Genomic DNA, 53977 nt, shown 5'->3' with positions numbered 1-53977 from the left:
ATGTCCGAGGCCGGCGAGACGTAGCGCAAGCCAGTCAGCGCCTGCATGGCCAGCGACCCAAACACGCGCAGGCCCGGGGCCTCATCGCAAAGCGTGGCCAGATGCTCACGCCAGGCGCCGGCGGCGGGCAGGGCGGACTTTAATTCAATCGCATCGCTTGTGCGGGCGATGTGCGTCGCGCACGCGCGCAACGCGATGCGCACCTTGGTGCCATGCGCGTCCGGCGGCAGCGGCAGGCCGAGGCAAACCTCGTCCGGAGCCGCGTCGGCATCGAGCCGGCGCGCGACAGCGGGCCAATCCTCGCGTTGCCACTGCCCCAGCGCGGCCTGATGCTCCGGTCGCGCGGCGGCGATCGCCGCCGACCAGCCGGCATCATTCAGCCACACCAGCGCATGACGTTCAACGCTGGACATGGCCGCCCGAGACCACGGCATCGATCACCGGCTGTGCCAGACGGCGCCCGCCGCGCTGCAAGCCCAGCGCGCTGCGTCGGTCGCCATCGCTCTGTTGCGCCAGCGCCGCGCGCAGATGTGCCGCCAGATCGCCGTGCCAGATCGACTCCAGGCCGCCCATGCGCAGATAATTTTCCGGCCCCGGCGCGAACACCGGATTACTCTGCGCCAGCTCGGTCAGCAGCTCTTCCGGTACCTTGGTGATGCGCGCCATCGCCGGCAGGCCCATGACGCGGATGGCCGCATCGGGCAGTGCATAGCAGGCATCCGCCATCAAACCACTGGTGATGAAGCCGCCCGATAAAGCCTGGTCGTACACCACGCCGATAATCTTGTGCCCCTTGCGCCGCGCAAGATCCACGCATTTGCCCAGGTGCGCCATGTAGCTGTTAATCCCCAACATCTCATCCCGATGCCGCAGGCGCTGGCCCTGGGTATCGATCACCATCAGGATCGGCATGCCGGGATAATCGCGCACCGTGCGCAGAATGGCTTGCGCCTGCGCCAGCGCGATCTCCACGCCGATCGGCGTGTGATTGGTGGTGCCGATCACCGCCACAGGCTGTCCATCCACCTGCGCGCTGCCGCACAAGAATTCATTCTGCTCGATGATCGCATGGCCTTCGGGGAACAGCGTATCCGCCAGTTTTTTCCAGTCCATTTCACACTCCCTGACGGCGCGTTGCCGACGCCGCGATAAAGCTGTCCACATCCAGCATGGGGATGTTGGCCGCATCCGGCATTTGCATGGCGTTCCAGATATCGACCGGGTCGGGCAGGGCGCCGTAGTTGTTCAGACGCGCTTCCAGCATGCGCTGCTCGGCATCCAGTGCTTCCAGCGTCAGGCCGGTGGCGCCGCCAGCCAGCGCCGCCACCGCTTCCTGCGCCGCCGCGCGGAAGGCGGCAATATCGTCCGCCACAATGCGCTGGCAATCGCCCAGCAGGTAGCGGTGCTTGCCGCCCGAGGTGCGCCACACCAGCGCGCGGTCGCGGGAATCGAATTCCTCCACGCCGTTGGCGGTCTCGATCACTTCAGGACCGGACATGGCCAAGCGGCCTTCTTCCGACATGACGACCACATTGGCGCAGCGCGTCACGATGCCCATGCCGCCAAAGGCGCCATTGGCACCGCCCACCAGTGCGATCACGGCCACGCCGGCGTCGCGCGCGTCGAGCAGGGCGCGCATCACTTCGGACACGGCGATCAGGCCGGCGTTGGCTTCGTGCAGGCGCACGCCGCCGGATTCCACCAGCAGCACCACCGCCGCCACCTTGTCCGCGATCGCCTTGCGCAGCAGGCCGACCAGCTTGGCGCCGTGCACCTCGCCGACCGCGCCGCCCATGAAAGCGCCTTCCTGCGCCGCCACGTACACCGGCACGCCGCCCAGCAAGGCGCTGCCGATAGCCACGCCATCGTCAAATGCCACCGGCGCGTTCAGTTGCGCGAGGTGAGGGCTGGTGACGCGCGCCGAGGGCGGAATGAACTCCTGGAAGCTGCCGGCGTCGAACAGATGCTGCAGGCGTTCGCGGGCCGTCGCTTCCTGATAGCTGACCGCGCGGCTCATGCTGCGTCTCCCAGCATGGTTTGCACGGCCTGGTCGAGCCGCAGGCTGACCACGGCCGGCGTGGCGCCCATGTCGTTGATCGAGATGCGCGTATCGGCCAGCGCCCAGCGCGCGTGGAAGTCGCGGATCACCGCCTCCCAGATCGGGCCGAAGCCGACGGCGGCGGTGTTGATTTCGACGGTGCAGGCGCCATCCAGCGCGGCCGGTTCGATCAGCACCTCCAGGTTGCCCGAGCCGACCACGCCCACCACTTCCGGCGCGGCGGTCAGGCGGCGCGTGCCTTGTTCAAATCGATAATTCAGTGTTTCCATCGTTTGCTCCTTACCAGTTGCGGAAACGCTTGGGCGGGTTGTACAAACCGCCCGATGCGCGCACCAGGTCTTTCATGTTGCGGGCCGCCAGCAGGTCGCGTGTGGCGAGGCGCTTGTCGATGCCGAGGTCCTCGGCACGGGTGATGATGCCGCGGTCGCGCAGGTTCTCCACCATGCGCTTGTCGCGCCCCAGCCCAACCGGCGTGTAGCCGGCCACGCCGCGTATCGCCTGTTCGCGTTCCTCGTCGGTGCGGCACAGCAGCAGGTTGGCGATGCCTTCCTCGGTCAGTATGTGGGTGACGTCGTCACCGTAGATCATCACCGGCGGGATCGCCATCTTCGCTTGCTCCATCAGCACCCAGGCGTCCAGCTTCTCGACGAAGGCGGGCTGCATATGCTCGCGGAAGGTTTCCACCATCTGCACCACCAGCTTCTGGCCGCGCGGGATGGTGTTGCGGCCGGCGCGCGCCTGCTCACCGGCCTTGAGCCACGCCGGGCTGGCGTGACGCCGCCCGCGCGCGTCCGCGCCCATGTTGGAGGCGCCGCCGAAGCCCGAGATGCGGCCGGCCGTGGCGGTGGACGAGTTACCCTGCAAGTCGATCTGCAGGGTCGAGCCGATGAACATGTCGCAGGCGTAGTGGCCGGCGGCCTGGCACATGGCGCGGTTGCTGCGCATGCTGCCGTCCGGGCCGATCGCGAAGACGTCCGGCCGCGCGTGGATATAGTCCTCCATGCCCAGCTCCGAACCAAACGAATGCACCGAGCTGACGAAGCCCGCCTCGATCGCCGGAATCAGCGCCGGGTGCGGATTCAAGGCCCAGTGCTTGCCGATCTTTCCGCGCAGGCCCAGCGACTCGGCGTAGGTCGGCAGCAGCAGCTCGATGGCCGCCGTGTCGAAGCCAATGCCATGGTTCAGGCGCTGCACCTCGTACTCGGCGTAGATGCCCTTGATGGCCATCATCGCCATCAGCACCTGGATCTCCGAAATCTGCGCCGGGTCGCGCGTGAACAGCGGTTCGATATAGTAGGGGCGCGGCGACTGCACCACGAAGTCCACCCAGTCGCCCGGCACGTCCACGCGCGGCACGTTGTCCACCACCTTGTTCACCTGGACGATGACGATGCCCTGCTTGAACGCCGTGGCCTCGACGATGGCGGGGGTGTCCTCGGTGTTCGGGCCGGTGTACAGGTTGCCGTGGCGGTCGGCCGCCTCCGCCGCGATCAGGCAGACGCGCGGCGGCAGATCGATGAAGTAGCGGCTGAACAGCTCAAGGTAGGTGTGGATGGCGCCGATATTCAGCTTGCCGGCGGAGGCCAGCCGCGCCACCCGCGCCGCCTGCGGACCGGAGAACGAGAAGTCCAGCCGCGAGGCGACGCCGCGCTCGAACACGTCCAGATGCTCCGGCAACGCCAGCACCGACTGCAGCATGTGCAGGTTGTTGACGCGTTCCGGATTCAGGTTGGCCAGCGCATGGCCGAGGAAGTCGGCCTGCTTCTGGTTGTTCCCCTCGAGGCAGACGCGGTCGCCGCATTCGATGACCGCATGCAGCAGATCGGCGATGCGCGCGGCCGGCAGGCTTTTGCCATCCAACTCAGTGCCCAGCGCCGCGCTGGCGCGCTGCAATCGCGCCGCGCGATTTTGCTGCAAGGTGTTCCAGGACATTTTATTTTGCTCCCATAATCATGTCAGGCAGACCGGTCGCGATCGATGGGAAGACGCACAGCAGCAGCACGGCCACCACCATCAGCAACAGGAAGGGGAACACGCCCCAGACCACATCCTTGAGCGGAATGTCCGGCGCGATGTTCTTGATGACGAAAATATTCAGCCCCACCGGCGGATGGATCAGGCCCATTTCCATCACCACCGTCATGACGATGCCGAACCAGATCAGGTCAAAACCGGCTTCGCGCAGCGGCGGCAGGATGATCGGCGCCGTCATCAGGATGATGGACACTGGCGGCAGGAAGAAGCCGAACACGATCACCATCAATAGTATCACCGCCAGCAGCACCCATTTGGACAGGTGCAGGCTGACCACCCACGCGGCGGCCGACTGGCTGATGTGCAGGTAGCTCATCACGTAGGAATACAGCAGCGACATGCCGATGATCAGCAGCAGCATGGTGGATTCCTTGATCGACGAACCGAGGATGGGCGACAGGTCTTTCGGCTTCCACACGCCGTAGATCACGGCCAGCAGGGCCAGCGCCAGCAGCGCGCCCAGGCCGGCGGTTTCGGACGGCGTGGCGAAGCCGCCATACAACGCCACCATCACGCCGATCAGCAGCACGATGAAGGGCAGCACGCGCGGCAGCATCTCGACTTTTTCACGCAGGGTGAAATGCTCGTCCTCCAGATAGGCCGACTTCTCGCCGCCTTTCTGGTAGATCTCCAGCGCCATGCTGTATTCCTTGCGGGCGCGGTAGACGGCGTAGCCGGCGAACAGCACCACCAGCAGGATGCCGGGGCCTATCCCCGCCAGGAACAGGCGGCCCAGCGACTGCTCGGCCGCCACCGCGTACAGGATCATGGTGATCGACGGCGGCAGCAGAATGCCCAGCGTGCCGCCGGCCGCGATGATGCCGGCCGCGAAACCCGGCGAGTAGCCGCGCTTGCGCATTTCCGGAATGCCCGCCGAGCCAATCGCCGAGCAGGTGGCGGGCGAGGAGCCGGCCATGGCCGCGAACAGCGCGCAGGCGAACACGTTGGCGATACCGAGGCCGCCGGGAATCTTGTGCATCCAGGTGTGGATAGCGGAGTACAAGTCCTTGCCCGCCGGCGATTTGCCGATGGCCGCGCCCTTCAGGATGAACAACGGAATCGACAGCAGCGTGATCGACGCCATCTCTTCGTAGACGTTCTGCGTGATGGTATCCAGCGACGATGCCGGCATGAAGAAGTACATGAAGGCGGTCGCCACCACGCCGAGCGCGAACGCGATCGGCATCCCGGAGAACATCACCACCAGCGTTACGGCGCCGTACAGCGCGCCCAGGGTCAATTCACTCATGCTGCTTGCTCCGGTTTGTTGGTCAGGCGGGCCAGCGTCTGCAACAGCAGTTGCAGCGACAGCAGCGTCATGCCGGCGGCCATCATGGAGTAGGGGATCCACAGCGGCGGCGCGAAGGTGGAGGAGGTGGTCTGGCCATCGACCCACGCCTCGTGGAACAGCAGCCACGATTTCCAGGTGAAGAAGGCGCAGAACAAGGTCGACGCCAGGTCCACGAATAGCAGGCGGGCGGCGTTCACGCGGCGCGGCAGCAGGCCGGCGATGGCCTCGATGCCGATGTGGCCGCGGTGGTACTGCACGTAGGCGGTGCAGAAGAAGGTCACCCCGACCAGCATGAACACCGAGGCCTCATCCTGCCAGTCGGTGGGCGCGTGGAAGAAATAGCGCGACACCACCGAGTAAGTCAGCACGACCGCCGTCAGCACGACGGCGATCATGGACAGCACCATCAGCCCGCGATTGAGCTTGTCCAGCGCGGCCGTCAGCGCCGCGATGACGGCGTTGTCCGGCGGTGCGGGCCCGCGCGATGGCGTCAATTCCACGCCGTGGCTCACAGCGTTTTCTCCGCGAGTTTGAGCAGGTTGGCGCAGCTGGGGTTCTTCTCGCCATAGTCCTTCCACGCGGTGGCCTTGGCGATGTCCTGCCATTTTTTCAGCGCGGCCGGATTCATGTCGACCACCTTGGCGTTGGCTTTCTGGTAGACGTTCGCCACTTGCACGTCGTCTTCCTTGGCCGATTTGAGCGCGAAGGCTTCCAGCTCGGCGCCCACGGTCAGCAGGATCTGCTGCTGGTCCTTCGGCAGGCGGTCGAAGATCGCGCGCGACATCATCAGCGGCTCCAGCATGAACCAGTAGGAGCCGGCGCGCGCGGTGGTCAGCGCCTTCGACACTTCTTCGAGACGGAACGAGATCAGCGAGGTGGAGGAGGTCAGCGCCGCTTCCATGGCGCCGGTCTGCATGGCGGCGTAGATTTCATTTGATGGCAGCGTGACCACGGCGGCGCCGGCGGCCTTCAGCATCAGGTCCATTTCGCGCGAGCCGCCGCGTATCTTCATGCCCTTGGCGTCGTCCGGATCGACCACCGGCTTGCCGCGCGAGGCCATGCCGCCGCCCTGCCAGATCCAGCTGAGCATCACGATGCCCTTGTCGTACAGGATGCGCGCCAGTTCCTTGCCCACTTCCGCGTTCTTCCAGCCGTAGGCCTGGTCGTAGGAGGTGACCAGGCCGGGCATCAGGCCGATGTTCACTTCCGGGACTTCGCCGCCGGCGTATGACAGCGGCACCAGCGACAGGTCCAGCGCGCCCTTGCGCATGGCCGAGAACTGGGCGTTGGTCTTCATCAGCGAGGAACCGGGATAGATCGCGAACTTGAGCGCGCCCTTGGAACGCTTCTCGACTTCGGCCGCGAACATGCGGGTCAGGCGGTCGCGGAAATCACCTTCCGTGATGGTGCCGCCGGGGAACTGGTGGGAAATCTTGAGCGAGCTCTGCGCCCAAGCGGGTTGCAACAACAACGGACTGGCGGCCAAAGCGCCGATGGCTGCCAATGCGGACCTGCGGGTGATTGCGGTCATACGTCCTCCAAGGGATTGATGTCAGGAAATATTATCTAGTTTGCATTCGATATGCAATAACTTCTTTTGTGTATACAAGAATAGCGGTTGCGAATACATTGTCAAGCGATATAATGCAAACCATGACGACACATTCCGCCACCCTCCGCGAGCAAATCGAAGAAATGATTGCTGTCGGCGAGCTCAAGCCCGGCCAGCATCTGGACGAGACCGAACTGGCCACGCGCTTTGGCGTCTCGCGCACGCCGATTCGGGAAACCCTGATCCAGTTGTCGTCGATGGGGCTGGTGGTGATCCGGCCGCGGCGCGGCGCCATCGTGGCCGAGCTGGGGCCGCAGCAGCTGGTGGAAATGTTCGAGGTGATGTCGGAACTGGAGTCGACCTGTGGCCGGCTGGCGGCGCGCCGCATGACGCCGGAGGAACAGCAAGCATTGTTGGCGGCGCACCAGGCCTGCCAGGAGGCGTTGGAGGCGCAGGAACCGGACGTTTATTACTATCGCAACGAGGTCTTCCACGAAGCGATATACGCCGGCAGCCACAATCAGTTTCTGATCGAGCAGACGCGCGCGCTGTATCGTCGCCTGCGTCCTTATCGCCGTCTGCAACTGCGGGTGCGCAACCGCCTGGCCACTTCCTACAACGAACATGACGGCGTGGTGAAAGCGATTCTTGACGGCGATGGCGAGCGCGCCGCGCAACTGTTGCGCGAGCACGTCATGATCCAGGGGCAGCGTTTCTCCGACCTGATGGCTTCCCTGCCGCAGTTGCGGCAGGACGCGGCGTAGTTACCGCTTGGCCGCGTTACGCATGATGCGTACCGGTTTGCTTTCCGGACCGGTGGCGGGCAGCATGTCTTCCAGCGTTTGCTGATCCAGCACGGCGAGGAAGGCGCGGGTGGCGTCGTTCAGCGTGTGTTTGAGTTTGCAGTTGGGCGTCAGCGGACAGGTGTCGCTGTCGCGGTCAAAGCATTCGGCCATGAAGAAATCGGTCTCGGTGGCGCGCACCAGGGCGCCGATGTTGATGTCCTTTGGCTCCTTGCCCAGCCGCAGGCCGCCGTTGCGGCCGCGCACCGTCTCCACCAGGCCGGACAGGCCGAGTTGATACACCACCTTCATCAGATGATTTTTTGATATCACGTGCAAATCGGCGATGTCCTGGATGGTGACCAGGCGATCCCGATTGGCCGCCAGGTAGAGCAGCGTGCGCAGCGTGTAATCGGTAAATGAGGTGAGACGCATTCGGTGGATGAGACTTAAAGCAGATTAATGCGCCATTCTACATGCTCGGGCGTTATCTTGCGTACCGACGGCGTGGCGTACGCGGCGCACACTGCGGGTAGACCGAAGGAGGCATTATGGACAACGAAGATGAGCGCCGCCGCTTCATCAGCGAATTGTGGCAGCGTTTCGAGCAGTTGCAGGCGTGGGCGGTGGAGAACTGGCCGGACAAGGAGCATCCGCTATCGAGCGCGGATTTCGTCGAATCGCGCAAGGAGATACTGGGCTTGCGCAACCCGGCCCAGGCACCCGGCGGGCCGCCGGCGGACCGTGAGCCGGAGCAGGGCGGGGCGCAGTATATCGACCTGAATCCCGCGCCGTGGCCGTGATCAGCCGTGGACGACCGGCTTGCCCGTTTGCGCCAGCAGCCAGGCGATCACACTGAGAACGAGGCTGGCCAGCACGCCCCACGCCAGTTTCAGGGCGCTGTCGAACAGCAGCGGCGCCACCAGGCCGGAGACCAGAGCGAACAGCAGCATCTGGATGAAGGACTGCATCGAGGCGGCCAGGCCGCTGTTGTTCGGAAAGTACTCCAGCGCGATCAGCGACAGCGGCGTCATGGCCAGCGCCAGGCCGAAGGAATAGATAAACAGCGGCATCACCGCCCAAGGCACGGCCGCCACGAAGGCGGCGTTGTAGGCGACGTTGATCACGCCGGCGCTGATCATCACCGCGAAGCCGAGCCATACCTGCGCCTTGCGCGAGAACTTGTGGGCGAACTTGCCCGACAGCGCGGAGCCGATCACCATGCCGCTAATCAGCGGCACGAACATCCACGCGAAGGCGGTTTCCGGCAGGTGCAGGATATTCATCACGAAATAAGCGGCGGAGCCGATGTACAGCGCCACGCCCGCGAAGCACATGCCCACCGCCACCGACAGCAGCAGGAAATGGTGATGGCACAGCACCATCCAGTAGTTTTTGGCGATCACGCCCAGGTGGAAGGGATGACGGTCCTTGACCGGCAGGCTTTCCGGCAGCGCGCGCTGCACCGCCACCAGCATCAGGAGGCCGAAGGCGCTGAGGAACCAGAAGATCGAGCGCCAGCCGAAACTCACCTGCAGCCAGCCGCCCAGCACCGGCGCGATCGCCGGCGCGAGGCCGAACACCATCATGATATTGGCGAGGATCTTCTGCGCCTGGGCGCCGGTGAAGCGGTCCTGCACGATGGCGCGGCCCACCACCGAGCCGGCGCCGGCGGCCAGACCCTGCACGATGCGGCAGGCCAGCAGCACGCCGATCGACGGCGCCAGCGCCGCCACCACCGACGCCGCGATGTACAGCACCAGCGAGACGATAATCACCGGGCGGCGGCCGAAGGAATCGGACAGCGTGCCATAGAACAGCATCATGAACGCGAAGCAGAACAGGAACATCGACAGCGTCTGCTGCACCAGCATCGGGCTGGCGTCGAACGCCTGCGTGATGGCGGGGAAGGACGGCAGATAGGTATCGATGGCCAGCGGGCCGACCATGGAAAGGCCGGCCAGCAGCAGCGTCAGCAAAATGTTCATGAATAGCGTATTGTTCGTTGGACCCGGCATTTTACGCGATCCGCGCGGCATATGCGCCGGGCGCATAAGAACGGGCGAAATCATTCGTTTGCCCGGGCGCGTTGACTGATTATGCTGCGTGATGGGCGGCTACGCCCGCATTATTCGAATTCGAGACATTATGACAATTGACACCTTTGACGGCACCTCCGTCAAGCCCGCGCACTGGAACCTTGGCAGCGTGATCGAGCAGCTGCGCGTGTCGCGCGAGGCCACCCACAACATCCGCCATCATGGCCGCGTGCGCGAGCTGCCGTCGCGCGACGCGTTGACGACCATCGTCAACGGCCTGCAGGCGGTGCTGTTCCCGACGCACTACGGGCGTCCCAACCTGACCGACGAAAGCATCGACTTCTTCGTCGGCGACACCCTGAACACCACCCTGAACCGGCTGGCCGAGCAGGTGCGGCGCGGGCTGCAGTTTTCCGCGCTGGAGGCGGCGCCCGATGAGGCGGCGCTGACCCTGCAGGCGCACGACATCACGCGGCGGTTCGCGGCCAGCCTGCCGGAAGTGCGGGCCTTGCTGGTGTCCGACGTGCAGGCGGCGTTCTCGGGCGACCCGGCGGCGACCTCGGTGGCCGAGATCATGCTGTGCTATCCGGGCACCATCGCGATCCTGTACTACCGGCTGGCGCACAGCCTGCACCGCCTTGGCTCGCCGTTCTTGGCGCGGCTGATATCGGACATCGCCCATTCGCTGACCGGGATCGACATCCACCCGGCGGCGCGGATCGGCGGCAGCTTCTTCATCGACCATGGCACCGGCGTGGTGATCGGCGAGACCGCCATCATCGGCCAGCGCGTGCGGCTGTACCAGCATGTCACGCTGGGCGCCAAGCGCTTCCCATCGGACGAGCAGGGAGCGTTGATCAAAGGCGTGCCGCGCCACCCTATCGTGGAAGACGACGTGGTGATCTACGCGGGCGCGACGGTGTTGGGCCGCATCACCATCGGCGCCGGCTCCACCATCGGCGGCAACGTGTGGCTGACCCAAAGCGTACCGCCCGGCAGCAACGTCTCCCAAGCCCAAATGCGCAACGACTGAAAACTCTGGGGTCAGGTCCTCCATTTCTACACGGCCTCAGCCGCTCTGCCGCTCAGCTCGTGTAGAAATGGCGGACCTGACCCCGGATTTTTTCACGCAGGGTGCCGGCGGTGTAGTCGGTGCGGTAGCGGCCGCGCCGCTGGAGTTCGGGAACGATCAGGTCGACCACGTCGCGCATGCTTTCGTGGGCGACCGCGTAGGCGAGGTTGAAGCCGTCGATGCCGGTTTCGTCCTGCCACATTTCAAGTTGGTCGGCCACCTGACGCGGATCGCCCACCAGCACCGGCCCGCGCCCGCCCAGGCCGATGAATTCCGCCGCTTCGCGCACGGTCCATTTGCGGTCGGGGTCCGCGGCGCTGAACGACGCTAGCGCCGAGCGGCCGGCGTCGGAGTCGATGTAGTCGATGGTGGCGTCCAGCGCAAATTCGCTGAAGTCGACCCCGGTCCAGCCGGACAGCAAGGCCAGCGCCGCCTCGATGTCGATGTGGCGTTTGTATTCTTCGTGTTTGGCGCGCGCTTCGGCTTCGGTCGGTGCGGTGATGATCAGTGCCTGCGCGTAGATTTTCAGTTCGTCGCCATCACGGCCGGTCGCACGCACGGCGGCGCGCAGGTCGTCTGCGTATTTTTTCACCACGCGGATACTCGGGCCGCTGACGAAGGTGCACTCGGCATGTTTGGCCGCGAACGCGGTGCCGCGCGGCGAGGTTCCTGCCTGATACAACAAGGGTGTGCGTTGCGGCGACGGTTCGCACAGGTGGAAGCCCGGCACTTTGAAGTATTTGCCTTCGTGCGCGATTGGATGGATGCGCGATGGCTCGGCGTACACGCCGCGCTCCTTGTCGTTCACCACGGCGTCGTCATCCCAACTGCGTTCCCACAGTTTTTGGACCACTTCCATGTATTCGTCGGCCAGGTCGTAGCGTTCGTCGTGGCTCAGTTGCTGATCCAGGCCGAGGTTGCGGGCGGCACTGTCCAGGTAACCGGTGACGATGTTCCAGCCGATCCGTCCGCGCGTCAGGTGGTCCAGCGTGGACATGCGCCGCGCGAAGGTGTAGGGATGCTCATACGTCAGCGCGCAGGTGACGCCGAAGCCGAGGTGCTCGGTCACTTGCGACATCAACGGCACCAGCGCCAGCGGGTCGTTCAGCGGCGCTTGCACGGCGTGGCGCAAGGCCGCGTCGGCGCTGCCCTGGTAGACGTCGTAGGCGCCCAGCACGTCGGCCAGGAAGATGGCGTCGAAGCGGCCGCGCTCCAGCAGCCGCGCCAGTTCGGTCCAGTAGTCCGGGTCGGTGTAGCGGTGGCTGTCGTTGCGCGGGTGTGTCCATAGCCCGGGCGACTGGTGGCTCACGGTGTTCATCTGGAAGGCGTTGAAGCGTATGAGTTTCGGCATTACTTTTCCAGCGCGAGCTGATAGTCGGTCTTGGCGTAGTCGGCGAAGTGCTTGTTGGTGATCGCCAGGAATTCCCGCGAGCGGTAGGCGGCGGCGATGTCCTTGGCGAATTGCTTGTCCTTGTCGGCGGTGCGCACGGCCACCAGGTTGGCGTAGGCCGGCGAGATTTTTTCGGTGATCAGCGCATCTTTCAGCTTCAGGCCCGATGCCAGCGCGTAGTTGCCGTTGACGAAGGAGTAGTCGGTGTCCTGCAGGGAGCGCGGCAGCTGCGCGGCTTCCAGCGGCACCAGTTTGATTTTCTTGACGTTGGCGGCGACGTCCTTTTCCGAGGCCTTGATCGGGTCCGTGTTCGGTTTTAGTTTGATCCAGCCCAGTTGGTCCAGCAGCACCAGCGCGCGCGCCTGGTTGGTCGGGTCGTTCGGCAGGGCGACGGTGGTGCCTTCCTTCACGTCGTTCAGCGTCTTGTGCTTTTTGCTGTAGATGGCGATCGGCGCGGTCGGGATCTTGATCAGCTCCGACAATGCCAGCTTGTGATCGGCCGAGAATTTGTTCAGGTAGATGATGTGCTGGAAGATGTTGGCGTCCAGCGAGCCTTCGGCCAGCGCGAAGTTGGGTTGGATGTAGTCGTTGAATTCCACCAGCTTGACTTTGTAGCCCTGCTTTTCGAGGATAGGCTTGATGCCCAGCTTGACCTGGTCGGCGTAAGGACCGGAACTGGTGCCGATCACGAGTTCCTTCGGATCCTTGGCGTGGGCGGAGAGGCCGATTGCGGCGGCGACGGCGGCCAGCAGCAGGTTGCGGCGGGTGTTCATGTAGTGTTCCTTTTATTAGCGTTTGTCGATGCGTTTGGCGATGCGGTTGCCGGTGAACTGGATCACCTGCACCATCAGGATCAGGATGGCCACGGTGGCGACCATGATGTCGGTTTCGAAGCGGTAGTAGCCGTAACGGATGGCGAGGTCGCCGATGCCGCCGCCACCCACCACGCCCGCCACGGCGGAATAGGACAGGAAGCTGATCGACAGCACGGTCAGCGCCAGCACCAGGCCGGAGCGGGCTTCGACCAGCAGCACGCGCAGGATGATCTGGAATTCCGAAGCGCCCATCGCGTGCGCCGCCTCGATCACGCCGCGCGGCACTTCGCGCAGGTTCTGTTCAACCAGCCTGGCGAAGTAAGGGATGGCGGCGAAGGACAAGGGCACGGCGGCGGCCAGCGGACCGATGGAGGTGCCGGCGATGATGCGCGTGAACGGCACCAGCGCCACCAGCAGGATGATGAAGGGGAACGAGCGCACGGTGTTCACCAGCCAGCCCAGCACCAGCGCGGCGGGGCGGTTTTGCAGCGATTGGCCGTCCGCGACCAGGAACAGCAGGACGCCGAGCGGGCCGCCGATCAGCACCGCCGCCGACAGGCCGATGCCCAGCATGAGCAAGGTCTGGCCGAGCGCGTCCCACATCTCGGGCAGCATGGCGATGATGGCGTTGGCCGATGCGGCCAGCGAAGAGATGAGTTCAGACATTGGCGGTCTCCGGGAGTGGGGCGAGAGCGGCGCTGGTGGCGACGGAGGCGGCCAGTTCGCGGCCCAGGGCGGTGAGGCGCGGGGCGGCCAGGCTGGCGCTGTCGTCTAGCGCGAATTGTTCGGCGATGGCGCCGTTTTCGATCACGGCCACGCGGTTGCAGATTTCTCCGATCACGTCCAGTTCGTGGCTGACGATCACGATGGTCACGTTCAGCCGATGGTTGATGTCCTTCAGCGTCGCCAGCAGCGCGCGCGTGGTTTCGGCGTCGAGCGCGGACGTGGGTTCGTCGCACAGCAGCACGGCCGGTTTGCTGGCCAGCGCGCGGGCGATCGCTACGCGCTGTTTCTGCCCGCCCGACAGTTGCGCCGGATAGCTGGCGCTCTTGTCGCTCAAGCCGACCAACTGCAGACAGTCCGCCACGCACGCGGCGATCTGCTGCTTGCTTTGCCCGCCGTGGATGCGCAAGGGGAAGGCCACGTTCTCGAACACGCTGGCGTTCTGCAGCAGGTTAAACTGCTGGAAGATCATGCCGATATTGGCGCGCGCGTCGCGCAGGCCGCGCTTGGACAGCGAGGTCAGTTCACGGCCGTCGACCGTAATCGCGCCTTGATCCGGGCGCTCCAGCAGATTAATTAACCGCAGCAGCGTCGATTTGCCGGCGCCGCTCTTGCCGATCAGCCCAAAGATGTCGCCTTGGCCGACGTCCAGCGACACGTCGCGCACCGCGTGGAAGTCGCCAAACGATTTGCTCGCATGCTCGATGCGGATCAGGGGAGTAGTCATCAGGAATATGCGGTAGGTTCAGGCAGCGTACCGTCGAGCGCATAGCGTCCGAGGTCGCGGATTTTGTAGTCGACCGGATCGTGCAAGGTATGCACGCGCACGTTGCGCCAGAACCGGTCGTAACCAAACTTGGCGGAGGTGGAGCGTGCGCCGGTCAGCTCGAAGATCTCGCTGCTGACGTCCACGCCCGCGCGGTGGGCCAGCACCTTGGCCTCGGCCACCGACACGGCCAGCTCGCCGCGCTGCTGCGCGGTCACCGCCGCGCCGAGGCGGAACAGGCGATCCAGCTCCTGCGCCGCATGATCGGCCAGCACGGAGGCTGGCCGCAGCTTGAGCCACAACTGGCCGAAGCGGTGCTGCACCAGCGGGTCGGCTCCGGCCGACGCCGCGCCGGATGCGAACCATGGCCGCGCCTCCTGCGCGATATAGCCGCGCGCCGCCTCGAACGCGCCTTCGCCGATGCCGAGGTAGAGATTCGCCATGATCAGCTGCGCCACCTGCGAGCGCAGCGTGGCCTGCGCGGTCGGCTTCACGCCCGGTGCTTGCAGCACCTGCGTCGACGGCAACGACATCTGATTGAAATGCACATTGCCGCTGTCGGTCTGCTTCTGGCCGAAGGCGTCCCAATCGGCTTGTACGGCCACGCCGTGCTGGCGCGTCGGCACCACGCCGATCAGTGCCGATTGCGTCTCTTCGTGCCAGGCCGAGATGGTGAGCCAGTCCGAACCCACCGAGCCGGAGGAAAAACTCTTCACGCCATCCAGCTGGAAGCCATAGTCGGCATCGGTGGCGATGGTGCGCTTGTCGAGCGGATTGAGGGCGTTGCCCCAGAAAAGATCCTGCTCCACCGTCTGCGTCAGGAAGCGGCGCTGCTGCTGGGCCGTGCCATACAGCTGTATGCCGGCCAGTTGCAGGTGATGGAAGCCGAAGATGTGGGCCAGCGCGCTGTCGGCGCGGGCCAGGATGCGTATCACCTGGTAGACCGTCGGCCAATCCGCGCCCTGGCCGCCGTACGCGGCGGGGATGGACAGGGTAAGCAGGCCGGATTCGCGTATCCATTCGCGTTCCTGCGCCGCGTGGCCGCCGGCCTGGTCGCGCGCATTGGCGCTGGCGGCAAGCCGCTGCGCCAGTTCGGCCGCGACTTGAAGCGGATCGTGCGCACGGTTGTGCGACGTTTTTAGTAGTGCTTGAGACATGGTATGTCCGTCGTCTTGGTATCGGTGTTTTTAGTATTGCATCCGCCCCTAAACGCAGTACACGAAGAATTCCGGCTTTTGATATGCGTAAAAATCATGCTTAGGTTTTTGCATATCAAAACGTAAAACTATTCGTTTTGATTTCAATCGCGCGGACTTATGCTGACTGCCACCATCAAGACAGGGGACAGACCATGAGCATTCTTCTATTGAGCGGCAGTCCGGCCGCCCCATCCAGCACCGGCCGTTTGCTGGATCACGTCGGCGACAAACTGGCCGCCCTTGGCCATCGCAGCACCAGGCTGAATGTGCGCGACCTGCCGGCCAAGGCGCTGCTGCACGCGGACTTCGCCGACCTGGCGCTCAAGCGCGCGGTCGATGCCGTAGCCGAGGTGGATGCCATCGTGATCGCCACCCCTATCTATAAAGCGTCCTACACCGGCGTGCTGAAAGCCTTCCTCGACCTGCTGCCGCAGGACGGCTTGAAGGACAAGCTGGTGCTGCCGCTGGCCACCGGCGGCAGCCAGTCGCACATGCTGGCGCTGGATTATGCGCTGCGCCCCGTGCTGCACGCGCTGGACGCGCGCCAGGTGTTCACCAGCATCTACGCCACCTCGCAGCAGCTGACCTGGAATGACGTCAGCGGCCTGACGGTGGACCCGGCCATCGCCTGGCGCGTGCAGGCCGGCGTGGACGCGCTGTCGGCCGCGCTGCAAGCGCAGCGCCAGCAGCCGGATGAAGTATTTGTCGCCAGCGCGCAGCCAGTGCGCTTGGCTCGTTAAAGGAGTCGGGATGGGAATCGATCAGAAACGCGCGGCGCGCCGCCACACTCTGGGCCTGCTGTTCGCGGCGGGCGTGATGGCCGCCACCAGTTCGGGCCAGGCGCAAGCCCAGGCGCGGCAGGAAGTGCGTATCGGCTATCAGAAGTACGGCACGCTGACGCTGCTGAAAGGCCGCGGCACGCTGGAGCAGCGCCTCGCCACCCGCAATATCACCGTCAAGTGGACCGAGTTCCCGGCCGGGCCGCAACTGCTGGAAGGCCTGAACGTGGGCAGCGTGGATTTCGGCACGGTGGGCGAGGCGCCGCCGATCTTCGCCCAGGCGGCCGGCGCCAATCTGGTCTACGTTGGCAACGAGCCGCCATCGCCGGGCAGCGAGGCGATAGTCGTGCCCAAGGACTCGAAGCTGCGCGGCGTGGCGGACCTGAAGGGCAAGAAGGTCGCGCTGAACAAGGGCTCGAACGTGCATTACCTGCTGGTCAAGGCGCTGGAAAAAGCCGGCGTGGGCTACAAGGATATCGAGGTGCTGCACCTGACGCCAGCCGACGCGCGCGCCGCGTTTGAACGCGGGAGCGTCGATGCGTGGGTGATCTGGGATCCGTTCCTGGCCGCCGCCGAGAAGCAGCTGGGCGCGCGCGTGCTGGCCGACGGCAAGGGACTGGTGGCCAACCATCAGTTCTACCTGGCTTCGCGCCCCTACGCGGAAAAGAACAGCGACATCGTGCGCATCCTGCTGGAGGAAATCGTCAAGGTGGACGAATGGGGCGCGAAGAATCCGAAGGACGTGGCCCAGATCCTGTCGGCGCAGACCGGTCTTGATGTGGACGTGGTGGCGCTGGCCGCCTCGCGCTATTCCTACGGCGTCAAGCCGATCACCAATGAAGTGCTGGAGCAGCAGCAGAAGCTGGCCGATACCTTCACCAACCTGAAACTGATCCCGAAACAAATCGTCGTCAAGGACGCACAACTGCCGGCTAAACAGCTGGCGGCGCAATAAGGAAGCATAAAGATGTCTCTCAATTTGTTCTGGTTTATTCCCACCCATGGCGACAGCCGCTATCTCGGCACCTCCAAGGGTTCGCGTCCGATCGACGCCAACTACCTGAAGCAGGTGGCGGTGGCCGCCGACACGCTGGGCTACGACGGCGTGCTGCTGCCGACCGGGCGCTCCTGCGAGGATGCGTGGGTGGTGGCGTCCTCGCTGATCCACGTGACGCAAAAACTGAAATTCCTGGTGGCGATCCGTCCGGGTCTGACCACGCCAGGGCTGGCGGTGCGCATGGCATCTACCTTCGACCGCCTGTCCAACGGGCGACTGCTGATCAACGTCGTCACCGGCGGCGATCAGGGCGAGCTGGAAGCGGACGGCCTGTTCGCCGATCACGCCAAGCGCTATGAGATCTCGGATGAGTTCATCCGCGTGTGGCGCGCCTCGCTGGCTGGCGAGGGCGGCGACAAGGGTTACGATTTCGAGGGCAAGCACATTACGGTGAAGGGCGCCAAGACGCTGTATCCGCCGGTGCAGAAGCCATATCCGCCGCTGTACTTCGGCGGCTCGTCGGAGCCGGCGCACGAACTGGCGGCCGAGCAGATGGACGTGTACCTGACCTGGGGCGAGCCGCCGGCGGCGGTGGCGGCCAAGCTGGATGACATCCGCGCGCGCGCCGCCAAACATGGCCGGAGCGTCAAGTTCGGCATTCGCCTGCACGTCATCGTGCGCGAGACGAACGAGGAAGCATGGCGCGCGGCCGATGAGTTGATCAGCCATCTGGACGATGAAACCATCGCCAAGGCGCAGGCGGCGTTCCAGAAAATGGATTCGGTAGGACAGCAACGCATGGCGGCTTTGCACGGCGGACGCCGTGACAAGCTCGAAGTATCGCCCAACCTCTGGGCCGGCGTGGGACTGGTGCGTGGTGGCGCCGGGACCGCGCTGGTGGGCGACCCCGAAACGGTGGCGGCGCGTATCCGCGAGTACCAGGATCTCGGCATCGAGACCTTTATCTTCTCCGGCTACCCCCACCTTGAGGAATCGTACCGCTTCGCGGAACTGGTGTTCCCGCTGCTGGGCAAGGGCAAGGATCATGGCGAGCAATCGCTGAGCGGCCCGTTCGGCGAGATCATGGCCAGCGATATCATCCCGAAAAAGGCGGCGTAAGATGAAGAGGCAGAGTGCATGGACGCCGTGGGTGCTGCCGGTGCTGCTGATCGCGGTGTGGCAGGTGTCGTCGCAACTGGGCTGGCTGTCCAGCCGCATCCTGCCGGAACCGTGGGCGGTGGCCAAGGCTTTCTGGTCGCTGGCGGAATCGGGCGAATTGTGGACGCACTTGCGCACCAGCTTGTGGCGCGCGGCCAGCGGTTTCGCAATCGGCGCGGGCCTCGGCCTGGCGCTTGGTCTGCTGACCGGCAGCTTCCGTGGCGCCGAGACGCTGCTCGACACCACCCTGCAAATGATCCGCAACATCCCGGCGCTGGCCCTGATTCCGCTGGTGATCCTGTGGTTCGGCATCGATGAAACGGCCAAGCTATTCCTGCTGGCGGTGGGCGTGTTCTTCCCTGTCTACCTGAACACCTTCCACGGCATCCGCTCGGCGGACCAGGGCTTGATCGAGATGGCGCGCAGCTATGGGCTGTCCGGCTGGCCGCTGTACCGCGACGTGATTTTGCCGGCGGCGCTGCCATCGATCCTGGTCGGCGTGCGCTTCTCGCTGGGACTGGTGTGGGTGCTGCTGATCGTGGCGGAGACCATCTCGGCGCAGGCGGGCATCGGCTACATGACCATGAACGCCCGCGAGTTCCTGCAGACCGACGTGGTGCTGGTCGGGATTCTGCTGTACGCCTTGCTGGGCAAGCTGGCTGATTTGGTTTCGCGCGGCATGGAGAAGCACTTCCTGCGCTGGAATCCCGCATACCGTTAAGGAGAACGCATGTTTATATCCACCGCATTATTCGATACGGGCGCGTTGCCGCGCGAAGGCGCGACCTGGACCTCGGCGCAACCACCGCGCCGCCAGGGCGTGTCGCTGGAACTGGACCAGGTCAGCAAGTCGTTTGGCGCGCGCCAGGTGCTCAAGGATGTGCAACTGGAGCTGGCGCCGGGCGAGTTCGTGGCCATCGTCGGCCGCAGCGGCTGCGGCAAAAGCACGCTGCTGCGCGCGATCGCCGGGCTGGAGACGGCGGAGCAGGGCAGCATCGCGGTCGGCAAGGGCAGCATCGCGGCCAGCATCCGCATCATGTTCCAGGAGGCGCGCCTGCTGCCGTGGAAGACGGTGCTGGAGAATGTGGCGATCGGCTTGCCGCGCTCCCTGAACGCGGCGGCCGCCACGCTGGCCACGGTCGGCCTGGCCGAGCGCGCAAACGACTGGCCTTCCGAGCTGTCGGGTGGCCAGCGTCAGCGCGTGGCGCTGGCGCGCGCGCTGCTGCACGAGCCGCAACTGCTGTTGCTGGACGAACCGCTGGGCGCGCTCGACGCGCTGACCCGGATCGAGATGCAGCAGCTGATCGAGTCGTTGTGGCTGTCGCGCGGCTTCACCGCCGTGCTGGTGACGCACGATGTGCAGGAAGCGATCGCGCTGGCGGACCGCGTGGTGCTGATCGAAGAGGGGCGCATCACACTGGACCTGAAGGTCGACCTGCCACGTCCCCGCGCGCGCGGCAACGCCGCCTTCGCCGCGCTGGAACAGCGCCTGCTGAGCCGCATCCTGAACCAATCCCCCGCCACCGACGCCGCCATCGCGGCCTGATCGTCATCAACAAGCGGACGATGGCCTAAGCGGATACTGGAGGGATGCCCCATCCCTCGCCGCCATCCCGCTACGACTCACCCTGGAAAGCAGCCATCGGCCATGCTTTCCGGGACTTCATGGATTTCTTCTTTCCCGCGCTCTCCGCCGAAATAGATTGGGCACAAAAGCCGCAATTCCGCGATAAGGAACTGGCAGGCATCAGCCACGGCGACGTGCCTCATAGTCTGGTGGCGGATAAATTGGTGGAGGTACGTCTGTGCGATGGTAACGCGGGATGGGTGCTCATTCACATAGAAGTGCAGGCGCAACGTGATGTGGCACTGGCGCGGCGCATATTCGACTACAACTACCGCATTCACAAAGAGCATCAGCGGCCGGTGGCGAGCCTGGTCGTGTTGGCTGATGAGGCGCGCAACTGGCGCCCGTGCATCTATCATTATGCGCGGCTGGGAACAGAGCTGAGTTTTTCGTTCGCCATCGTCAAATTGCTCGATTATGCTGACCGGCCCGATGAGCTTCAGGCGTCGGATAACCTTTTTGCGCTGCTAACGCTGGCGCACTTGCGCACGCAGCAGGCGCGTCATGACCCCGGTCTGTTATATGCGGCGAAGTGGCAAGCGACTAGGCTACTGTACGAACATGGCTGGCGCAAGGAGCGCATACTTGTGATGTTCGATGTGATTAATTGGATGATGGTCTTGCCTGAGCCGTATCAACAGCGCTACTGGCAAGCCATCCGTGGTGCCAGGAGGGAGCGCGTTATGTTTTGGATTGGAGAAGTCGAGCAGTCTTTCATTGACAAGGGCTGGAAGAAGGGAAGAAAAGAAGGCCTGAAAGAAGGCCTGCAAGAAGGCCGTAACCAGGGCCTTGAGCAAGGTATCGAACGGGGACGTAAAGAAGGCGCGGCCGTGCTGCTGGAGCGGCAACTGGTCCGGCGCTTCGGGCCGTTGCCGCAGTCGGTCAGGAACAGGCTGGCCAGGGCCAGCATGGCACAACTGGAGGCCTGGAGCGAGCGGCTGCTGGAGGCGGAAACGCTGCGGCAGGTGTTTCGATAGGTGCCCGCTTCCCCGGGCGGGTAATCTCCTCACACGCCTTAAGACAGATACCGTTTGTCCATCGTTCCGTTATCATAACGGCATGTGGGAATGATCGATTTTATCGATAGTAAAGCGGTAAATTTTTCGTTTTACAACTTTAGATGTCGCGAGCATAATCGTCCTCACTCGAACAATCTCGTTCCCCACGTTAGGAGTTTCTAAATGAAAAAAATCGTTGCCCTGTTGATCGCCGCTGGTATTTCCCTGTCCGCCTTCGCCGCTCCTGAGAGCTTCACCTCGGACGACAACCACACCTTCTCCAGCTTCAGCTACAGCCACTTCGGCTACTCGACCCAGCAAAGCCGCTTCAACAACACCAAGGCCAAGATCACCCTGGACCGCGCCGCCAAGACCGGCTCGGTGGAAGCGACCATCGACGCCAAATCGGTCGACACCGGCTCGAAACTGTTTGACCAGCACATCCAGGGCGAGAACTTCCTCGACACCGCCAAGTACCCAACCATCACCTACAAGTCGACCAAGGTCAACTTCAATGGCGACGTGCCGGCCAGCGTGGAAGGCAACCTGACCGTCAAGGGCGTGACCAAGCCGGTCACCCTGACCATCACCAACTTCCACTGCGCCGATCACCCGATGGCCAAGAAACTGGCTTGCGGCGCCAACGCCACCGCCAAGATCAAGCGTAGCGAGTTCAACGCCGGCGCCTACGCACCGAACGTTGGCGACGACGTGACCCTGAGCTTCGCGATCGAATCGCTGAAAGACTAATTCAAGAGAACTGGGCTCGCCTCAATTCTCTGACGCCGCCGGCGCGGCTTGCCCCGCGCCGGTTTTTTATTTTCCGGGAGTAGTTATGAAATTGAAGCAGCTCGCTGTCGCGGCGGCCATCGCCTGCGCGTCGTCCGCGTACGTCCACGCAACCGACCTCATCATCACCAACGGCAAGGTCGCCACCATGACCAGGGAGGGCGCTTTCGCGCAAGCCCTCGCCATCAAGGACGGCAAAATCGAAGCCGTGGGCAGCAACGCCCAGATCCTCAAGCGCAAGACCGCCAACACCCAGGTCATCGACGCCGCCGGCAAGACCGTGATTCCCGGCCTGAACGACTCGCACCTGCACATCATCCGCGAAGGCCTGAACTACAACGCCGAACTGCGCTGGGATGGCGTGACCTCGCTCAAGCAAGCCCTGCAAATGCTGAAGGAGCAGGCCGCGCGCACGCCGGAGGGCGCCTGGATCAAAGTGGTCGGCGGCTGGAACGAATACCAGTTCGAGGAAAAGCGTCTGCCGACGCTGGAGGAAATCAACCAGGCGGTGCCGGACAAGCCGGTATTCCTGCTGTATCTGTACGGCCTCGGTTTCCTGAACAAAAAGGGCATCGAGACGCTGGGCTATAACGCCGACACCAAGTTTAAGGATGGCGTGGTGGAGCTGGGCGCGGACGGCAAGCCGACCGGCAAGCTGATCGCCAAGCCGAACGCCATGATCCTGTACACCACGCTGGCCAAGACCGGCGCGCTCTCGCGCGAGCAGCAGCTGAACTCGACCCAGCAGTATTACACCGAACTGAACCGCCTGGGCCTGACCAGCGCCATCGACGCCGGCGGCGGCGGCCAGGCTTATCCGGACGATTACGCCGTTAGCCTGGAGCTGGCGAAAAACGGCAAGCTGACGGTGCGCACCTCCTACTATTTGTTCGCGCAAAAGCCGGGCAAGGAACTGGAAGACTACCAGCGCTGGCTGACGCAAACCCATCCGGACAAGAACGATCACCTGTTCTACGCCAACGGCTACAACACCGAGGGCGGCGGCGAGAACCTGGTGTGGAGCGCGGCCGACTTTGAAAACTTCCTGGAGCCGCGTCCCGACATGCCGGCCCACATGGAGAGCGAGCTGGAGCCGGTGCTGCGCCTGCTGATCAAGAACCGCTGGCCGTTCCGCATCCACGCCACCTATGACGAGAGCATCGACCGCGACCTGGCGGTGATCGAGAAGGTCAACCGGGACACGCCGCTCAACGGCCTGCGCTGGTTCTTCGACCACGCCGAAACCATCAGCGACAAGCAGCTGGCGCGCGTGAAGGCGCTGGGCGGCGGCATCGCGGTGCAGGACCGCATGTACTTCCAGGGCGAACTGTACTGGAAGCGGTACGGCGAGCAAACCCGCCAGATGCCGCCGATCAAGAAAATGCTGGAGATGAAGATCCCGGTCGGTCTCGGCACCGACGGCACGCGCGTATCGAGCTATGGTCCGTGGCCGTCGATCTACTGGGCAGTGACGGGCAAGACCGCCGGCGGCCTGAAGATCTGGCAGGACAAGGATGTGTTGAGCCGCTACCAGGCGCTCAAGCTGATGACCCAGGGCAGCGCATGGATGAGCGGCGAGGAAAAGCTGAAGGGCACGCTGGCCAAGGGCCAGTATGCCGATCTGGTGATCCTGCCGCAGGATTATTTCACTATGGACGTGGAGAAGATCAAGAACCTGGAAGCCAGCCTGACCATCGTCAATGGCAAGGTGGTCTACGCCGCGCCCGAGTACCAGCGGTACGCCCCGGCCAGGTTGCCGGTGCAGCCGGACTGGAGCCCGGTCAGGCACTACGGCGGCTACCAGAACAAATAGCACTGTTCCAGGGCGGGGCTTGGGTGAACGTCAGCCGTTGAGCGTGCGGCCGCCGTCGACGATGAGCTCCGAGCCCACCGTCCAGCGCGACTCGTCCGAGGCCAGGTACAGCACGGCCTTGGCCACTTCCCCGGGCGTGCCGAAGCGGCCGAACGGGATGGTCGCGGCGATCTCCTTGTTGACCTGCTCGCGATAAGCCGCGGGAATCCCCAGCTTGTCGTAGAGCGGCGTTTCGATCGGGCCGGGGCTGACCGCGTTGACGCGTATGCCGCGCCCGAGCAGCTCGCTCGACAGCGTCTTCGACATGTTGAGGAACGCGGCCTTGCTCGCCGCATACACCGATGAACGCTCCGAGCCGACGTGCGCGCTGATCGAGGTGTTCAGCACGACGGAGGCCGGGTTCGCGAACACCGGCAGCAGCGCCTGCATCAGGAAGTACGGGCCCTTGACGTTGATGTCGAAGGAGCGATCGAACATTTCTTCCGTCCACTCCTCGATGGGCAGCCAGACCGATACGCCGGCATTGAGGAAGGCCACATCGAGCTGGCCGTAGTGCTGCTGAACGGCTTGCGCCAGCTGCTTCTGCGCGGCCACGCTGGCCGAGTCGGCGCGCAGCACCAGTACCTCGCTCCCCAGTTCGGCCTGGGCCTTGGCGATGGAGTCCGGATTGACGCCGGTGACGATCACGCGCGCGCCTTCGGCGAGGAATTGCCGGGCTGTTTCCAGGCCGATGCCGCTGGTGCCGCCGGTGATGAGGGTGCGTTTGCCTTGTAAGCGGGACATGAGATTCTCCGTCAGGTTATTCATGAGCAGTACTATGGATTCATGCGGCATCTTTGATAAGATCCAGATTCTGAATATGTTTCATGCTCAAAATGCATGAATTGGAGAATCCGCATGGACCGCCTGCTGTTGATGACCTGTTTTGTTCGCGCTGTCGAGACGGGAAGCTTTTCCGCCGCCGGCCGCGACCTGGGCCTGGGACAGCCGAACGTCAGCCGCCATGTCGCGGCGCTGGAGGAGCATTTGCAGGCCAGGCTGCTGCACCGCTCGACGCGCAAGCTTGCCCTGACGCCGGAGGGGGAGCGTTACTACGCGGAGGCGCGCCGCATTCTCGACGCCGTGGAGGAATCGGAGTCTTCGTTCCGGGACAATGTCGCCCCGTCCGGCCTGCTGCGCGTCGCCTGTCCCACCGCGCTGGCCCATACCTTTGTGGTGCCGCATGTGCCGGCGTTCCTGGACTTGTATCCAGCATTGACGCTCGATCTTCAGATCAATGACCGCTATGTGAACCTGGTTGACGAGGGGGCGGAGCTGGCGATCCGGATCGGGCATCTGGAGGACAGCACGTTGCGCGCCCGCCGCCTTGGCATGTTCGAGCGCGTGTGCGTTGCCAGCAAGGATTATCTGGCCAGGCGCGGCATCCCGGCCACGCCCGATGAGTTGCAGGCGCACGATTGCTTGATCTACACCCTGTTGTCGACCGGCGCCACGTGGCGCTTCCGCGATGCCGATGTGCCGGTCTCCGGCAGGCTGCGGGTCAATTCGCCGGAGGCGATACGCGAATGCGTCAACGCCGGCCTCGGGATCGCGCACGGGCCGGAATGGCTGTATGCGGAAGGGCTGAACAACGGCAATCTGCGGCTGATCTTGAGGGAATACGCGGCGCCGCCGGTGCCGGTCCAAGCCGTGTACGTCGCGCAGCGGCTGCTGCCCAAGCGGGCCATCGTCTTCATGGATTTCATCGCGGGGGTGTTTGCGGAAAATCCGGCGTTTAGTCGGCGCGACACGCCGGCTTGAGGTTCAGCCCGGCAGGAACCAGCCGATCGCCGCGCCCGCCGCCAGTAGCCACAACAGGTGGATGCGGGTGCGCCAGATCAGCAGCCCGGCCGCGCCCGACACCAGCCACAGCGGCCAGTCGGTGGCGGGCTGGTCGTTGCTGGCGGCCAGGATCACGCCGACCGAGACCATCAGCCCCACCACCACCGGCGCCATGCCTTGCTTGAAGGCGCGCACGCCCAGCAGTTCGCGGTTGCGGTGGCCCCAGCGCGCCGCCAGGTAGGTCAGCGTGGTGCTGGGGATCAGGATGCCCAGCATGGTCACCGCCACGCCCGCCAGGGCGAGGGTATAGCTGCCGGCGTTCAATCCCACGTTCCAGCCCATCAGCGCGACGAACAGCACGTTCGGCCCGGGCGCGGCCTGGGCGATGGCGATGGCGTTGTTGAATTGCGCCTGGGTCAGCCAATGATGTTCGACCACCAGGTAGCGGTGCATCTCGGTGGTGGTGGAGATCGCGCCGCCGATCGACATCAGCGACAGCAGCATGTAGTGGCCGAACAAGCTCAGCCAGTCGCTGAAGCTGAGCACGATGTGCAGGGGCGCCTCGTTCATGCCGACGCTCCCTTGAGCTTGCGGTAGGTGAGGGTGTAGCCGAGGCCGCCGAGGATCAGCAGCGTGTACGCCAGCGGCAGGCGCAGCACCAGCACGAAGGCCACGCACAGCAGGGCGATCAGGGCGTTTTGCCAGCGTGGCAGCGGATGCGTGCGCAAGGCCGAGGCCAGCTTGAGGCCGGTGGCCGCGATCATGCCGGCGGTGACGGCGGCCATGCCGCGCAGCGCGCCGGCCACGCCCGGGTGGCTGCCGTATTGCGCGTACAGCAGGGCCAGGCCCAGCACCACCAGCAGCGGCACGCACAGCATGCCGGCCAGCGCGGTGAGGGCGCCTCGCAGACCGAAGTAGCGGTCGCCGATCATCAGCGACAGATTGACCACGTTGGGCCCGGGCATGATTTGCGCGACCGCCCAGTCCTCGACGAATTCCTCCGGCGTCAGCCACTTCTTGCGTTCCACCAGCTCGCGCTGGACCACCGCCAGCACGCCGCCAAAGCCTTGCAGCGCGAGGATGGTGAACGAGATGAACAGGTCCAGCAGGGAGGTGGGGCGGGGGCGGGTGGTGTCGGGAGTCATGCCTCATTATAATTGCGAAATGATAGGAGGCTGACATTGACTTTCTCCTATCCTCGACCATACTCCCTGAGCGCATCAACGATCGGGCGGCAGCCCTCACTTTTCACCAAGGATCATGATGAACGTTACGTTAGTCCAGAGCCTGGAATCGGCGGTGCCGACCATGCTGTTCCAGCAGCGCCACGACGACCATAGCAGCGCCATTGTCGAGCGCGGCCTCACGGTGCAATCGAGCTTCAATACCGTGTGTGCGATCGAATACCTGAAGTCGCACAACGTCGACCCCAAAGTCATCGAACGGGTGCTATTGCATCCCGATCAGCGCCGAAAAGCGCCGCATTGATCTGCGTCGCCGGCGTTTACTTATGCACAAATCATGTTAGCAAGAATTTTTTTGAAAAATTTTCTTGTGACCGTCTGTGAAAATCTAAGTGGTTGATTTTTAAGGGCTTTGTTTTTGCCTCTTGCATGGGCAGTTTGTCGTAAACCGCGCCGTTACAGGCTGTCTTGCTTGTCAATGGGGGTATATCCACATAGTTGTCCACAGCATTTGTGGATATCCGGAAAAACGCTTTATGGATCCGTCACTTAAGCGAAACTTAAAGCGGTTTCTTGAGCGCCTGCAGCACGCTGCCGACGACGATGGCGCCGCCGTCGTCGCCGGTGACGGTCACCCGCAGGCGCACCTCCTGGCCATCACGGCGCCAGGTGCTGATGACGTCGGTCCAGGCCTCGCCATCCTTGAGCGCCTGTAGCGCGTCCGCCAGCTGGTCCTGCGGATAGGGCGGGGCGTGCAGCAGGCGCAGATCGGCGCCCAGCAATTCCTCGCGGCTGAACTGGAACACGGCGCAGAACTTGTCGTTGACGCTGGCGATGCGGCCGCGCTTGTCGAGGGTGACCAGCACCGCGTGCTGGTCGACCGCCGCCAGCAGCTTGCGCGCCGCGTCCAGCTCGGCCTGCAGGGCGGCGGTGTGGCGGTGCGCCTCCTCCAGCCCGGCGTACGCGCGCAGCGAGGAGATCACGGTGGTGAACAGCTTGCGCGTGGTGAGGTCGGTCTTGCACCAGAAATCGTTGATGTCGTAGTCGAGGATGATGCTGTGCTCCAGCGCCTGGCCCGGCTGGCCGGTGCGCAGCACGATGCGCACCAGCTGGTTGTGCAGCTGGTCGCGGATCTGGCGCGCCACGTGCAGGCCGGCGTCGCTGGTTTCCATGATGACGTCCAGCAGCACCAGCGCGATGTCGGGGGTGTTGCGCAGCACGTTGAGCGCTTCCTCGCCGCTGTAGGCGTGCAGGAAGCTCAGGCGGCGGCCCTGGAAGCAGGCGTTACTGAGGGAGAACTTGGTGACCACGTGGACGTCGACGTCGTCATCCACGATCAGCACGCGCCATGGCGGCGGCGCGGCGGCCGAAGAGGCGGCGGCGCCGGTGCGCGGCTGGCCGGCGGGCGCCTCGTCCTCTATCATCCAATCGGTATCGTCGTCGTTCTGATTCATGCATCAAGTCCCAGGTAGGTCGAACAGGCCGAACGCCAGAGTGACACTATTCCTCGCCAGCACTTTTGTCAAAGGATACCCTGTGCGGCGCAACAACGGTGTCATGCTTCACACTTATGCACATAAATTATTTTTTCAAGCGGCGAAAAAGCCGCCGGGCGGCGACTTTTTGGCTTTTGTAAGTATTTGATTTTAAAAGGGGAAATTTCTGCCTGTGGATTAGGCAATTTGTTGTATCGCCCGCCGTTAAAGGCGTTCTCGACTGTCAAGAGGGCCTTATTCACACCCTTATCCACAGTTGATGTGGATATCTGAAAAAACCACTTTAGATACGCTGACTTATCCCTTTTTGCTGAGAAAATCCTTGCGCTATGTCTTCCGAGAGATGGCGGCTCAGCAGGATTAGGCACACCACCAGCGCGTGCAGGGCCAGCGCGAAGGTGATGGCGGTGCTGGCTTGGGCGCCGGCCAGCGTGGGGTAGGCCAGCAAGGCCAGGGCCGGCGGCAGGCCGTAGCGGTCGGATTTCAGCAATTGCCTGGCGTCCAGCTTGACCCAGGCGATCACCCCGATGCCAAAGAAGCCCCAGCCGGCGGCGTGGAAGTCGAGGGCGCCCAGCGCGAACGCGGTCAGCAGGGCAAGGGCGCTGATCGGCAGGGGCAGGTCATGTAAGCGTTTCATGGTGATTCTCCGGTTGCTGTGGTGAACAGATTAACGCTGGTAGGCGTATTGGTAAATTTTATTGTTCCTATCTGATTGATAGGTTTTTACATTTTGTATTTTCGTCTATGATGCCGGCATGCCTAACGTTTCCATTTTCCTGTGCCTGTTGGCTTTGCTGATCGGCGCCCCCGGCGCGCGGGCGCTGGAGCGCAAGGTTTCCCTCAGCGATTATCACCACGATATCTGGACCGCCAAGGATGGCGCGCCGGGCGAGATCGCCGCCATGGCGCAGACCAGCGATGGCTGGCTGTGGATCGGCAGCAGCAACGGCCTGTACCGCTTTGACGGCGTGCAGTTCCGTCGCTTCGAGGCGCTGTCCGGCGAGGCGCTGCCGCGGCGTCCGATCACGGCGCTGACCGCGCTGCGCAATGGCGACCTGCTGATCGGTTATATCTACGGCGGCGTCAGCCTGCTGAGCAAGGGCCACCTCCAGCATGCACCGTCCATGCTGGGCAAGGTGCTGGTGGGGCCGGTGGTGAGCACGGTGCGCGACGAGGATGGCGTGCTGTGGGCCTCCACCAATAACGGCCTGCTGCAGCTGAAGAACGGCGCCTGGGAGAACGTCGGCCAGGCGCTGGGCCTGCCGCCGGGGCGCACCTCCAACCTGGTCCTCGACCAATATGAGCAGCTATGGGTGGTGGCCGGCGAGCAGTTGCTGGTGTTGCCGCGTGGCGCGCAACGTTTCCGCTCGGTGATGAGCGGCTACAGCGCGGTCAACCTGAGTGCCTCGCCGGATGGCCGCCTCTGGCTGGACACGCACGAGCAACTGGTGCCGGTGCCGCCCCAGCACGCCGGCCCGGTCCGGCCGCGCGCTTCTTGGCAGGCGCAGGCGGAAGGGCAGGAGAGCGGGTTGTTCGACCGCGACGGCAATTACTGGACGCTGGCCTGTCCCGGCGTCTGCCGCACCGATGGCGTCGGCCTGGGGCCGTCCACCGTGCAGCGGCCGATCGCCACGCCCGACAGCAAGCTGGACCAGGCATGGCAGGTCAGCAGCCTGACCGCCAACGTGCTGTTTGAGGACCGCGACGGCAATATGTGGGTCGGCACCCAGGCTGGCGTCGAGCGCTTCCGCAACAACCGCCTGACCAAGGCTCGGCTGAGTGGCGGCGAGCGCATGTTCAGCTTCGCGCGCGGCGCCGACGGCCATGTGCTGGCCTGGGCCAGGCCCACCGGCGAGCTGTGGCAACTGCGTGCCGATGCACCGGCCAGGTTGCTGGAGCGTCTGCCGCCGGGCCCGTTCGGCGTGCTGGCCAATGCCGCCGATGGCGCGTTGCTGCTGGCCGGCACCGACCACATCGAGCGCCGCACCGGCGGCGGGGTCGAGCGCATCGCCTATCCGCCGGCCGCCGACGGCAAGCCCGGCCAGGTGCGCGCCACCCGCATCCTCGACGATGGACGCGATGTGTGGATCACCATCGGCGGGCGCGGCACCTTCCGCCTGCATGACGGCCAATGGCAAACCCAGGCCGAGCTGGGGCTGCCGCCGGGCATTTTCTTTGTCGCCGCCGGCGAACGCGCGGGCACCGGCGCCGCCCCCATGTGGTTTGGCTATAACGACGGCGAGGTGCTGCGGTTCGACAATGGCCACGTCACCCGCTACGCGGCGCAGGGCGAGCACGAGATCGGCGCCGTCACGTATCTGCACGGTGGCCGCGATGTGATCGCGGCCGGCAACGTCGGGCTGGCGGTGTTGCGCGGCGGCCAGTTCCATCGCCTCACGGCGGCCGATCCGGACGTGCTGGCGCGCGTGTCGGGCATGGTGGTCACGCCCAACGGCGACCGCTGGTTCAATGGCGGCAAGGGCGTGGTGCACGTGCGCGCGGCCGACTGGCAAGCCGCGCTGGCGGCGCCACGGCAACCGCTCAAATACGTGCTGTACGGCGTGTCGGACGGCTATCCCGACTTCGCCGCCACCGCCATCCGCCTGCCGAGCGCGATCGCGGACGCCGCTGGTCAGCTATGGTTCGCCGGCGTCAGCGGCATCGTCCGGCTCGACAGCACGGCGACGCCGCCGCTGCCGCACGCGCCGCAGGCGCAGGTCGAAACGCTGGTGGCGCAGGGCAAGCGCCACCTCGACTTCAGCCGGCCGCTGGAGCTGGCGCCGGGCACCACCTCGCTGCGGCTGGAGTACACGGCGCTCAGCTACACGATGCCGGAGGCGTTGCGCTTCCGCTACCGGCTGGACGGGGTGGATGACGAATGGCAGGAGGCTGGCCCGCGGCGGGCGGTCTCGTACACCAAGCTGGGGCCGGGCGACTACCGCTTCCGTGTGGCGGCGGTCAACCAGTTCGGCCAGTGGAGCGAGCGGGAGGCCGTGGTGGCGCTGCGCATCCTGCCGACCTTCACGCAGACGCCGCTTTTCTACGCGCTGTGCGCGCTGGCGGCGGCCGGCCTGCTGTACCTGCTGTACCGGCTGTGGCTGCGGCAGGCGACGCTGCGCATCGCCACCCGCATGGCCGAGCGCGAGCGCATCGCGCGCGCGCTGCACGACAGTTTCCTGCAAAGCGTGCATGGCCTGACGCTGAGTTTCCAGTCGGCGCTGGGCGGCCTGCCGCCCGATTCGGCCGGCCGGCAGAAGATCGAGCGCGTGCTGCTGATGGCGGACAAGGTGATGGAGGAGGGGCGCGACGAGGTGCTGGACCTGCGCTCCGGCGCCATGCGCGACGGCGACCTGGGGCAAAGCCTGGCCCTGATCGGCGAGGTGCTGCAGGAGAGCCATCGCAGCGTGTTCAGCCTGCGCACCGTGGGCAAGCCGCGCGCGCTGGAGGAGCAGGCCGCCTGTGAATGCTACGCGATCGGGCGCGAGGCCATGATGAACGCGTTCCGGCACGCGGAGGCGGCGGCGGTGCAGGTGGAGCTGCACTACCAGGCGGACGAGTTCAGGCTGCAGGTGCTGGACGATGGCAAGGGCATCGCTCCCGGGCTGGCGCAGCAGGGCCGGGCCGGCCACTGGGGCTTGACCGGATTGTTCGAGCGCGCCCGGCGCATCGGCGCGCAGGTGGTGGTGGAGCCGCGCGACAGCGGCGGCACGCGGGTGCTGCTGACGGTGCCGGCGGCCTGCGCCTACGCCGGGCAGGCGCGCTGGAAACGCTGGCTGCCACGCTGGCTCAGGCGCTGATCAAGCCTTGATCAGGCGATCGCGGCCAGCAGTTTGCGCACGGCGCCGTGCGCCATCACCAGTTCCGGGCCGTCGTGCAGCAGCGCGTTGTACTTGGCGCGGAACGCCTGGTCGCCTTCCTCGCACGGGCCGATCAGCATTTCCACCGATTGGCGGAAGGCCCTGGCCTCCTCCAGCGTGACGGGCTCGGCGTCGTCGAGGCGCTCGTCGAGCTGGGTCATCAGGCCGGACAGCTTTTGCAGCCAGGCGAAATGCGGGTGGTTGGTGATCAACTGCAAATGCTCCAGCGGGCTGCCGACGGCGCCGAAATACTGGGTTTCCAGATGGATCAATTGTTTGTGCAGGTCGCGCAGGCCGCGCGCCAGTTCGGTGAGTTGTGTTTTCATGGAATGCATCTTAGCAGAGCCGGGGTAAGAGAAAAGCCTATATTTGGATGAGTAGTTTTCCGGGCGCGCGCGGCCTAAGATGGGGTTTCCTTTTACACCACTTGGAACCCATCATGAGCCACCCGAAATTAGAAGTCCTGACCCCGCACAACAGCCAGCTGATCTTCATCGATCACCAGCCGCAAATGGCGTTTGGCGTGCAGTCGATCGACCGCCAGGTGTTGAAGAACAATACCGTGGCGCTGGCCAAGGCGGCCAAGGTGTTCGGCATCCCGACCACCATCACCACCGTGGAAACCGAGGCGTTCTCGGGCCATACCTATCCGGAACTGCTGGACGTGTTCCCGGAAAAGGACATCCTCGAGCGTTCCTCGATGAACTCGTGGGATGACCAGAAGGTGCGCGACGCGCTGAAGGCCAACGGCAAGAAAAAAGTCATCGTGGCCGGCCTGTGGACCGAGGTCTGCAACACCACCTTCGCGCTGTGCGCGATGCTGGAAGGCGACTACGAAATCTACATGGTGGCCGACGCCTCGGGCGGCACCTCGAAGGAGGCCCACGAGTACGCCATGCAGCGCATGATCCAGGCCGGCGTGGTGCCGGTGACCTGGCAGCAGGTGCTGCTGGAATGGCAGCGCGACTGGGCCCACCGCGAGACCTACGACGCCGTGATGGCCATCGTGCGCGAACACTCGGGCGCCTATGGCATGGGCGTGGATTACGCCTACACCATGGTGCACAAGGCGCCGGAACGCACCCACAGCACCCACAAGGTGCTGCCGGCCGTGCCTGCCAAGTAATCGCCGCGTCATTCCGGCGAAAGCCGGAATCCATGCTGAGTTTGCTTTTACCTGAGGCGTTCCATGGATTCCGGCCTGCGCCGGAATGACTAGAATACGCTCAGCAAGCCGCGCCGGGCCGCCACAGTGGCGGCCTCGGTGCGGCTTGCCACGTTGAGCTTGGCCAGGATGTTGTTGACGTGGAATTTGACGGTCCCGACCTCGATGGCGGCGCTGCGCGCGATCATCTTGTTGCTCTTGCCGGTGGCGATATGGGCCAGGATGTCCAGCTCGCGCCGCGACAGCTGACTGCTGGCCATGCGCTCGGCCAGCTTGTTGGCCACCGTTGGCGGCAGATATTGCTTGCCGCCGGCGACGGTGCGCAGGCAGTCGAGCAACTGGGCCGGTTCGGCGTCCTTCAGCAGATAGGCCTTGGCGCCGGCCTGCAGGCCGCGATACACATCCTCGTCGCCCTGGTAGGTGGTGAGGATGACGATGCTGGCGCTGGCGTCCTCGGCGCGAATCCGCTCGATGGCGCCGACGCCGTGCAGGCGCGGCATGCTGAGGTCCATGATGACCACGTCGGGCCGGTGCTGGCGGTACAGTTCCACCGCCTGCGCGCCGTCGGCGGCCTGCGCCGCCACGCGGAATTCCGGCATGGCGCCCAGCAGCGCGCTCAAGCCCGCCAGGATCAGGGGATGATCGTCCGCGATCAGGATCGAGATGGGGTCCATAAGGTGTGCTCCTTGAAACTGAGGTGAAAAGCGGTGTCGCCGGCCTCGCGGCTGTGCCACAGGCGCCCGCCATGTGCCTCGGCGATGCCGCGGCAGATGGCCAGGCCCATGCCGGTGCCATCCGGCTTGGTCGAGAACAATGGTTCGTAGATGCGTTCGGCCAGCGCGGCCGGCACGCCGGCGCCGTCGTCGGCCACGCTGATCCGCGCGGCGCCGCCGGCCAGCGCGGTGCGCAGCGTCAACCTGCGCGGCCGCGCCTCGATGGCGTTGCGCACCAGATTCATTAGCGCTTGCATCAGCTGCACGCGGTCGCCGCACAGCTGGATGCCTTCCAGTCCGTAGTGTTCGCTCAGGGCGATGTCGTGCCGGCGCAGCTCGGCGCGCATCAGCCGCAGCGCCTCGCGCACGGCGTCGTCGATGAGGAACGGGGTGTGTTCAGGTTCGGCGCGGCGGGCCATGGCGTGCAGGCTGCGCACCATGTCGCCGGCCGCCACGCTGGCCTCGGTGAGCACGCGCAGCGCGGCGCGCGCCTCGTCGACGCGCGGCGGATCCTGCGCCAGCAGCGCCAGGCAGGCCTCGGCGTTGAGCTTCACCGCCGCCAGCGGCTGCTTGACCTCGTGCGCGATCGACGCCGCGAATTCGCCCAGCGCGTTGAGGCGCGCCGGGCGCAGGTCGGGGGGAGGGTGCATGCTGGCCATGTTGCGATCCACAGTGATGTTATGACATCACGCATCATGCAGGATAGGGCCAGCGGGGAAAATCCGGCATAGTTGCGGTAGCCGGATTACCCTATCGGGTTAGTTGGACTGGATGAACACCAGCAGGTCGGCGTTCAATTTATCCTTGTGGGTGGTCGGCAGGCCGTGCGGCGCGCCTTCGTACACCAGCAGGCTGGCGTTCTTCACCAGCTTGACGGCGGCCTTGGCGGCGGCGCCGATCGGCACGATCTGGTCGTCGTCGCCGTGGATGAACAGGGTCGGCACGTCGATTTTCTTCAGGTCCTCGGTGAAGTCGGTTTCCGAGAACTGTTTGATGCAGTCATACGCGTTCTTGATGCCGCACTGCATGCCCTGTAGCCAGAAGGTATCGCGCACACCTTGCGATTCCTTGGCGCCCGGACGGTTGTAGCCGTAGAACGGAATGGTCAGGTCCTTGAAGAATTGTGAGCGGTCCTTCAGCACGCCTTCGCGGATGCCGTCGAACACCGACATCGGCAAGCCGTCCGGATTGATGGCCGACACCACCATTTGCGGCGGCACCGCGCCCACCAGCACCGCCTTCTTCACGCGCGCGCTGCCGTGACGGCCGATGTAGCGCGCCACCTCGCCGCCGCCGGTGGAGTGGCCGACCAGCGTGGCGTCCTTGATGTCCAGCGCGTTGAGCAGGGTGGCCAGGTCGTCGGCGTAGGTGTCCATGTCGTTGCCGTTCCACGGCTTGCTGGACAGGCCGTGGCCGCGGCGGTCGTGGGCGATCACGCGGTAGCCGTGGCTGGCCAGGAAGATCATCTGGTCTTCCCAGGCGTCGCCCTGCAGCGGCCAGCCGTGGCTGAACACCACGGCCGGGCCGCTGCCCCAGTCCTTGAAGTGAATGCGGGTGCCATCCTCGGTGATGACGTGGTCTACGGCCAGTTTGCTGTTCGGCATAAGGTGCTCCTGTGTGAGTGATTAAGAACTGCGAAGTGCAGTGTAAGCAGCGCGCGCTTGAAACACCCCTGCCAAAAGTCTGGTTCCGACTTAGGGCTGAGCCGCCGGTGCCTCGTCGTAGTTAAGCGGCAGCCATTGATACTCGCCACGCCAGCGCCGAAGGTGGCCGAGGCCGGGGAAGGCGATGTGGGCGGCGCCGATGATCCAGTGTTTTTCGGCCGCCTGCCGCAGCAGGCTGGCGCGCGTGGCCTGGGCGGTGGACTCGCTGCTGTCGTACTTCACGGTGGCGTCCGGATGCGGCAGCTGGATCGGCGCGACGTGGACGATGTCGCCCCACAGCAGCAGCTTGTCGGCGATCAGATAGGCCGCGTGGCCGGGTGTATGGCCGGGCGCGGGCAGCGCGGTGATGCCGGCCTCCAGCGGGCCGAAGTCCTGGTAGGGCTGGAAGCGGCCCGAGGCCTGGTACGGCGCCACGGCGGCCTGGGCGGCGTCGAAGAAGGTCGACAGGAAGGCGGGCGCCTTGGCCTTGTTGGCCGGCGTCAGCCAGTAGTCGGCCTCGGCTTGCGAGACGCGCAGCACGGCGTTGGGGAAGGCCGGGATGCCGCCGGCGTGGTCCTTGTGCAGGTGGGTGATGTAGATCTCGTCGACTTGCCCGGGCTGGTAGCCGGCCGCGCGCAGGTGCGCGACCAGCTTGCCGCAGCAGTCGCCATACAAGGCGCCGGCGCCAGTGTCGATCAGGATCAGCTTGTCGCCGGTGTTGATCAGGAAGGCGTTGATCGAGCCTTGCAGCGGTAGCTTGAGGTCGGCGTCGGCAAGGTCTTGCAGCGCCTGCCGTGGGCTGATGTTGGTCATCACCGTGTCGACCGGGAACGGATGGGTGCCGTCCGACAACGCCGTGACTTCAAACCGGTCCAGCATGATGCGGTAATAGCCGGGTGCCTGCGTGTGCGCCATCGGCGCGGCGGCGTGGGCCAGGGGCATGGCCAGGGCGCAGGCCAGCAGAAGCTTGTTCAGATGATTCATGGCGATCCTCGTGGTACGGAAGCGCCGATGGTAGCGGAAGGCGCTGGCGCGCGCCCCCGCCTTAGGATAGGCCCGCTAGTTCAGGTGCACCAGCCCGCGCCGGGCGGCCACCATGGCGGCTTCGGTGCGGGTGCACACGTTGAGCTTGGACATGATGCTCTTGACGTGGAACTTGACGGTGCCGACGCCGATGCCGGCCGCGCGCGCGATCACCTTGTTGCTCATGCCGCTGGCCAAGTGGCCGAGGATGTCGCGCTCGCGCGGCGTCAGCTGGTTGCCGTGGATGCGGCTGGCCAGCTTGAGCGCCAGCTCCGGCATCATGAACTTGCGGCCTTGCAGCACGGCGTGGATGCAGGTCATCAGATCGTCCAGCGGGGCGTTCTTCAGCATGTAGGCGTGGGCGCCGGCGCGCATGCTGCGGTCGGCGTCGTCCTCGCCGTCGTGGCCGCTGAGGATGATGATCTTGGCGTCAGGATGGTGGGCGCGGATGCGGCCGAGGGCTTCCACGCCGTCGCAGTCGGGCATGTTCAGGTCCATCAACAGCAAGTCGGGCTGCAGGCGCTCGCACATCTCCACGGCCTGGCTGCCGTTGCTGGCCTGGCCCAGCAACGTGAACTTGCCATCGGACTCGATCAAAGCAGCCATGCCGGCGCGGATCAGCGGGTGGACATCGGCAATAACGACGGATGCGGTATTCATGGTCGGGCTCCAGATGAGGTTGATGAACCCATTCTCGTCAACCTTGCCCGTTCCGTATAGTTATACGAAGGTATAAGGCGCTTTGAAATCATCAGTTTGCGGTCAAAAAAGGCTTAACTTAGCGGCATCACCATCTGAACCGCGTGTCCGTTTCCGGACGGAGGTGGGCGGAGGCGGGCAGTGCAAAGCGCGGAGGGCTGCCGGGCTGTCCGGCCCAGGTGCTTGATTTATAGGGTTTTGTACAGTTTCCAGCGGCATGGCACGGGGCTTGCACCAGGGAATACCATCATCCCAAGGAGCACACATGATTCGTTTGAGTAAAGCCATTGCCGCGCCGTTGGCTCTCTTCGCCGTCCACCACGCCGCGCTGGGGGCCGACTTCAACATTGTCGAACAGGTCGCCGATGGCGGCGGCGCCATCCTGTTGACGCTCGGCCTGTCGATTCTGTTCCTCGCCGTCACCATCGAGCGCCTGGTCAATTTCCGCGCCCGGCACATTGTGCCCGATGGGCTGATCGAGCGCATCAAACCGCTGTGGACGGCGCAGGAATTCTCCAAGCTGCAACAATTGTTGTCGGAGCAGGACAGCACGCTGGCCCGCGTCATCGCCTACGTTGTCACGCACCGGCACCATGGCTACGCGGTCGTCAGCAGTGGCGCCGGCGACCTCGCCTCGATTGAATTACGCCACCATCAGCAGAAAGCCTATGCATTGGCGATCGTGGCGACGGTGGCGCCGATTGTCGGCTTGCTTGGCACCGTGGTCGGCATGATTGAAGCCTTTCATGTGATTGCCTTCTCCGAAGGCATGGGAAACCCGGCCTTGCTGGCGGGCGGCATATCGAAGGCGTTGATCAACACCGCTTGCGGCCTGTGCGTCGCGCTGCCGGCCTTGGCCATGCACCATTTTTTCAAAAATCGCCAGGCGTTCTTCGGGCTGACGCTGGAAAAAAAGATCAACGGCCTGATCAACGAGTGGTTCCTGGGGAAAGACGCGTCGGCGCAGCATTTGCAGGTGGTGTCCCATGCGCATTAATCTGGGCGAAGAGGAACAGCCGGAAATCGGTCTGATCGCGCTGATCGACTGCATTTTCTTCCTGCTGATGTTCTTCATGGTGGCGACCTCGTTCAAACAGCCAAGCAATGTGAAAAAGCAGATCGAACTGCCGGTGTCCTTGCCCGTTTCCCAGGTGAGTCTTGAGGCGAACGAGGCCGCGCCGTCGCCGCTGGTGATCGGCGTAGACCAGAACGGCAAGCTGTTTCTCGATGGTGAGCCGGTGTCGACCCAGGTCCTCCATGGCCGCCTCAAGCAGGAGGCGGCCGCCAATCCCGCCCGTAGTGTGCGGATTGATGGCGATCAGTTGGCCAAGTATCAGGACATCGTGCACGTGCTGGATTTGTGTCAGTTCGAGCGGTTGACCAACATCTCCATGCACACGCGTAGCGCGCAATGATGTCCGCCTTCGTTGATGCACTGGGGCCGCTGCGCCGCCACCTCTTCACCACGGTGTCGCTGGCGCTGCATGCGGTGTTGATTGCGCTGCTTTACTACTTTGGTTCCTATCGGGTCGAGCTGGCGCGGCAACAGGAGCTGGTGCGCGCCGGCGTTGAATTAACGAAGCAGTCAGGCATGGAAAAGCGTGTGCTGGATATGAAACAGATCCGCGATTTGCTGGAGCAGAGTGATCGCACCAGTCAGGACCAGACGAATTTTAGCGCCACCTCGCTACCGAAGGCGCCGGCCGAATTGCTGGAGGAGGCCAGGCAGTTATCGACCTCGATAGCGGAGGTGGAAAAGCGGCTCAAGGCCGAGGAGCTCGCGCGCATTGAAAGCATTCCGAAGGAGCAGGCGCTGGAGCAACTTGATACGCCGGCCCCGCCCCCGGCGCCAGCGAAGGGCGCGGCGCCGGAACAGCTGGCGGCGGAGATCGAACAGCTTGAACGTCGGGCACGCGCATCGCTGCTGCAACGGCAGCAAGATCTGCTGCGGCGTGTGAACGGTGTGGCGGTACAGCCGCCGGATAGCAGCTCGGGCAGCACATACGGCGGCGGTCAACATGAGAAGGCGGTCCGAAGCGGCGCCAGCGGCGACGAGGCCAAAGATGGCGCCATCAGCCTTACCCCTGGCCGCGACGAGGGCGCGACCGTCGAAAGGATCGCCAAATTTATCAATCGCGACCTCGCGCTGCCAAAGGACGTTTCCCAACACTATTACCGCAACGGCGAGCGAATCTTCAAGCCGGGCGTGGGACAAATCCCGTTGGTCGATGCCCGTACCATGCACAAAGGCGCCGGTCGCATGCTGGGCCGTGGCGGTGAGTTTGCCAACCGCGTGTACGTCAACAGCTGGTATCTGATCGGACCATTCGAGGGAAAACACGGCAGCGAACTATTTTCCAATTACCGCTATCCGCCCGAAGATGGCGTGGTGTTGGACGCCGCCTATCGGGGCAAGGACGACCGTGTGGTGAAGTGGCGCTACCTCAACGCCGACAGCTATCCGCTGGTGCCGCCCGATTTTGCCGAGGACGCCGTGTACTACGGCTACACCGAACTCATGATGGACCGCGAGCAGGTGCTGACGATGTGGATCGGCGCGGATGACGACGCCCAGGTGTGGCTCAACGACGAGCAGGTTTGGGTGGGTGGCAACATCAACAAAACCTCGTTCTGGCGAGATCTGTACGACACGCGGAATACCTACGCCCGTGATTTCAATATGACCGAGGGAAAACGCAAAGTGCGCTTCAAGCAAGGCCGCAACAAGATATTTTTCAAACTGGCCAACGGTCCCTCGCGTACGTTCTTCTCATTGGTGTTGACCAAATAAGCGCGTTGAAGGTTTTCAGGCGCTGAGTTGTTTGAGGCGTGTGAGTTCGGCGAGGAAGCGCTCGGCGGCGAGGGCGGGGGGCCAGGGCTCCCACGGCGTGCCGCCGTAGATGGCGTGCAGCGGATCGTCGCTCAGCGGCGGCACGTTGATCTTCAGGGTTTGCTGGACTTCCTGCGCGGACCAGCCGGCGACGTGCACCGCCTCGCTGGCGGCGGCCAGGCGGTCGGCCAGTTTGTGGGCCGCGTGCTCCTTGGCGGTCCAGCGCGGCAGGCCATAGCGCAGGAACACGGCCGCTTCCAGTTTCAGCGTCAAGGTCTTGAAGGCCTCGCCCATGAAAGGCTTTAGCGGCGAGACGCAATCGAAACCCAGCAGGCCCTCCTCGGCATCGTGCAGCAGCTCGCGCAGTGCGGACACGGGCGACAGTTGCAGGTCCATCGCCGCGCATGCCGAGGCGCGGACGTGCATCACCGTCAGCGAGTGCTGCGCCACCGACAACGGCAGCGGCCAGGCCGAATGTCCGCCCCAGCGATAGGTGCGCGCCAGGCCCAGCGCGAGGTCGCTGTCGTCCCAGTCAAACGGCGTGGGGTCGAGCAGATCCAGCCGGCGTCCGGACGGCATGCGCACCCAGGCGCGGTGTTCTTTTGGTGTTCGGGCCATGGCGCATTTTACACCGCAAGCTGCTTGTGGAAGAAGGTGGTGCCACAGTACGCGCCGTCCGGCATCAGGGCGTAATTCGGCACGCTGCCGACGGCCTGCCAGCCGGCGCGTTGGTACAGGCGCTCGGCGTCGCCGCCGGTGACGGTGTCCAATACCAGCACGCTTTTAGCTTCCTCGCGCGCGGCCTGGTCGACGGCGGCCAGCAGTTGCGCGGCGACGCCACGGCGGCGCGCGTCGCGGTGCACCAGCATCTTGGCCACGTCCGCGCGGTGCGGCTGGTTGTCGGGCAGGGCGGTGATCAACTGCACGGTGCCGATGATGCAGCCCGCCGTGGTTTGTGCCACCAGCAGTACGCGTTCCTGACGCGCCACGTCTTCCAGCACGCCGTGCCAGAACGCCAGCGCCCTGGCGCGCGGCAGCGGCAGCATGAAGCTGACCGAGGCCCCGCCTTCCACGCAGTCGATCAGCACATCGGCCAGGGCCTCGGCCAGCGGCGCGGCGTGTTCGCGCGCTTCGCCGGCGCTGACGCGGCGCACCGTAATGGTGTCCGTGGCGTGAATGTTCATGAGGTTCTTCTGCCGCTGGGTTGCGAGGTCAGGGCGACCAGATAGCGCGCCTGCTTGCGGGTGGGGTTGTGGTAGACGATGTGGCGGTCGAGCCGCATGGCCAGCGTGTCGCCGGCCTCCAGCCGCCATTGCCGCGCGCCGACGCTGATCTCCATCGCCCCCTCGATCATCCACACCTGCTGGTGGATATCGGCGTTGTGCGGCACGCTGTCGTAGGCCACGCGCTGCCCGGCCGGGAACACCACGTCCACCAGTTGCAGCGGCGAGGGCGCGGCCGGCGACAGGCTGCGGCGCATGTAGCCGGAGCCTGGATCGGTCCATACCGGTTGCTCGGCCACGCGCGCCACCGGCGACGGCGCCTCGTCCGGCGCGCCCTTGTCCTCGAACAGCGCGGCCAGTGCCACGCCCAGCGCGCTGGCCAGCTTGTCCAGCACGGCCGCCGTGGGGCTGCTCTCGCCGCGTTCGATCAGCGAGATGTTGGAGCGGCTGACGCCACTGCGCGTGGCCAGCGCGTCCAGCGAGAGGCTCTGGCCGTCCCGCAATTCCCGCACGCGGCGGGCGATTAAAAGGTTGATGTCCATGGATTTCCATTTTACAGGAAATCCATGTCCAGTAAACTGGAATCAGCGTTTGTCTTTGTCGCTGTTGCGATTGGTGTCGCTGTAGTCGTCGCCGCGCGCGCCGGCCTGGCGGTCGCGGTGCGTCACCGACTTGGCCACCGAGGCGGCGCTTTGCTGGTTGCCGGTCGGCGTGTCGTTGGCCGGGTCGCCGCTGGCGTGATTGCCGCTTTCGGACATGCCGTGCTGCTTGGGATCGTAGCCCTTGTGCGGCATGTTGGCGCCGGGTTTGAAGCCTTTTTCGCTAGGTTTGTTGGGCTGGCTCATGATGTGTCTCCTTTCGAAAAATGTCATGCTAAGCCCGGCCCGTGGATGGGTGAGTAGGAGCACGCGCCGTGGTCTTGTAGGAGTGTGCGTCAGCGAACGGAGCGAGGCCCGGTCGCGTGTCAAGCTCGGGTCAGACATGGAGGTGATATGGCGGAGGTGAGGAAAGGGCAGGCGCCGCAGCCGCTGCGGCGCGAGGAATTCCATTTGCGATTCATGCGATCCTTTGCCGACCCGGCGTTCGAGCCGGTGAGCGAGGCGCTGGCGCAGGTGGAGGAGGTCGCGTGGCGCAACTACGAGTCCGGCCGCAAGGCGCCGCGCACCCAGAAGGCCGGGCCGGAGTTCGCCGATCCCGATTACGATCTGTCGGTCGAATGGAAGGCCACGCGCGACCGCCTGATCGCCGCCCAGCGACGGCAGCAGGATCCGGCCACGCGTTCTCGCGTGCTGCTGATTATCGGCGCCGCGCGCAATGATGGCACCTGCCCCGGCGAGGTCTCCAAGACCTGGCGCATGACGCAGTGGGCCGGCGAGGTACTGGCGCAGGCGGACATCGAGGCGGATGTGCTGGATCTGAGCCTGCTCACCTCCAGCTACGACCTGCACATCCATCCGTGCAAGGGCTGCGTCTCGACCGCCATGCCGCTGTGCCATTGGCCGTGCAGCTGCTACCCCAACCACGCAGAGCGCCAGACCAACGACTGGATGGCGGAGATCTACGAGAAGTGGGTGGCGGCGCACGGCGTCATCATCCTGACGCCGGTGTACTGGTACCAGGCGCCGTCCCCGCTCAAGCTGATGATCGACCGCCTGGTGTGCGCGGACGGCGGCAATCCCGATCCCACCCGCACGCACGGCAAGAAGGCGGCCGAGGCCAAGGCGCTGGAACTGGCCGGCTGGGATTATCCCAAGCACCTGGCCGGCCGCGCCTACGGGCTGGTGGTGCACGGCGACGTGGCCGGCGCCGAAAGCCTGCGTCGCAACCTGTCGGACTGGCTGAACTGGATGGGCCTGATCGACGCCGGCCAGCAGGCCATGCTGGACCGCTATCTGGGCTATTACGAATCCTACGCCAACAGCCACGAGGTGCTGGATCAGGACGAAGCCTTCCAGCAGGAGGTGCGCAATGTGGCGCGCGCGGTGGCCGCCGCCGTCGGCCAGTTGCGCGAAGGGCAGCTCAGCAAGCCCGACGCGGCCGTCAGGCCGGCGCGGCCGAAGTGACCGCCAGCCGCGCGAAGCTGGCCACGCTGGCCACGCCCGCGAACACCGCCGCCAGCACCAGCGCGTACGAGGTGCCGCGCGTGGCCGACAGCGTGAAGCAGTAGGCCACCAGCGCCGCGCCGGTGGCCTGGCCCAGCAGGCGCGCGGTGGCGACGATGCCGCTGGCGCCGCCCGCCCGGCTGGCCGGCGCGCTGCCCATGATGGCTTTCAGGTTGGGCGCCTGGAAGAAGCCGAAGCCGATGCCGCACCACGCCATGCGCCAGCCGATGTCGAACGCGCTCGGCTGCGGCGGCAGCGTCAGCATCGCCACCAGACCCGACGACAGCAGGGCCAGGCCGATGCCGCCCAGCGCGCCGGGCGGATAGCGGTCGCTCAGGCGCCCGGCGATCGGCGCCATCACCGCCACCAGCGCCGCCCACGGCGTCATCAGGAAGCCGGTCTCGATCGGCGAGCGGCCCAGCGTGTGCTCGAAGTAGAACGGCAGCGAGACGAAGGCCAGGCCCTGCGCCGCGAAGGTGCACACCGCCGTCAGCGCCGACAGCGTGAACAGCGGGCGCTTGAACAGGTCGACCGGCAGTATCGGCGCCGCGTGGCCGGCCTGGCGGCGCAGCAGCAGCGCGAACAGGATCACGGTGGCTGCCAGCTCCGGCAGCAGCGTGTGCCAGCTTTGCTGGTGCGCGCCTTCGCCAAAGGTGAGGATCAGCATGCCGAAGGCCAGCGCGTTGAGGATGGCGGTGGGGGCGTCGATGCTGTGGCTGGCGCGCGCGGTGTGCGGCAGCGCGCGCCGTGCCAGCAGCACCGCCGCCACGCCGAGCGGCACGTTGATCGCGAACAGCCAGGGCCACGGAGCGACGGCCAGGATCAGCGACGCCGCCGTGGGCCCGACCGCGAACGCCACCGCCACCACCAGCGAATTCAGGCCGAAGCCATGACCGTGCAGGCGCGCCGGGAAGATGGTGCGCACCATGGCGGTGTTCACGCCCATCATGGCGGCGCCGCCGATGCCCTGGAACAGGCGCGCGATCACCAGCGAGGGCAGCGACCACGCCAGCGCGCAGGCCAGCGAGGCGGCGGTGAACAGCGCCAGGCCGAAGATGCACACGCGCCGGTAGCCGACCACCTCGCCCAGCGCGGCGAACGGCAGCAGCGTGGCCACCATCGCCAGCTGATACACGTTGACGATCCAGACCGAGGCGGCCGGCGTGGTGCGCAGCTGGTCGGCGATGGCCGGCAGGGCGGTGTTGGCGATGGCGGTGTCGAGCGAGGCCATGCCGACGCCGATCGCCACCGACAGCATGGCCAGGCGCCGCGCATCGGGCGGCAGGCCGTCGCGCGCGGCCAGCGCGCTATCAGGTGTGTTCATATGAGATCCGGTGCAAGGTGGAGCGGGTCCGTTATTGTGGCCGAAAACCGCGAACTCTGCTGGCGCGCCCGCCGCGGCTCAGGCGGCGGCCGCGCGCAGGTCGGCGCAGGCCTTGTCCAGCGCCGCCTCGACCCTGGGCAGCATGTCGCGCACCGCGCCCAGGTCGCCGGCGCTGGCGGCGGCCTCCATCGCGTGGCACAGCGCGTGCAGGTGGGTCGAGCTCAGGTAGCCGGCGCTGCCCTTGAGCGCGTGGATCGCCGCCGCCGCCGCGCCGCTGTTGCCGGCCACCACCGCCGCGCGCGCCGTCTGCAGGCGCCGTGGTGCCTCGTCGAGGAAGGCCTGGGTGATGCGCTGCATATGCTTGTGCGACATGCCGGCCAGCGGCATGATGTGCACCGTGTCCGGCGCCATGGTGCGGCGCGGGTCCGGCGGCACGCCGAATTGCCGGTCCAGCGCGTCGGCGTGTTCGGCCGCCAGCCGCGCGGCGTCGGTCGGGCGCAGCGGGCGGCCGCGGCTCAGGTGCTGGGCGATCACCTTCTCCACCTGGTCGTACAGCAGGCGCTCGTCGACCGGCTTGCTGAGGAAGCCGTCCATGCCCACCGCGAGATAGCGCGCGCGGTCATGGTCGCTGGCGTTGGCGGTCAGCGCGATGATCGGAATGTCGGGATCGAGCACGCGGTAGTCCTCGCCGCCGCCGGCGCGGATCAGGCGCGCGGCCTGTTCGCCGTCCATCATCGGCATGCGGCCGTCCATCAGCACCAGGTCGTAGGCGGCGGTGCTCAGCGCGTGCAGCGCCTGCAGGCCGTTCTCCACGATGCGGATGTCGTGGCCCATGCCCTCCAGCAGGGTGCTGACGATGATCTGGTTGGTGCGCACGTCCTCGGCGCACAGCACGCGCAGGCGGTAGGCGTGATGCTCCTTGCGCGGCGGCGTGGCGGGATCGGCGCTGGGCGCGGCGCCCAGCATCAGCGGCAGCGTGAAACTGAAGGTGGAGCCGGCGCCGACCCGGCTTTCGGCCGCGATCGCGCCGCCCATCAGTTCCACCAGCTCCTTGCAGATGGCCAGCCCCAGGCCGGTGCCGCCGTAGCGGCGCGTGGTGGAATGGTCGGCCTGCTCGAATTTGCGGAACAGGCGCGCCAGCGTCTCGGGCGGGATGCCGGGGCCGGTGTCGCTGACGTCGAAGCTGACGCTGGCGCGGCCATCGGCGCCTTGCAACGCCGAGACGTCCAGCCGCACCTCGCCGCGGTCCGTGAACTTGATGGCGTTGCCCAGCAGGTTGAGCAGGATCTGGCGCAGGCGCGTGGGGTCGCCGCGCACGTAGCGCGGCAGGTCCAGCGCCAGCTCGTAGCGCAGCAGCAGGCTCTTGGCGTCGGCCTGCTGCTGCAGGATGCCGACCGCGTCGTCGATCAGCGTGACCAGGTCGAAGTCGACGGTCTCGATCGACAGGCGGCCGGCGTCGATCTTGGAGAAGTCGAGGATGTCGTTGAGGATGGCCAGCAGCGACTCGCTGTTCTGCAGGCCGATGCGCAGATACTCCTCGGTGCGGCCGCGCACCGCCTGGTCGCGCAGCGCGAACTTGAGCATGCCGATCACGCCGGCCAGCGGCGTGCGGATGTCGTGGCTCATGGCCGACAGGAAGTCGATGCGGTGGCGGCTGACCACCTCGGCGTGCTCCTTGGCCTCGGTCAGCTCGGCGGTGCGCTCGTCGACGCGCTGTTCCAGGTTGTTGCGCAGCAGGCGGATCTGGTCGGCCAGCGCGAACGCCAGCAGCACCCCGTCCAGCGTGCCGCCGAGCAGCGTCAGCAATTGCGCGTTGGCCACCAGCGCCGGGATCAGGCCGACGTTGGCCGGCAGGATCAGCAGGCCTGGGATCATCAGCGCCACGAAGCCCAGCACGAAGAAGCGCGCCGGGTAGTAGCCGCGGCGCCAGACCACGATGCCGGTGGCCAGCGCCATCGTCATCCAGATGGCGATCACCACGGTGGCGATGGTGTGGGCGTGGCTGAGCCACAGGAAGCAGCTCGGCAGCGCCGCCAGCGGCAGCACCAGGTTGACGCGGCTCAGCGCGTACAGGCGCGGCGCCGTCTCCTTCAGGCGCAGGAAGGTGGTGTAGAACAGCGTGCTCAATACCGGCAGCAGGAAGAACGGCACGTAATGCCAGTGCAGGTCGTGCCAGCCGAACAGGTCGGCCGACAGGTGGAAGGTCATGCCCCAGGCCACCGCGTAGCACAGCACGTACAGCGAGTAGTACAGCGAGGAGCGCTCGCGCGTGATCGAGTAGATGAAGAAGTTGAACACGGCCAGCGCGCACAGCGCGCCGATGGCGCCGATGATCAGCACGTTCTCCCACGCCACCAGCCGCTGGTAGTCGGCGCGCGGCAGCACCGAGAACACCGGCGTGCGCGCGTAATAGGGGCTGGAGAAGCGGATCAGCACATGGTAGCGCTGGCCCGGCTGCAGGTCGATGTCGCGGCCGTAGTGCAGCAGATAGGCGTGCGGCTGGCGGTAGCCGGTCAGCATTTGGTGGACGCCGCCGTCCTCGTCGTAGACCTGGATGTCGACCATGTCGATCAGCGTGTCGTTCGGATCAATCACCCAATGGGGCTGGCCGCCGTCGTTGCGCAGCTCCGCGTACAGCCAGTAGCTGCCGCCCAGCAGATTGACGCCGGCCGCCGGCCGCAGCCGCGCCAGCATGGCAGGCAGGCCGGCGGCGTCGAGCGGATAGGGCTCGCCATTGTCCACATACAGCTTGCCGCTCCTTGCGAGATCGACGCTGGCATGGTCAAGCGCCACGGTTTGCGCGCGCGCCGGCGCCGTGCCAAGGCATAGCGCGCAGGCGGCCAGCAGCACAAGCAAGGCAAAACGGCGCGCAGGCACGAGGAGGCGGTGGATCGTACTCGCTTTGCTCATTAGTTTTGCGCGCCGGCTATCCGAAAAGGGTGGTGACAAGGTGGTAACACCCATTCTAAACGAGAAATTAACGATTTGGTATGATGGCGCTTTTGCGCCTTAGGAAACCATCTTGCTAATCTCCCCGGAACAATTCATAGGATTTCTCAGCGCCGCGCTGTTGATCACCATCTCGCCCGGCCCCGACAACCTGATGGTGCTCAGCGTCGGCATGTCGCGCGGCCGGCGCCAAGGCATGGTCTTCGGCCTGGGCTGCGCGCTCGGCTGCCTGAGCCACACCGTGCTGGCGACGCTGGGCGTGGGGGCGTTGATCAAGGCCTCGCCGATGGCGTTTGGCGCGCTCAAGGTGCTGGGCGGCGCCTACCTGATCTGGCTCGGCTACGGCGCGCTGCGCAGCCGCGGCGGCGCGCGGGTGGAGGGCGCCGGCTTGCCGGATGAAAGCCTGAGCAAATTGTTCACCAAGGGGCTGTTCGCGAACGCGATCAACCCCAAGGTGGTGTTGTTCTTCCTGTCCTTCCTGCCGCAGTTCGTGGTGGCCGAGCGCGGCGACGCCGGCTGGCAGACCGCGCAACTGGGCCTGCTGTTCACGGCGCAGGCGATCGTGCTGTTTGGCTTGCTGGGCTATTTCTCCGGCGCGGTGGGCGCGTGGATCAATCGCACGCCCAGCGCCGGCAAGTGGATGGACCGCGTGGCCGGCGCGATCTTCGTCGGCCTTGGCCTGCGCCTGATCATCGCACGCTAAAAAAGTTGGTTCGGGGCGCGCGATGTCATCATGGCGTCATGCGCGGCGGAGATACTGTCTCTGCTCTTTCAAGTCTCTCCCGATTTGAAACCTTCAGCCCGCGCCTTACCAAGTGCGCGGGCTTTTTTTTATCTGGCGGTCAGCGTGAAGCGCAGTTCCATCTGGTCCTGCACCGACATGGCGCCGGCCATGACGGAAAACGGCGTCAGGCCGAAATCGCTTTGTTTCAGGGTCACCGTGCCGCTCACGGTGACCGCGCCATGCTCCTCGCGCAGCGTGACCGGGATCGCCAGCGTGCGCGTCACGCCATGCAGGGTGATGGCCACCTTCAGCGGCTGGCCGGCGGCGCCGCGCTCGGCGTGCACGCTCACTACCGGATAGCGCTCGGCGTCCAGCACCTTGGTCAGCATGTTGTGGCGCGTGCCTTCGATGGCGTCGGCCGACGGTTGCTTCTCCAGGCCCGCGATCTGACGCAGGTCCGCTTCATCGATTTTCATCTCGTCGAGGCGGAAAGTGAAATCGGCGCGATTTTCCGATGGCGACACGGTGCCGGTGATGGCATGGCTGGCCACCACGTGGTCATGCCCGAGCCGCGCCAGCACGCCGCCGCGCCGCACCGTGACCACGATCAGCGATTGCGCGCTGTCGATGCGCAGCAGCGGGCCGGCATCGGCGCGGGGCGCCGGCGCCTCAGGCGGCGGTGGGGCGATGGGCGCGGCGGGTGTTGCGGGCGCTGTGGGCGCGGCCGGCGGCGGCATCTGCGAGCAGGCGGCCAGCGCGCACAAGGCGATGGCGGCGGCGAGGGTATTTTTCCTATGCGTCATTTGGCCGTCATATTGTCCAATTATTATCGCTTGCGCTGGCGACAGCGTGCTCCGTTGGCCCCGCATCCAAGCTGGTGCGGGATACCATGCAGCATAGCTCAGCAGGCTGGCCGGTGGCCTGAAACACCGGCACCACTCCCTTCTTTTAAACTTCCTTAATGAAGTTCTAAGCCTGCGCTTGCCGATCGGTGGCAAAGTAGCACCCATAGCGCAAGGTTAAGCCAAGCGCCCGGTTGCCGGACCGATCAAGCCCGGCACAGATTTCGTCCAGCCGGCACGCTAGCCGGCGGCACACCGCACATCCCCACGCTCTCGAGCGTTTTGCGACCAGCATCATCCCACGATGATGCTGGTTTTTTTTTGCCTAGCCGGCGTGCCGCGCCAGCCACGCGTCGATCTGCGGCAGGCGCTTGTTGCGCACCTTGATGCGGTACTCCACCGCGGCGATCGCCGTCCGGGCGTCGCCCCGCGCTTCGGCCGCGAGGTGCTTGCCGGCATAGGCCTGCAGCTTGCCGATCATGGCCGGATCGGCGGAGTGCTTGCCCAGCGCGGGGAAGTAGCGGCTGCGCGAGCCCCCTTCGACCTTGCCTTCCACCTCGGCGTAGTGAGCCTGGGCGAAATCGAAGGCCAGGTCGGGATGACGCACGGCCACGCCGCTGATCATGGCGGCACTCAGCGTGGCGCCCGGTTCATCGGTCAGCGCCAGGTCCAGCGCGCGCCGCGCCAGCGCCTTGTCGCGCGCCGATGCCAGCAACTGATACAGCTCGATGCGGGTCATGTTCGATTGCTCGGCCTTGGCGGCGGCGTGCAACTGCTCCCAGGTGGCGGCATCGGCGCTGGCGGCGATCACGGCCAGCACCGGACGGCGCAGCGCGGCCGGCAGCGCGCCGGCGTCGGTGGCGGAGGCGGCGTAGCGGCGGCGCGCCTCCGCGATCACGTCCGGGTCGCCCATCTTGCCCAGGGCTTCGATCAGCGTCTCGCGCAGATTGGCCACCGGCGCCGCCTCATCGCGCGCCGCCTGCCAGCCGATGCGGGCCAGCACCGGCGCCAGACGCGCACGCGCGTAGCGCTCCAGCGCCGCGCGCTGTTCCTGTTTGCCTTCGTAGTGGTCGTGCAGGCCGGCCAGCACCTGGGCGATCTTTTCCCACACTTCCGGCGCGGCGTCGAGCGGCGTGCGGCTGGTCAGCTCCAGGAAGCCGGCGGCCGGCGCCTGCCCCGACAGGCCCAGCGCCCAACTGTCGGCCAGCAGGCCCAGTTGATCGATCGCGGGCAGCGCGGCGAAGCCCTCGGCCAGCGCCGCGAACGCCTTCGGCGCGTACTGCACGCGGTAGTAGCCGCCCTGGCCGGCGTTGACCAGCACCGCGCCGCAGCCGGGCAGCGTCAGGCTGGCCTTGCCGCCGTTGACCACCGTGCGCGCGGCCGCGCCGCCGACGGTGCGCGCCACCACCGGCACGCGCCAGCGCAACGGTTGCTTGTTCTCCTGATCCTTGCTGTATTCACCCTGCGTCAGCTGGACGCTGGTCTTGCCGTTCCTGCAGGCCGCGTCGGCCACGCGGATCAGCGGCACGCCAGGCTGCAGCGTGAAGTCGTGCGCGATCGCGGTGATCGGCTTGTGCGCGGCCTTCTCGATCTCGCGCCACAAGTCGTTGGAGGCCGTGTTGGCGTAGGCGTGCCGCGCCATGTAGCTGCGCACGCCGGCGCGCCAGGCATCCTCGCCCACGTAGTTCTCCAGCATGCGGATGACCGACTCGCCCTTCTGGTAAGTGATGTCGTCGAAGGCCTGGCTGGCCTGGTCGACGCTGGTGATGCGCTGCACCACCGGGTGCGTGGTGGCCAGGGCGTCGCGCTCCATCGCCGTTTCGCGCGTGCCGACCGCGCGCAGGCTCCAGTTCCATTCCGGATGCAGGCGATTGGTGGTGCGCGACTCCATCCACGAGGCGAAACCTTCATTCAGCCACAAATCGTCCCACCAGGCCATGGTGACCAGATCGCCGAACCACTGGTGGGCGATTTCGTGCGCGGCAAACACGAAGGTGGTTTCCTTGTCCGACTGGGTGGCGGTGCGCGGATCGAGCAGCATGCCGAATTCGAAGGTGAAGATGGCGCCCCAGTTCTCCATCGCGCCGAAGGACTGGCTGCGGCCCGGCGCGGCGATGTTGTCGAGTTTGGGCAGCGGGTACTTGACGCCGAAGTAGTCGTTGTACTCCTTCAGCACCGCGCGCGAGGTGTCGAGCGCGAACTGCGCCTGCGCCAGCGCGCCTTTCTGCGTCACCACGCCCAGCTCCACGCCGTCCTGCATGGCGGTGGCGCGGTCGAATTCGCCCAGGCCGAAGAACAGCAGGTAGGTCGACATCTTGGGCGAGGTGGCGAAGCGCACCAGCTCGCGGCCGTCGGCCAGCTTGGTGGTCGCGCTGACCGGCATGTTGGAGATGGCCGTTTGCCCGGCCGGGATGGTCGCCTCCAGCGCGAAGGTGGCCTTGTAGGATGGCTCGTCCCACGATGGAATCATGCGGCGCGCGTCGGCCGCCTCGAACTGGGTGTACAGCGCGCGCTTTTTCGCGCCGCCGTTGTCGTAGTCGAGCGAGAACAGGCCATACGGCTGATTGCCGATCACGCCGGTGTAGTCGAGTTTGAGCTGGTGGCTGCCCGGCTTGAGCGCCTCGGCAAAATGGAAGGTGGCGGTCTGGTTTCTGGCGTCGACCTCGATCTTGCTGGCCGCCTGCGCCGGCTTGCCCGGGCCGGCGCTGATGGCGGCCGCGCTGAATTTGAGGTCGGCGGCGTTGAGCGTCAGGCTGCTGGTCGGCTGCTTGACCTCGAGCGCGATGGTGACGCTGGCGCTGAACGCGCCATTGGCCGCGTCGGGCGTGAGCGAGACCGCGTAATGCGTCGGCGCGACGCCGCGCGGCAACTGGGTGGTGACCTGCCTGGCCTGGGCCGCCTTGGGTGCCGGCGTGGCGGCGGCCAGGGCCGGGGCGCCAGCGGCCCAGCCCAGCATCGCCATGACGGCGAGCGAAATCAAACTGCGTTGCATGCTTATCCTTTTTTTATCGTGAGATGCCTGATGGGCAAGCGTGCAATCTACGGCGAAGCGCATGCGCTGTCAAATCCCAAATGGGATTATGATCTGGCCACGCCCATCACTACAAAAGGCAGAGACATGATTGATTTATACACCGCCGCCACGCCCAACGGCCACAAGATCTCGATCGCGCTCGAGGAACTGGAGCTGACCTACACGCTGCACGCGCTGGACCTGGCGGCCGGCGAGCAAAAGGAGCCGTGGTTCCTGGCGATTAACCCCAACGGCCGCATTCCGGCCATCGTCGACCGCACGGAGGACAACTTCGCCGTGTTCGAATCGGGCGCCATCCTGATCTACCTGGCCGAGAAAACCGGCGAGTTGATGCCGACCGACTTCAAGGGCCGCTCGCGCGTGCTGCAATGGCTGATGTTTCAGATGGGCGGCATCGGCCCCATGATGGGCCAGGCCAATGTGTTCCACCGCTACTTCCCGGAGAGGATACAGCCGGCCATCGACCGCTACCAGGGCGAGAGCAAGCGCCTGTTCCGCGTGCTGGACGCGCATCTGGCGCGGCACGAATACCTGGCCGGCGAGTACTCGATCGCCGACATCGCCAACTGGGCCTGGGTGCATACGCATAACTGGTCCGGCGTGACGGTGGACGACCTGCCGCACCTGCAGCGCTGGCTGGCGGCGATCGCGGCGCGGCCGGCGGTGCAGCGCGGGATCATCCTGCCGCCGCGCGCCGAGCGCGCCGATCCCGCCACCGTGCGCACCATGCTGGAGACAGGGCAATCGCGATGAAACTCTACACCTCCGTGCGCGCACCCAATCCGCGCCGCGTCGCCATGTTCATCGCCGAGAAGGGCCTGGCCGATATCGAGCCGGTCATCATCGACCTGAACGCCGGCCAGCACCGCAGCGCCGAATACCTGGCCCGCAATCCGTTCGGGCGCGTGCCGGCGCTGGAGCTGGACGACGGCCGCGTCTTGTCCGAGACGCGCGCCATCTGCAGCTGGCTGGAGGGGTACGCGCCCGAGCCCAACCTGATGGGGGAGGGCTACGATGAACGGGCCTTCATCGAAATGACGGACCGGCGCGTGGAGCTGCATCTGTTCTACGGCATCGCCAACTTTGTGCGCCACACCCATCCCGGGCTGGCGGTGCTGGAGCAGCCGCAGTTTCCCGAGTATGGCAAGGCGCAGGGCGAGAAGATGCGCGAGACCGCGCGCTGGCTGGACCAGGTGCTGGCCGCGCAGCCTTTCGTGGCCGGGCAGCGTTTCACGATCGCCGACATCACGGCGTTTTGCGCGCTGGAGTTCGCGCGCGGCCTGATGCGCTTCCGGCCGGCGCAGGAGGGCATGCCCCACCTGCAGGCGTGGCGCGACAGGATCGCCGAACGGCCCAGCGCCGCGACCTAGCGTCATTCCCGCGCAGGCGCACTGCTGTCCGGAATAAATTTGCTTGAATAAGCCTGAAGGTGTTGCAGGTATTGGTTAACGGGCGTATACCCGTA

Annotated in this window: 57 protein-coding genes (1 of these 57 cut by a window edge); 22 read left to right on the top strand and 35 right to left on the bottom strand. The window is 65.4% G+C overall.

What is annotated here, in order from left to right:
- The 8 genes in view from mdcG to dctP are tightly spaced (at most 10 nt apart) and all read right to left on the bottom strand, a layout consistent with a single transcriptional unit that may run on beyond the window.
- Positions 1-413, bottom strand: partial view of a malonate decarboxylase holo-[acyl-carrier-protein] synthase gene (mdcG, locus tag FHW83_RS28625; protein ID WP_229224401.1) — the 5' portion only. It extends 238 nt beyond the left edge of the window; only the first 413 of its 651 coding nucleotides appear in the window; it begins with the start codon at positions 411-413; the stop codon falls past the left edge of the window.
- Positions 400-1113, bottom strand: coding sequence for a biotin-independent malonate decarboxylase subunit gamma (gene mdcE / locus FHW83_RS28620; protein ID WP_176649761.1), 714 nt, complete (start codon positions 1111-1113; stop codon positions 400-402). Before mdcE ends, mdcG begins: the two co-directional genes overlap by 14 nt.
- A gap of 1 nt (position 1114) precedes the next feature.
- Positions 1115-2017, bottom strand: coding sequence for a biotin-independent malonate decarboxylase subunit beta (locus tag FHW83_RS28615; protein ID WP_176649760.1), 903 nt, complete (start codon positions 2015-2017; stop codon positions 1115-1117).
- Positions 2014-2328, bottom strand: coding sequence for a malonate decarboxylase acyl carrier protein (gene mdcC / locus FHW83_RS28610; protein ID WP_176649759.1), 315 nt, complete (start codon positions 2326-2328; stop codon positions 2014-2016). The genes FHW83_RS28615 and mdcC overlap by 4 nt, the downstream gene beginning before the upstream one ends.
- A gap of 10 nt (positions 2329-2338) precedes the next feature.
- Positions 2339-3991, bottom strand: coding sequence for a malonate decarboxylase subunit alpha (gene mdcA / locus FHW83_RS28605; protein ID WP_176649758.1), 1653 nt, complete (start codon positions 3989-3991; stop codon positions 2339-2341).
- Between the two features lies 1 nt (position 3992).
- Positions 3993-5342 (bottom strand): TRAP transporter large permease, encoded by a 1350-nt coding sequence (locus tag FHW83_RS28600; RefSeq protein ID WP_176649757.1) that lies wholly within the window; start codon positions 5340-5342, stop codon positions 3993-3995.
- Entirely contained in the window at positions 5339-5896 is a 558-nt protein-coding gene (locus tag FHW83_RS28595) for a TRAP transporter small permease (protein WP_176649756.1), read from the bottom strand. Before FHW83_RS28595 ends, FHW83_RS28600 begins: the two co-directional genes overlap by 4 nt.
- Positions 5893-6915, bottom strand: a complete 1023-nt coding sequence (dctP, locus tag FHW83_RS28590; protein WP_176649755.1) for a TRAP transporter substrate-binding protein DctP — start codon at positions 6913-6915, stop codon at positions 5893-5895. Before dctP ends, FHW83_RS28595 begins: the two co-directional genes overlap by 4 nt.
- Before the next feature lie 113 nt (positions 6916-7028).
- Between dctP and FHW83_RS28585 the strand changes: the two genes are divergently transcribed.
- On the top strand, positions 7029-7700 hold the full coding sequence (locus tag FHW83_RS28585; protein WP_176649754.1) for a GntR family transcriptional regulator: 672 nt from the start codon (positions 7029-7031) through the stop codon (positions 7698-7700).
- On the opposite strand, the gene FHW83_RS28580 is transcribed toward FHW83_RS28585, so the two are convergent.
- Positions 7701-8153 (bottom strand): Rrf2 family transcriptional regulator, encoded by a 453-nt coding sequence (locus tag FHW83_RS28580; RefSeq protein ID WP_176649753.1) that lies wholly within the window; start codon positions 8151-8153, stop codon positions 7701-7703.
- 116 nt (positions 8154-8269) lie between these two features.
- Here FHW83_RS28580 and FHW83_RS28575 point away from each other — a divergent pair, with 116 nt between their 5' ends.
- Positions 8270-8521: a hypothetical protein gene (locus FHW83_RS28575; RefSeq protein WP_176649752.1), complete on the top strand. Its 252-nt coding sequence runs from the start codon at positions 8270-8272 to the stop codon at positions 8519-8521.
- Here the strand turns inward: FHW83_RS28575 and FHW83_RS28570 are convergent, their stop codons facing one another.
- Positions 8522-9706: a multidrug effflux MFS transporter gene (locus tag FHW83_RS28570; protein ID WP_176649751.1), complete on the bottom strand. Its 1185-nt coding sequence runs from the start codon at positions 9704-9706 to the stop codon at positions 8522-8524.
- Between the two features lie 160 nt (positions 9707-9866).
- On the opposite strand from FHW83_RS28570, the gene epsC reads away from it, so the two are divergent.
- Positions 9867-10790, top strand: coding sequence for a serine O-acetyltransferase EpsC (gene epsC / locus FHW83_RS28565; protein WP_176649750.1), 924 nt, complete (start codon positions 9867-9869; stop codon positions 10788-10790).
- A gap of 52 nt (positions 10791-10842) precedes the next feature.
- On the opposite strand, the gene FHW83_RS28560 is transcribed toward epsC, so the two are convergent.
- Genes FHW83_RS28560 through FHW83_RS28540 form a run of 5 tightly spaced genes read right to left on the bottom strand, consistent with a single transcriptional unit; the run spans position 10843 to position 15680 of the window.
- Entirely contained in the window at positions 10843-12180 is a 1338-nt protein-coding gene (locus tag FHW83_RS28560; protein ID WP_176649749.1) for an LLM class flavin-dependent oxidoreductase, read from the bottom strand.
- Entirely contained in the window at positions 12180-12992 is an 813-nt protein-coding gene (locus FHW83_RS28555; RefSeq protein WP_176649748.1) for a MetQ/NlpA family ABC transporter substrate-binding protein, read from the bottom strand. The genes FHW83_RS28560 and FHW83_RS28555 overlap by 1 nt, the downstream gene beginning before the upstream one ends.
- Positions 12993-13007: 15 nt before the next feature.
- Positions 13008-13700 carry a methionine ABC transporter permease gene (locus FHW83_RS28550; protein WP_176649747.1) on the bottom strand — a complete coding sequence of 231 codons (693 nt, stop codon included), beginning with the start codon at positions 13698-13700 and terminating at the stop codon, positions 13008-13010.
- Positions 13693-14484: a methionine ABC transporter ATP-binding protein gene (locus FHW83_RS28545; protein ID WP_176649746.1), complete on the bottom strand. Its 792-nt coding sequence runs from the start codon at positions 14482-14484 to the stop codon at positions 13693-13695. The genes FHW83_RS28550 and FHW83_RS28545 overlap by 8 nt, the downstream gene beginning before the upstream one ends.
- Positions 14484-15680, bottom strand: coding sequence for an acyl-CoA dehydrogenase family protein (locus tag FHW83_RS28540; RefSeq protein WP_176649745.1), 1197 nt, complete (start codon positions 15678-15680; stop codon positions 14484-14486). Before FHW83_RS28540 ends, FHW83_RS28545 begins: the two co-directional genes overlap by 1 nt.
- 194 nt (positions 15681-15874) lie before the next feature.
- Here FHW83_RS28540 and ssuE point away from each other — a divergent pair, with 194 nt between their 5' ends.
- The 8 genes from ssuE (at position 15875) to FHW83_RS28500 (ending at position 23883) form a co-directional block, all read left to right on the top strand.
- A complete protein-coding gene (gene ssuE / locus FHW83_RS28535; RefSeq protein ID WP_176649744.1) occupies positions 15875-16462 on the top strand; it encodes an NADPH-dependent FMN reductase in 588 nt (195 codons plus the stop codon).
- A 10-nt stretch (positions 16463-16472) separates the two neighbouring features.
- On the top strand, positions 16473-17456 hold the full coding sequence (locus FHW83_RS28530; protein ID WP_176649743.1) for a sulfonate ABC transporter substrate-binding protein: 984 nt from the start codon (positions 16473-16475) through the stop codon (positions 17454-17456).
- A gap of 12 nt (positions 17457-17468) precedes the next feature.
- A complete protein-coding gene (ssuD, locus tag FHW83_RS28525; protein ID WP_176649742.1) occupies positions 17469-18617 on the top strand; it encodes an FMNH2-dependent alkanesulfonate monooxygenase in 1149 nt (382 codons plus the stop codon).
- Between the two features lies 1 nt (position 18618).
- Positions 18619-19377: an aliphatic sulfonate ABC transporter permease SsuC gene (gene ssuC / locus FHW83_RS28520; RefSeq protein ID WP_176649741.1), complete on the top strand. Its 759-nt coding sequence runs from the start codon at positions 18619-18621 to the stop codon at positions 19375-19377.
- A 9-nt stretch (positions 19378-19386) separates the two neighbouring features.
- Positions 19387-20202: an ATP-binding cassette domain-containing protein gene (locus tag FHW83_RS28515; RefSeq protein ID WP_176649740.1), complete on the top strand. Its 816-nt coding sequence runs from the start codon at positions 19387-19389 to the stop codon at positions 20200-20202.
- A 44-nt stretch (positions 20203-20246) separates the two neighbouring features.
- Positions 20247-21260: a DUF4351 domain-containing protein gene (locus tag FHW83_RS28510; RefSeq protein ID WP_176649739.1), complete on the top strand. Its 1014-nt coding sequence runs from the start codon at positions 20247-20249 to the stop codon at positions 21258-21260.
- A 204-nt stretch (positions 21261-21464) separates the two neighbouring features.
- Positions 21465-22031, top strand: coding sequence for a YceI family protein (locus FHW83_RS28505; protein ID WP_176649738.1), 567 nt, complete (start codon positions 21465-21467; stop codon positions 22029-22031).
- Between the two features lie 85 nt (positions 22032-22116).
- A complete protein-coding gene (locus tag FHW83_RS28500; protein ID WP_176649737.1) occupies positions 22117-23883 on the top strand; it encodes an amidohydrolase in 1767 nt (588 codons plus the stop codon).
- Positions 23884-23913: 30 nt separating this feature from the next.
- Here FHW83_RS28500 and FHW83_RS28495 read toward each other — a convergent pair whose 3' ends face one another.
- A complete protein-coding gene (locus FHW83_RS28495) occupies positions 23914-24666 on the bottom strand; it encodes an SDR family oxidoreductase (protein ID WP_176649736.1) in 753 nt (250 codons plus the stop codon).
- A gap of 114 nt (positions 24667-24780) precedes the next feature.
- Here FHW83_RS28495 and FHW83_RS28490 point away from each other — a divergent pair, with 114 nt between their 5' ends.
- Positions 24781-25683 (top strand): LysR family transcriptional regulator, encoded by a 903-nt coding sequence (locus FHW83_RS28490; RefSeq protein WP_176649735.1) that lies wholly within the window; start codon positions 24781-24783, stop codon positions 25681-25683.
- A gap of 3 nt (positions 25684-25686) precedes the next feature.
- Here FHW83_RS28490 and FHW83_RS28485 read toward each other — a convergent pair whose 3' ends face one another.
- The gene (locus FHW83_RS28485; RefSeq protein ID WP_176649734.1) at positions 25687-26274 is read right to left on the bottom strand and encodes a chromate transporter; all 588 of its coding nucleotides are present in this window, start codon (positions 26272-26274) and stop codon (positions 25687-25689) included.
- Positions 26271-26849, bottom strand: coding sequence for a chromate transporter (locus FHW83_RS28480; RefSeq protein WP_176649733.1), 579 nt, complete (start codon positions 26847-26849; stop codon positions 26271-26273). The genes FHW83_RS28485 and FHW83_RS28480 overlap by 4 nt, the downstream gene beginning before the upstream one ends.
- Positions 26850-26967: 118 nt before the next feature.
- Here FHW83_RS28480 and FHW83_RS28475 point away from each other — a divergent pair, with 118 nt between their 5' ends.
- Positions 26968-27192 carry a hypothetical protein gene (locus tag FHW83_RS28475; protein WP_229224400.1) on the top strand — a complete coding sequence of 75 codons (225 nt, stop codon included), beginning with the start codon at positions 26968-26970 and terminating at the stop codon, positions 27190-27192.
- Between the two features lie 256 nt (positions 27193-27448).
- On the opposite strand, the gene FHW83_RS28470 is transcribed toward FHW83_RS28475, so the two are convergent.
- From FHW83_RS28470 to FHW83_RS28460, 3 genes are all read right to left on the bottom strand, one after another.
- On the bottom strand, positions 27449-28342 hold the full coding sequence (locus FHW83_RS28470; protein WP_176649732.1) for a PAS domain-containing protein: 894 nt from the start codon (positions 28340-28342) through the stop codon (positions 27449-27451).
- A gap of 101 nt (positions 28343-28443) precedes the next feature.
- Positions 28444-28626 (bottom strand): hypothetical protein, encoded by a 183-nt coding sequence (locus tag FHW83_RS28465; protein WP_176649731.1) that lies wholly within the window; start codon positions 28624-28626, stop codon positions 28444-28446.
- A 41-nt stretch (positions 28627-28667) separates the two neighbouring features.
- A complete protein-coding gene (locus tag FHW83_RS28460; RefSeq protein WP_176649730.1) occupies positions 28668-29021 on the bottom strand; it encodes a hypothetical protein in 354 nt (117 codons plus the stop codon).
- Positions 29022-29139: 118 nt separating this feature from the next.
- On the opposite strand from FHW83_RS28460, the gene FHW83_RS28455 reads away from it, so the two are divergent.
- Positions 29140-32181: a triple tyrosine motif-containing protein gene (locus tag FHW83_RS28455; protein ID WP_176649729.1), complete on the top strand. Its 3042-nt coding sequence runs from the start codon at positions 29140-29142 to the stop codon at positions 32179-32181.
- 11 nt (positions 32182-32192) lie between these two features.
- Here the strand turns inward: FHW83_RS28455 and FHW83_RS28450 are convergent, their stop codons facing one another.
- Positions 32193-32567, bottom strand: coding sequence for a hypothetical protein (locus FHW83_RS28450; protein WP_229224399.1), 375 nt, complete (start codon positions 32565-32567; stop codon positions 32193-32195).
- Between the two features lie 113 nt (positions 32568-32680).
- Here FHW83_RS28450 and FHW83_RS28445 point away from each other — a divergent pair, with 113 nt between their 5' ends.
- Positions 32681-33367 carry a hydrolase gene (locus tag FHW83_RS28445; RefSeq protein ID WP_176649727.1) on the top strand — a complete coding sequence of 229 codons (687 nt, stop codon included), beginning with the start codon at positions 32681-32683 and terminating at the stop codon, positions 33365-33367.
- 89 nt (positions 33368-33456) lie between these two features.
- Here FHW83_RS28445 and FHW83_RS28440 read toward each other — a convergent pair whose 3' ends face one another.
- The 5 genes from FHW83_RS28440 to FHW83_RS28420 form a co-directional block, all read right to left on the bottom strand.
- Positions 33457-34080 (bottom strand): response regulator transcription factor, encoded by a 624-nt coding sequence (locus tag FHW83_RS28440; protein WP_176649726.1) that lies wholly within the window; start codon positions 34078-34080, stop codon positions 33457-33459.
- The gene (locus FHW83_RS28435; protein WP_176649725.1) at positions 34059-34778 is read right to left on the bottom strand and encodes a sensor histidine kinase; all 720 of its coding nucleotides are present in this window, start codon (positions 34776-34778) and stop codon (positions 34059-34061) included. The genes FHW83_RS28440 and FHW83_RS28435 overlap by 22 nt, the downstream gene beginning before the upstream one ends.
- A gap of 99 nt (positions 34779-34877) precedes the next feature.
- On the bottom strand, positions 34878-35723 hold the full coding sequence (locus FHW83_RS28430; protein ID WP_176649724.1) for an alpha/beta fold hydrolase: 846 nt from the start codon (positions 35721-35723) through the stop codon (positions 34878-34880).
- A 90-nt stretch (positions 35724-35813) separates the two neighbouring features.
- A complete protein-coding gene (locus FHW83_RS28425; RefSeq protein WP_176649723.1) occupies positions 35814-36746 on the bottom strand; it encodes an MBL fold metallo-hydrolase in 933 nt (310 codons plus the stop codon).
- 75 nt (positions 36747-36821) lie between these two features.
- The gene (locus tag FHW83_RS28420; RefSeq protein WP_176649722.1) at positions 36822-37445 is read right to left on the bottom strand and encodes a response regulator transcription factor; all 624 of its coding nucleotides are present in this window, start codon (positions 37443-37445) and stop codon (positions 36822-36824) included.
- 304 nt (positions 37446-37749) lie between these two features.
- Between FHW83_RS28420 and FHW83_RS28415 the strand changes: the two genes are divergently transcribed.
- Genes FHW83_RS28415 through FHW83_RS28405 form a run of 3 tightly spaced genes read left to right on the top strand, consistent with a single transcriptional unit; the run spans position 37750 to position 40275 of the window.
- The gene (locus FHW83_RS28415; RefSeq protein ID WP_218106479.1) at positions 37750-38481 is read left to right on the top strand and encodes a MotA/TolQ/ExbB proton channel family protein; all 732 of its coding nucleotides are present in this window, start codon (positions 37750-37752) and stop codon (positions 38479-38481) included.
- Positions 38471-38899, top strand: a complete 429-nt coding sequence (locus FHW83_RS28410; protein WP_176649720.1) for a biopolymer transporter ExbD — start codon at positions 38471-38473, stop codon at positions 38897-38899. Before FHW83_RS28415 ends, FHW83_RS28410 begins: the two co-directional genes overlap by 11 nt.
- Positions 38896-40275 (top strand): hypothetical protein, encoded by a 1380-nt coding sequence (locus tag FHW83_RS28405; protein ID WP_176649719.1) that lies wholly within the window; start codon positions 38896-38898, stop codon positions 40273-40275. Before FHW83_RS28410 ends, FHW83_RS28405 begins: the two co-directional genes overlap by 4 nt.
- Before the next feature lie 15 nt (positions 40276-40290).
- On the opposite strand, the gene FHW83_RS28400 is transcribed toward FHW83_RS28405, so the two are convergent.
- From FHW83_RS28400 to FHW83_RS28385, 4 genes are read right to left on the bottom strand one after another with little or no spacing between them, the layout of a single operon-like run.
- Positions 40291-40932, bottom strand: a complete 642-nt coding sequence (locus FHW83_RS28400) for a phosphohydrolase (protein WP_229224398.1) — start codon at positions 40930-40932, stop codon at positions 40291-40293.
- An 8-nt stretch (positions 40933-40940) separates the two neighbouring features.
- Positions 40941-41498, bottom strand: a complete 558-nt coding sequence (locus tag FHW83_RS28395; RefSeq protein WP_176649718.1) for a GNAT family N-acetyltransferase — start codon at positions 41496-41498, stop codon at positions 40941-40943.
- Positions 41495-42079: a helix-turn-helix domain-containing protein gene (locus tag FHW83_RS28390; protein ID WP_176649717.1), complete on the bottom strand. Its 585-nt coding sequence runs from the start codon at positions 42077-42079 to the stop codon at positions 41495-41497. The genes FHW83_RS28395 and FHW83_RS28390 overlap by 4 nt, the downstream gene beginning before the upstream one ends.
- A 42-nt stretch (positions 42080-42121) precedes the next feature.
- Positions 42122-42382: a hypothetical protein gene (locus FHW83_RS28385; protein ID WP_176649716.1), complete on the bottom strand. Its 261-nt coding sequence runs from the start codon at positions 42380-42382 to the stop codon at positions 42122-42124.
- A gap of 147 nt (positions 42383-42529) precedes the next feature.
- Between FHW83_RS28385 and FHW83_RS28380 the strand changes: the two genes are divergently transcribed.
- Positions 42530-43600 carry a flavodoxin family protein gene (locus tag FHW83_RS28380; RefSeq protein ID WP_176649715.1) on the top strand — a complete coding sequence of 357 codons (1071 nt, stop codon included), beginning with the start codon at positions 42530-42532 and terminating at the stop codon, positions 43598-43600.
- Here the strand turns inward: FHW83_RS28380 and FHW83_RS28375 are convergent.
- Positions 43578-44963, bottom strand: a complete 1386-nt coding sequence (locus FHW83_RS28375) for an MFS transporter (RefSeq protein ID WP_176649714.1) — start codon at positions 44961-44963, stop codon at positions 43578-43580. The two genes, FHW83_RS28380 and FHW83_RS28375, sit on opposite strands and share 23 nt — an antisense overlap.
- A gap of 78 nt (positions 44964-45041) precedes the next feature.
- On the bottom strand, positions 45042-47873 hold the full coding sequence (locus FHW83_RS28370; protein WP_176649713.1) for a hybrid sensor histidine kinase/response regulator: 2832 nt from the start codon (positions 47871-47873) through the stop codon (positions 45042-45044).
- 112 nt (positions 47874-47985) lie between these two features.
- Here FHW83_RS28370 and FHW83_RS28365 point away from each other — a divergent pair, with 112 nt between their 5' ends.
- Entirely contained in the window at positions 47986-48615 is a 630-nt protein-coding gene (locus FHW83_RS28365) for a LysE family translocator (RefSeq protein ID WP_176649712.1), read from the top strand.
- 128 nt (positions 48616-48743) lie between these two features.
- Here the strand turns inward: FHW83_RS28365 and FHW83_RS28360 are convergent, their stop codons facing one another.
- Together FHW83_RS28360 and FHW83_RS28355 are read right to left on the bottom strand one after the other, a co-directional pair.
- On the bottom strand, positions 48744-49439 hold the full coding sequence (locus tag FHW83_RS28360; RefSeq protein ID WP_176649711.1) for a YceI family protein: 696 nt from the start codon (positions 49437-49439) through the stop codon (positions 48744-48746).
- 364 nt (positions 49440-49803) lie between these two features.
- Entirely contained in the window at positions 49804-52470 is a 2667-nt protein-coding gene (locus FHW83_RS28355) for a M1 family metallopeptidase (protein WP_176649710.1), read from the bottom strand.
- A 126-nt stretch (positions 52471-52596) separates the two neighbouring features.
- Here FHW83_RS28355 and FHW83_RS28350 point away from each other — a divergent pair, with 126 nt between their 5' ends.
- Together FHW83_RS28350 and FHW83_RS28345 are read left to right on the top strand one after the other, a co-directional pair.
- Positions 52597-53265: a glutathione S-transferase family protein gene (locus FHW83_RS28350; RefSeq protein WP_176649709.1), complete on the top strand. Its 669-nt coding sequence runs from the start codon at positions 52597-52599 to the stop codon at positions 53263-53265.
- Entirely contained in the window at positions 53262-53882 is a 621-nt protein-coding gene (locus tag FHW83_RS28345) for a glutathione S-transferase family protein (protein ID WP_176649708.1), read from the top strand. The genes FHW83_RS28350 and FHW83_RS28345 overlap by 4 nt, the downstream gene beginning before the upstream one ends.
- The last annotated feature ends 95 nt before the right edge of the window (positions 53883-53977 follow it).

The organism is Duganella sp. SG902 (genome assembly GCF_013376005.1).
Taxonomy (GTDB): Bacteria; Pseudomonadota; Gammaproteobacteria; order Burkholderiales; family Burkholderiaceae_D; genus Rugamonas.
Note: the sequence above shows the minus strand (reverse complement) of the source record. Positions and strands in the feature narration are given on the sequence as shown.

What these genes read in the sequence shown, in the direction of transcription:
- mdcE (WP_176649761.1), bottom strand. Translation starts at nt 1,113, where the DNA reads ATGGACTGGAAAAAACTGGCGGATACGCTGTTCCCCGAAGGCCATGCG.
- FHW83_RS28615 (WP_176649760.1), bottom strand. Translation starts at nt 2,017, where the DNA reads ATGAGCCGCGCGGTCAGCTATCAGGAAGCGACGGCCCGCGAACGCCTG.
- mdcC (WP_176649759.1), bottom strand. Translation starts at nt 2,328, where the DNA reads ATGGAAACACTGAATTATCGATTTGAACAAGGCACGCGCCGCCTGACC.
- mdcA (WP_176649758.1), bottom strand. Translation starts at nt 3,991, where the DNA reads ATGTCCTGGAACACCTTGCAGCAAAATCGCGCGGCGCGATTGCAGCGC.
- FHW83_RS28600 (WP_176649757.1), bottom strand. Translation starts at nt 5,342, where the DNA reads ATGAGTGAATTGACCCTGGGCGCGCTGTACGGCGCCGTAACGCTGGTG.
- dctP (WP_176649755.1), bottom strand. Translation starts at nt 6,915, where the DNA reads ATGACCGCAATCACCCGCAGGTCCGCATTGGCAGCCATCGGCGCTTTG.
- FHW83_RS28585 (WP_176649754.1), top strand. Translation starts at nt 7,029, where the DNA reads ATGCAAACCATGACGACACATTCCGCCACCCTCCGCGAGCAAATCGAA.
- FHW83_RS28580 (WP_176649753.1), bottom strand. Translation starts at nt 8,153, where the DNA reads ATGCGTCTCACCTCATTTACCGATTACACGCTGCGCACGCTGCTCTAC.
- FHW83_RS28575 (WP_176649752.1), top strand. Translation starts at nt 8,270, where the DNA reads ATGGACAACGAAGATGAGCGCCGCCGCTTCATCAGCGAATTGTGGCAG.
- FHW83_RS28570 (WP_176649751.1), bottom strand. Translation starts at nt 9,706, where the DNA reads ATGAACATTTTGCTGACGCTGCTGCTGGCCGGCCTTTCCATGGTCGGC.
- epsC (WP_176649750.1), top strand. Translation starts at nt 9,867, where the DNA reads ATGACAATTGACACCTTTGACGGCACCTCCGTCAAGCCCGCGCACTGG.
- FHW83_RS28560 (WP_176649749.1), bottom strand. Translation starts at nt 12,180, where the DNA reads ATGCCGAAACTCATACGCTTCAACGCCTTCCAGATGAACACCGTGAGC.
- FHW83_RS28555 (WP_176649748.1), bottom strand. Translation starts at nt 12,992, where the DNA reads ATGAACACCCGCCGCAACCTGCTGCTGGCCGCCGTCGCCGCCGCAATC.
- FHW83_RS28550 (WP_176649747.1), bottom strand. Translation starts at nt 13,700, where the DNA reads ATGTCTGAACTCATCTCTTCGCTGGCCGCATCGGCCAACGCCATCATC.
- FHW83_RS28545 (WP_176649746.1), bottom strand. Translation starts at nt 14,484, where the DNA reads ATGACTACTCCCCTGATCCGCATCGAGCATGCGAGCAAATCGTTTGGC.
- FHW83_RS28540 (WP_176649745.1), bottom strand. Translation starts at nt 15,680, where the DNA reads ATGTCTCAAGCACTACTAAAAACGTCGCACAACCGTGCGCACGATCCG.
- ssuE (WP_176649744.1), top strand. Translation starts at nt 15,875, where the DNA reads ATGAGCATTCTTCTATTGAGCGGCAGTCCGGCCGCCCCATCCAGCACC.
- FHW83_RS28530 (WP_176649743.1), top strand. Translation starts at nt 16,473, where the DNA reads ATGGGAATCGATCAGAAACGCGCGGCGCGCCGCCACACTCTGGGCCTG.
- ssuD (WP_176649742.1), top strand. Translation starts at nt 17,469, where the DNA reads ATGTCTCTCAATTTGTTCTGGTTTATTCCCACCCATGGCGACAGCCGC.
- ssuC (WP_176649741.1), top strand. Translation starts at nt 18,619, where the DNA reads ATGAAGAGGCAGAGTGCATGGACGCCGTGGGTGCTGCCGGTGCTGCTG.
- FHW83_RS28515 (WP_176649740.1), top strand. Translation starts at nt 19,387, where the DNA reads ATGTTTATATCCACCGCATTATTCGATACGGGCGCGTTGCCGCGCGAA.
- FHW83_RS28510 (WP_176649739.1), top strand. Translation starts at nt 20,247, where the DNA reads ATGCCCCATCCCTCGCCGCCATCCCGCTACGACTCACCCTGGAAAGCA.
- FHW83_RS28505 (WP_176649738.1), top strand. Translation starts at nt 21,465, where the DNA reads ATGAAAAAAATCGTTGCCCTGTTGATCGCCGCTGGTATTTCCCTGTCC.
- FHW83_RS28500 (WP_176649737.1), top strand. Translation starts at nt 22,117, where the DNA reads ATGAAATTGAAGCAGCTCGCTGTCGCGGCGGCCATCGCCTGCGCGTCG.
- FHW83_RS28495 (WP_176649736.1), bottom strand. Translation starts at nt 24,666, where the DNA reads ATGTCCCGCTTACAAGGCAAACGCACCCTCATCACCGGCGGCACCAGC.
- FHW83_RS28490 (WP_176649735.1), top strand. Translation starts at nt 24,781, where the DNA reads ATGGACCGCCTGCTGTTGATGACCTGTTTTGTTCGCGCTGTCGAGACG.
- FHW83_RS28485 (WP_176649734.1), bottom strand. Translation starts at nt 26,274, where the DNA reads ATGAACGAGGCGCCCCTGCACATCGTGCTCAGCTTCAGCGACTGGCTG.
- FHW83_RS28480 (WP_176649733.1), bottom strand. Translation starts at nt 26,849, where the DNA reads ATGACTCCCGACACCACCCGCCCCCGCCCCACCTCCCTGCTGGACCTG.
- FHW83_RS28475 (WP_229224400.1), top strand. Translation starts at nt 26,968, where the DNA reads ATGAACGTTACGTTAGTCCAGAGCCTGGAATCGGCGGTGCCGACCATG.
- FHW83_RS28470 (WP_176649732.1), bottom strand. Translation starts at nt 28,342, where the DNA reads ATGAATCAGAACGACGACGATACCGATTGGATGATAGAGGACGAGGCG.
- FHW83_RS28460 (WP_176649730.1), bottom strand. Translation starts at nt 29,021, where the DNA reads ATGAAACGCTTACATGACCTGCCCCTGCCGATCAGCGCCCTTGCCCTG.
- FHW83_RS28455 (WP_176649729.1), top strand. Translation starts at nt 29,140, where the DNA reads ATGCCTAACGTTTCCATTTTCCTGTGCCTGTTGGCTTTGCTGATCGGC.
- FHW83_RS28450 (WP_229224399.1), bottom strand. Translation starts at nt 32,567, where the DNA reads ATGAAAACACAACTCACCGAACTGGCGCGCGGCCTGCGCGACCTGCAC.
- FHW83_RS28445 (WP_176649727.1), top strand. Translation starts at nt 32,681, where the DNA reads ATGAGCCACCCGAAATTAGAAGTCCTGACCCCGCACAACAGCCAGCTG.
- FHW83_RS28440 (WP_176649726.1), bottom strand. Translation starts at nt 34,080, where the DNA reads ATGGACCCCATCTCGATCCTGATCGCGGACGATCATCCCCTGATCCTG.
- FHW83_RS28435 (WP_176649725.1), bottom strand. Translation starts at nt 34,778, where the DNA reads ATGGCCAGCATGCACCCTCCCCCCGACCTGCGCCCGGCGCGCCTCAAC.
- FHW83_RS28430 (WP_176649724.1), bottom strand. Translation starts at nt 35,723, where the DNA reads ATGCCGAACAGCAAACTGGCCGTAGACCACGTCATCACCGAGGATGGC.
- FHW83_RS28425 (WP_176649723.1), bottom strand. Translation starts at nt 36,746, where the DNA reads ATGAATCATCTGAACAAGCTTCTGCTGGCCTGCGCCCTGGCCATGCCC.
- FHW83_RS28420 (WP_176649722.1), bottom strand. Translation starts at nt 37,445, where the DNA reads ATGAATACCGCATCCGTCGTTATTGCCGATGTCCACCCGCTGATCCGC.
- FHW83_RS28415 (WP_218106479.1), top strand. Translation starts at nt 37,750, where the DNA reads ATGATTCGTTTGAGTAAAGCCATTGCCGCGCCGTTGGCTCTCTTCGCC.
- FHW83_RS28410 (WP_176649720.1), top strand. Translation starts at nt 38,471, where the DNA reads ATGCGCATTAATCTGGGCGAAGAGGAACAGCCGGAAATCGGTCTGATC.
- FHW83_RS28405 (WP_176649719.1), top strand. Translation starts at nt 38,896, where the DNA reads ATGATGTCCGCCTTCGTTGATGCACTGGGGCCGCTGCGCCGCCACCTC.
- FHW83_RS28400 (WP_229224398.1), bottom strand. Translation starts at nt 40,932, where the DNA reads ATGGCCCGAACACCAAAAGAACACCGCGCCTGGGTGCGCATGCCGTCC.
- FHW83_RS28395 (WP_176649718.1), bottom strand. Translation starts at nt 41,498, where the DNA reads ATGAACATTCACGCCACGGACACCATTACGGTGCGCCGCGTCAGCGCC.
- FHW83_RS28390 (WP_176649717.1), bottom strand. Translation starts at nt 42,079, where the DNA reads ATGGACATCAACCTTTTAATCGCCCGCCGCGTGCGGGAATTGCGGGAC.
- FHW83_RS28385 (WP_176649716.1), bottom strand. Translation starts at nt 42,382, where the DNA reads ATGAGCCAGCCCAACAAACCTAGCGAAAAAGGCTTCAAACCCGGCGCC.
- FHW83_RS28380 (WP_176649715.1), top strand. Translation starts at nt 42,530, where the DNA reads ATGGCGGAGGTGAGGAAAGGGCAGGCGCCGCAGCCGCTGCGGCGCGAG.
- FHW83_RS28375 (WP_176649714.1), bottom strand. Translation starts at nt 44,963, where the DNA reads ATGAACACACCTGATAGCGCGCTGGCCGCGCGCGACGGCCTGCCGCCC.
- FHW83_RS28370 (WP_176649713.1), bottom strand. Translation starts at nt 47,873, where the DNA reads ATGAGCAAAGCGAGTACGATCCACCGCCTCCTCGTGCCTGCGCGCCGT.
- FHW83_RS28360 (WP_176649711.1), bottom strand. Translation starts at nt 49,439, where the DNA reads ATGACGCATAGGAAAAATACCCTCGCCGCCGCCATCGCCTTGTGCGCG.
- FHW83_RS28355 (WP_176649710.1), bottom strand. Translation starts at nt 52,470, where the DNA reads ATGCAACGCAGTTTGATTTCGCTCGCCGTCATGGCGATGCTGGGCTGG.
- FHW83_RS28350 (WP_176649709.1), top strand. Translation starts at nt 52,597, where the DNA reads ATGATTGATTTATACACCGCCGCCACGCCCAACGGCCACAAGATCTCG.
- FHW83_RS28345 (WP_176649708.1), top strand. Translation starts at nt 53,262, where the DNA reads ATGAAACTCTACACCTCCGTGCGCGCACCCAATCCGCGCCGCGTCGCC.